This window comes from Streptomyces sp. NRRL F-2580 (genome assembly GCF_000720115.1).
Taxonomy (GTDB): Bacteria; Actinomycetota; Actinomycetes; order Streptomycetales; family Streptomycetaceae; genus Streptomyces.
In genome coordinates, this window is the sequence record NZ_JOIR01000006.1 from 166,469 (window position 1) to 222,627 (window position 56,159).

50 protein-coding genes and 1 pseudogene (1 of these 51 cut by a window edge) are annotated in these 56,159 nt (G+C 73.6%); 25 read left to right on the forward strand and 26 right to left on the reverse strand.

Translation table 11 applies throughout. The features are described 5' to 3' along the window. Window positions 1-21: 21 nt before the first annotated feature. The 4 genes from IF88_RS0108875 to IF88_RS0108890 all read left to right on the forward strand — a co-directional run bounded on the left by IF88_RS0108875 (window position 22) and on the right by IF88_RS0108890 (window position 3,165). A complete protein-coding gene (locus IF88_RS0108875) occupies window positions 22-579 on the forward strand; it encodes a DUF5134 domain-containing protein (protein ID WP_078892781.1) in 558 nt (185 codons plus the stop codon). 81 nt (window positions 580-660) lie between these two features. After that, complete coding sequence (locus IF88_RS0108880) at window positions 661-1,596, forward strand: M56 family metallopeptidase (RefSeq protein ID WP_030709013.1); 936 nt, start codon at window positions 661-663, stop codon at window positions 1,594-1,596. A gap of 153 nt (window positions 1,597-1,749) precedes the next feature. After that, window positions 1,750-2,433: a phosphatase PAP2 family protein gene (locus IF88_RS0108885; protein ID WP_051836618.1), complete on the forward strand. Its 684-nt coding sequence runs from the start codon at window positions 1,750-1,752 to the stop codon at window positions 2,431-2,433. Window positions 2,434-2,535: 102 nt separating this feature from the next. Then, a complete protein-coding gene (locus tag IF88_RS0108890) occupies window positions 2,536-3,165 on the forward strand; it encodes a TetR/AcrR family transcriptional regulator (protein ID WP_030709017.1) in 630 nt (209 codons plus the stop codon). A gap of 11 nt (window positions 3,166-3,176) precedes the next feature. Here IF88_RS0108890 and IF88_RS0108895 read toward each other — a convergent pair whose 3' ends face one another. Next, window positions 3,177-4,661 (reverse strand): LVIVD repeat-containing protein, encoded by a 1,485-nt coding sequence (locus IF88_RS0108895; protein WP_030709020.1) that lies wholly within the window; start codon window positions 4,659-4,661, stop codon window positions 3,177-3,179. A 76-nt stretch (window positions 4,662-4,737) separates the two neighbouring features. Between IF88_RS0108895 and IF88_RS0108900 the strand changes: the two genes are divergently transcribed. The 3 genes from IF88_RS0108900 to IF88_RS0108910 are packed head-to-tail and all read left to right on the forward strand — an operon-like array spanning window position 4,738 to window position 7,275. Then, entirely contained in the window at window positions 4,738-5,427 is a 690-nt protein-coding gene (locus IF88_RS0108900; protein ID WP_051836619.1) for a DUF305 domain-containing protein, read from the forward strand. Window positions 5,428-5,479: 52 nt separating this feature from the next. After that, window positions 5,480-6,838, forward strand: a complete 1,359-nt coding sequence (locus tag IF88_RS0108905) for an FAD-dependent oxidoreductase (RefSeq protein WP_030709024.1) — start codon at window positions 5,480-5,482, stop codon at window positions 6,836-6,838. Between the two features lie 29 nt (window positions 6,839-6,867). Continuing rightward, a complete protein-coding gene (locus IF88_RS0108910; RefSeq protein WP_030709026.1) occupies window positions 6,868-7,275 on the forward strand; it encodes a hypothetical protein in 408 nt (135 codons plus the stop codon). On the opposite strand, the gene IF88_RS0108915 is transcribed toward IF88_RS0108910, so the two are convergent. The 3 genes from IF88_RS0108915 to IF88_RS0108925 all read right to left on the reverse strand — a co-directional run bounded on the left by IF88_RS0108915 (window position 7,272) and on the right by IF88_RS0108925 (window position 10,293). After that, complete coding sequence (locus IF88_RS0108915; RefSeq protein ID WP_030709028.1) at window positions 7,272-7,628, reverse strand: ArsR/SmtB family transcription factor; 357 nt, start codon at window positions 7,626-7,628, stop codon at window positions 7,272-7,274. The genes IF88_RS0108910 and IF88_RS0108915 overlap by 4 nt on opposite strands. Window positions 7,629-7,764: 136 nt before the next feature. After that, window positions 7,765-8,874 carry an NADH:flavin oxidoreductase/NADH oxidase gene (locus IF88_RS0108920; RefSeq protein WP_030709030.1) on the reverse strand — a complete coding sequence of 370 codons (1,110 nt, stop codon included), beginning with the start codon at window positions 8,872-8,874 and terminating at the stop codon, window positions 7,765-7,767. Window positions 8,875-8,952: 78 nt separating this feature from the next. Beyond that, on the reverse strand, window positions 8,953-10,293 hold the full coding sequence (locus tag IF88_RS0108925; RefSeq protein WP_030709032.1) for a wax ester/triacylglycerol synthase family O-acyltransferase: 1,341 nt from the start codon (window positions 10,291-10,293) through the stop codon (window positions 8,953-8,955). Between the two features lie 236 nt (window positions 10,294-10,529). Between IF88_RS0108925 and IF88_RS0108930 the strand changes: the two genes are divergently transcribed. Then, the gene (locus IF88_RS0108930) at window positions 10,530-11,621 is read left to right on the forward strand and encodes a WD40/YVTN/BNR-like repeat-containing protein (RefSeq protein WP_030709034.1); all 1,092 of its coding nucleotides are present in this window, start codon (window positions 10,530-10,532) and stop codon (window positions 11,619-11,621) included. Window positions 11,622-11,660: 39 nt separating this feature from the next. Further along, window positions 11,661-12,671, forward strand: a complete 1,011-nt coding sequence (locus IF88_RS0108935) for a MerR family transcriptional regulator (protein WP_030709036.1) — start codon at window positions 11,661-11,663, stop codon at window positions 12,669-12,671. Here the strand turns inward: IF88_RS0108935 and IF88_RS43285 are convergent. The 4 genes and pseudogenes from IF88_RS43285 to IF88_RS0108950 form a co-directional block, all read right to left on the reverse strand. Beyond that, window positions 12,666-13,280, reverse strand: a pseudogene (locus IF88_RS43285) (sigma-70 family RNA polymerase sigma factor); the annotation flags it as partial. The gene IF88_RS0108935 and the pseudogene IF88_RS43285 sit on opposite strands and share 6 nt — an antisense overlap. A gap of 166 nt (window positions 13,281-13,446) precedes the next feature. Further along, window positions 13,447-14,817 (reverse strand): cryptochrome/photolyase family protein, encoded by a 1,371-nt coding sequence (locus IF88_RS0108940; protein WP_030709038.1) that lies wholly within the window; start codon window positions 14,815-14,817, stop codon window positions 13,447-13,449. 77 nt (window positions 14,818-14,894) lie between these two features. Next, on the reverse strand, window positions 14,895-16,439 hold the full coding sequence (locus IF88_RS0108945) for an SDR family oxidoreductase (protein WP_199808048.1): 1,545 nt from the start codon (window positions 16,437-16,439) through the stop codon (window positions 14,895-14,897). A 219-nt stretch (window positions 16,440-16,658) separates the two neighbouring features. Continuing rightward, on the reverse strand, window positions 16,659-17,336 hold the full coding sequence (locus tag IF88_RS0108950; protein WP_030709042.1) for a uracil-DNA glycosylase: 678 nt from the start codon (window positions 17,334-17,336) through the stop codon (window positions 16,659-16,661). Between the two features lie 153 nt (window positions 17,337-17,489). On the opposite strand from IF88_RS0108950, the gene IF88_RS0108955 reads away from it, so the two are divergent. Continuing rightward, window positions 17,490-18,404 (forward strand): sirohydrochlorin chelatase, encoded by a 915-nt coding sequence (locus IF88_RS0108955; RefSeq protein WP_078892783.1) that lies wholly within the window; start codon window positions 17,490-17,492, stop codon window positions 18,402-18,404. Window positions 18,405-18,539: 135 nt separating this feature from the next. Here the strand turns inward: IF88_RS0108955 and IF88_RS0108960 are convergent, their stop codons facing one another. The 3 genes from IF88_RS0108960 to IF88_RS0108970 all read right to left on the reverse strand — a co-directional run bounded on the left by IF88_RS0108960 (window position 18,540) and on the right by IF88_RS0108970 (window position 21,574). Beyond that, window positions 18,540-19,604, reverse strand: coding sequence for a lactonase family protein (locus tag IF88_RS0108960; protein WP_030709045.1), 1,065 nt, complete (start codon window positions 19,602-19,604; stop codon window positions 18,540-18,542). A gap of 55 nt (window positions 19,605-19,659) precedes the next feature. Next, window positions 19,660-20,796, reverse strand: coding sequence for a nitric oxide synthase oxygenase (locus IF88_RS0108965; RefSeq protein ID WP_030709047.1), 1,137 nt, complete (start codon window positions 20,794-20,796; stop codon window positions 19,660-19,662). A gap of 196 nt (window positions 20,797-20,992) precedes the next feature. Continuing rightward, entirely contained in the window at window positions 20,993-21,574 is a 582-nt protein-coding gene (locus IF88_RS0108970) for a GNAT family N-acetyltransferase (RefSeq protein WP_030709049.1), read from the reverse strand. Between the two features lie 141 nt (window positions 21,575-21,715). Here IF88_RS0108970 and IF88_RS0108975 point away from each other — a divergent pair, with 141 nt between their 5' ends. Then, window positions 21,716-24,013, forward strand: a complete 2,298-nt coding sequence (locus IF88_RS0108975) for a HelD family protein (protein ID WP_037805594.1) — start codon at window positions 21,716-21,718, stop codon at window positions 24,011-24,013. On the opposite strand, the gene IF88_RS0108980 is transcribed toward IF88_RS0108975, so the two are convergent. From IF88_RS0108980 to IF88_RS0108995, 4 genes are all read right to left on the reverse strand, one after another. Further along, on the reverse strand, window positions 24,003-25,505 hold the full coding sequence (locus IF88_RS0108980) for an FUSC family protein (protein ID WP_030709052.1): 1,503 nt from the start codon (window positions 25,503-25,505) through the stop codon (window positions 24,003-24,005). The two genes, IF88_RS0108975 and IF88_RS0108980, sit on opposite strands and share 11 nt — an antisense overlap. 297 nt (window positions 25,506-25,802) lie before the next feature. Further along, window positions 25,803-26,231 (reverse strand): universal stress protein, encoded by a 429-nt coding sequence (locus tag IF88_RS0108985; protein WP_030709054.1) that lies wholly within the window; start codon window positions 26,229-26,231, stop codon window positions 25,803-25,805. Between the two features lie 9 nt (window positions 26,232-26,240). Next, window positions 26,241-27,749: an APC family permease gene (locus IF88_RS0108990; RefSeq protein ID WP_030709055.1), complete on the reverse strand. Its 1,509-nt coding sequence runs from the start codon at window positions 27,747-27,749 to the stop codon at window positions 26,241-26,243. A 50-nt stretch (window positions 27,750-27,799) separates the two neighbouring features. Then, window positions 27,800-28,393, reverse strand: a complete 594-nt coding sequence (locus tag IF88_RS0108995) for a histidine phosphatase family protein (protein WP_030709056.1) — start codon at window positions 28,391-28,393, stop codon at window positions 27,800-27,802. A gap of 70 nt (window positions 28,394-28,463) precedes the next feature. Here IF88_RS0108995 and IF88_RS49010 point away from each other — a divergent pair, with 70 nt between their 5' ends. From IF88_RS49010 to IF88_RS0109020, 6 genes are all read left to right on the forward strand, one after another. Continuing rightward, on the forward strand, window positions 28,464-28,868 hold the full coding sequence (locus tag IF88_RS49010; RefSeq protein WP_158754327.1) for a DUF1275 family protein: 405 nt from the start codon (window positions 28,464-28,466) through the stop codon (window positions 28,866-28,868). Continuing rightward, window positions 28,865-29,221, forward strand: a complete 357-nt coding sequence (locus tag IF88_RS49015) for a DUF1275 family protein (protein ID WP_051836626.1) — start codon at window positions 28,865-28,867, stop codon at window positions 29,219-29,221. The genes IF88_RS49010 and IF88_RS49015 overlap by 4 nt, the downstream gene beginning before the upstream one ends. Before the next feature lie 25 nt (window positions 29,222-29,246). Next, the gene (locus IF88_RS0109005; RefSeq protein WP_030709058.1) at window positions 29,247-29,726 is read left to right on the forward strand and encodes an Lrp/AsnC family transcriptional regulator; all 480 of its coding nucleotides are present in this window, start codon (window positions 29,247-29,249) and stop codon (window positions 29,724-29,726) included. A gap of 45 nt (window positions 29,727-29,771) precedes the next feature. Then, the gene (locus tag IF88_RS0109010) at window positions 29,772-30,449 is read left to right on the forward strand and encodes an HAD family hydrolase (RefSeq protein WP_030709060.1); all 678 of its coding nucleotides are present in this window, start codon (window positions 29,772-29,774) and stop codon (window positions 30,447-30,449) included. Between the two features lie 124 nt (window positions 30,450-30,573). Then, window positions 30,574-31,950 carry a cytochrome P450 gene (locus IF88_RS0109015; RefSeq protein ID WP_051836628.1) on the forward strand — a complete coding sequence of 459 codons (1,377 nt, stop codon included), beginning with the start codon at window positions 30,574-30,576 and terminating at the stop codon, window positions 31,948-31,950. A 186-nt stretch (window positions 31,951-32,136) separates the two neighbouring features. Next, complete coding sequence (locus IF88_RS0109020; RefSeq protein ID WP_078892784.1) at window positions 32,137-33,231, forward strand: FAD-dependent oxidoreductase; 1,095 nt, start codon at window positions 32,137-32,139, stop codon at window positions 33,229-33,231. A 36-nt stretch (window positions 33,232-33,267) separates the two neighbouring features. Here the strand turns inward: IF88_RS0109020 and mltG are convergent, their stop codons facing one another. Both mltG and IF88_RS0109030 read right to left on the reverse strand, forming a co-directional pair. Then, window positions 33,268-34,131, reverse strand: coding sequence for an endolytic transglycosylase MltG (mltG, locus tag IF88_RS0109025; protein WP_030709065.1), 864 nt, complete (start codon window positions 34,129-34,131; stop codon window positions 33,268-33,270). 63 nt (window positions 34,132-34,194) lie between these two features. Continuing rightward, complete coding sequence (locus tag IF88_RS0109030) at window positions 34,195-36,057, reverse strand: ABC transporter ATP-binding protein (protein WP_051836635.1); 1,863 nt, start codon at window positions 36,055-36,057, stop codon at window positions 34,195-34,197. A gap of 149 nt (window positions 36,058-36,206) precedes the next feature. Between IF88_RS0109030 and IF88_RS0109035 the strand changes: the two genes are divergently transcribed. The 4 genes from IF88_RS0109035 to IF88_RS0109050 all read left to right on the forward strand — a co-directional run bounded on the left by IF88_RS0109035 (window position 36,207) and on the right by IF88_RS0109050 (window position 43,433). After that, window positions 36,207-36,659, forward strand: a complete 453-nt coding sequence (locus IF88_RS0109035) for a MarR family winged helix-turn-helix transcriptional regulator (RefSeq protein WP_030709069.1) — start codon at window positions 36,207-36,209, stop codon at window positions 36,657-36,659. A 40-nt stretch (window positions 36,660-36,699) separates the two neighbouring features. Beyond that, on the forward strand, window positions 36,700-39,636 hold the full coding sequence (locus IF88_RS0109040) for an FAD-binding and (Fe-S)-binding domain-containing protein (RefSeq protein WP_030709071.1): 2,937 nt from the start codon (window positions 36,700-36,702) through the stop codon (window positions 39,634-39,636). Window positions 39,637-39,795: 159 nt separating this feature from the next. Beyond that, window positions 39,796-41,655 (forward strand): ABC transporter ATP-binding protein, encoded by a 1,860-nt coding sequence (locus tag IF88_RS0109045; protein WP_030709073.1) that lies wholly within the window; start codon window positions 39,796-39,798, stop codon window positions 41,653-41,655. Then, window positions 41,652-43,433, forward strand: a complete 1,782-nt coding sequence (locus IF88_RS0109050; RefSeq protein ID WP_030709075.1) for an ABC transporter ATP-binding protein — start codon at window positions 41,652-41,654, stop codon at window positions 43,431-43,433. Before IF88_RS0109045 ends, IF88_RS0109050 begins: the two co-directional genes overlap by 4 nt. 33 nt (window positions 43,434-43,466) lie before the next feature. On the opposite strand, the gene IF88_RS0109055 is transcribed toward IF88_RS0109050, so the two are convergent. The 3 genes from IF88_RS0109055 to IF88_RS0109065 all read right to left on the reverse strand — a co-directional run bounded on the left by IF88_RS0109055 (window position 43,467) and on the right by IF88_RS0109065 (window position 46,287). Then, complete coding sequence (locus IF88_RS0109055; RefSeq protein ID WP_030709077.1) at window positions 43,467-43,730, reverse strand: AMP-binding protein; 264 nt, start codon at window positions 43,728-43,730, stop codon at window positions 43,467-43,469. 120 nt (window positions 43,731-43,850) lie between these two features. Further along, complete coding sequence (locus tag IF88_RS0109060) at window positions 43,851-45,389, reverse strand: carboxylesterase/lipase family protein (protein ID WP_030709079.1); 1,539 nt, start codon at window positions 45,387-45,389, stop codon at window positions 43,851-43,853. A gap of 106 nt (window positions 45,390-45,495) precedes the next feature. Then, window positions 45,496-46,287 (reverse strand): metal-dependent hydrolase, encoded by a 792-nt coding sequence (locus IF88_RS0109065; protein WP_030709081.1) that lies wholly within the window; start codon window positions 46,285-46,287, stop codon window positions 45,496-45,498. A 145-nt stretch (window positions 46,288-46,432) separates the two neighbouring features. On the opposite strand from IF88_RS0109065, the gene IF88_RS0109070 reads away from it, so the two are divergent. The 3 genes from IF88_RS0109070 (at window position 46,433) to IF88_RS0109080 (ending at window position 50,344) form a co-directional block, all read left to right on the forward strand. After that, window positions 46,433-48,955 (forward strand): DEAD/DEAH box helicase, encoded by a 2,523-nt coding sequence (locus IF88_RS0109070; protein ID WP_030709083.1) that lies wholly within the window; start codon window positions 46,433-46,435, stop codon window positions 48,953-48,955. Window positions 48,956-49,019: 64 nt separating this feature from the next. Further along, window positions 49,020-49,934: an acyl-CoA thioesterase gene (locus IF88_RS0109075; protein ID WP_030709086.1), complete on the forward strand. Its 915-nt coding sequence runs from the start codon at window positions 49,020-49,022 to the stop codon at window positions 49,932-49,934. Between the two features lie 8 nt (window positions 49,935-49,942). Further along, window positions 49,943-50,344, forward strand: a complete 402-nt coding sequence (locus tag IF88_RS0109080; RefSeq protein WP_030709091.1) for a YchJ family protein — start codon at window positions 49,943-49,945, stop codon at window positions 50,342-50,344. On the opposite strand, the gene IF88_RS0109085 is transcribed toward IF88_RS0109080, so the two are convergent. Next, complete coding sequence (locus tag IF88_RS0109085) at window positions 50,308-51,159, reverse strand: DUF6397 family protein (protein ID WP_051836636.1); 852 nt, start codon at window positions 51,157-51,159, stop codon at window positions 50,308-50,310. The genes IF88_RS0109080 and IF88_RS0109085 overlap by 37 nt on opposite strands. Window positions 51,160-51,308: 149 nt before the next feature. Then, complete coding sequence (locus IF88_RS0109090) at window positions 51,309-51,707, reverse strand: roadblock/LC7 domain-containing protein (RefSeq protein ID WP_030709095.1); 399 nt, start codon at window positions 51,705-51,707, stop codon at window positions 51,309-51,311. 106 nt (window positions 51,708-51,813) lie between these two features. Here IF88_RS0109090 and IF88_RS0109095 point away from each other — a divergent pair, with 106 nt between their 5' ends. Then, entirely contained in the window at window positions 51,814-52,251 is a 438-nt protein-coding gene (locus tag IF88_RS0109095) for a PPOX class F420-dependent oxidoreductase (RefSeq protein WP_030709097.1), read from the forward strand. Between the two features lie 23 nt (window positions 52,252-52,274). Here IF88_RS0109095 and IF88_RS0109100 read toward each other — a convergent pair whose 3' ends face one another. The 4 genes in view from IF88_RS0109100 to IF88_RS0109115 are tightly spaced (at most 17 nt apart) and all read right to left on the reverse strand, a layout consistent with a single transcriptional unit that may run on beyond the window. Beyond that, window positions 52,275-52,982: a GTP-binding protein gene (locus IF88_RS0109100; RefSeq protein WP_234323463.1), complete on the reverse strand. Its 708-nt coding sequence runs from the start codon at window positions 52,980-52,982 to the stop codon at window positions 52,275-52,277. Beyond that, on the reverse strand, window positions 52,982-53,362 hold the full coding sequence (locus IF88_RS0109105) for a DUF742 domain-containing protein (protein WP_030709100.1): 381 nt from the start codon (window positions 53,360-53,362) through the stop codon (window positions 52,982-52,984). Before IF88_RS0109105 ends, IF88_RS0109100 begins: the two co-directional genes overlap by 1 nt. Window positions 53,363-53,379: 17 nt before the next feature. Continuing rightward, a complete protein-coding gene (locus IF88_RS0109110; RefSeq protein WP_030709102.1) occupies window positions 53,380-53,823 on the reverse strand; it encodes a roadblock/LC7 domain-containing protein in 444 nt (147 codons plus the stop codon). Further along, window positions 53,823-56,159, reverse strand: partial view of an ATP-binding protein gene (locus IF88_RS0109115; RefSeq protein WP_030709104.1) — the 3' portion only. The gene runs 288 nt beyond the window's last position; the window shows 2,337 of its 2,625 coding nt (coding positions 289-2,625); its start codon lies beyond the right edge, outside the window — the gene reads right to left on this strand; its stop codon occupies window positions 53,823-53,825. Before IF88_RS0109115 ends, IF88_RS0109110 begins: the two co-directional genes overlap by 1 nt.

The window sequence follows — 56,159 nt, forward strand, 5'->3', positions numbered from 1 at the left end:
GACGAACCGGGAGGTTCCGCCGTGCACGGTTCCGCCACCGCCGTTTCCGACTCCGTGTCCGTTTCCGTGTCCGCCTGGCTGCTCGTCCTGGTGTGCGCGGTGAGCGGCGCGTACTGCCTCGGGCGGGTGCGCACGTCAGGCGGCGCGGCAGCCGCGGAGGCGGTGATGGGGTTCGGCATGGCGCTGATGGCCGTGCCCCTCGCGCACGGCGACGGGTGGCGGGCTCCCCTCCTGGCGGTGGTGTTCTGCGGTGCGGCCCTGCACGCCCTGTGGCTGCTGCGGGGCGGGGCGCACCACACGCACCACCTGGTGGGCTCCCTGACGATGGTCTACATGACCGTGACGGCGGGCTCCGGGAGCGGCCACGGGCACGGGCAGGGCACCGGGCTGCCGCTGCTGACCGGGGCGCTCCTCCTCTACTACTCCGGGTACGTGGTGCTCGGCGGCACCCGGCTGCTCACCGCGGGCGGACCGGCCGGGCAGCAGGTCGCCGTGGGCGGCGGCGGACCGGCCGAGCTGATCCGCGCCTGCCGACTGGCCATGGGCATCGGCATGTTGGCGATGCTGCTGACGATGTGACCGGGCTCGCGGACGTGTCCTGCGTCACCAATCACCCGAGGCCGTACCCGCAGGTAGTCCCCCGCTCATAGGCTGGCGGACATGATGGTCCCCGCCGTTCTCCTGATGCTCGGCGCCCTGACCGCGGTGCTCGCCCCCCGTCTGCTGGCCCGGGCCCGCTGGCCCGAGCGAGAACCCGTCGTGGCGCTGTGGGCGTGGCAGTGCGTGGTCGGCGCGGTGCTGCTGTGCTTCGGACTGTCGATGCTGCTGAGCGCGGCGGCCGCCTGGCAGGCGGTCCGGGGCCGGCTGTTCGCCGCCGCCCCGCACGGAGTGGTCGACGCGTACGCCTTGGGCGCGTCCGGCGGGCCCTGGGCCGCGGTCACCGCGCTCGGGCTGGCGGGCGGTGCGCTGTGGACCGGGGCGATGCTGACCGGTGAGGTGCTGCGGGCGCGGGCCCGGCGGCGCGCGCAGGGCAGCGAACTGCTCGTGCGGGCTCCGCTGCTGCCCGGGGAGGACCCTTCGGGTGCGCGGCTCGTCGTCCTGGAGGGCACGCGGCCGGACGCCTGGTGGCTGCCGGGAGCGGCCCCGCAGCTGGTGGTGACCACGGCGGCGCTGGGCCGGTTGAAGGGCAGCCAGCTGGACGCCGTCATGGCGCACGAGCAGGGGCACGCGGCGGCCCGGCACGACTGGCTGCTGCACTGTTCGCGGGCGCTGTCCCGGGGCTTCCCGCAGGTGCCGGTCTTCGCGGCCTTCGAGGCGGAGATGCACCGGCTGGTGGAGATGGCCGCCGACGACGTGGCCTCGCGGCGGTTCGGCCGGCTGACGATCGCGCTGGCGCTGGTCGGACTCAACGAGGACCGGGGGGTGTTCGGGGCCTCCACCCAGCAGGCGCACGTCCCGCAGCGGGTACGGCGGCTGCTCGCGGCCGCGCCCCGGCTGTCGGCGGGCCGCCGGCTGCGCCTGACGGCGCTGGCCACGCTGGTCCCGGCCATCCCGCTGCTGGTGGCTTTCGTGCCGGGGCTGAGCGCACTGGCGTAGCGCCCGCGCAGTGCGGCTGCTCGGTGCGCCCGCGTAGTGCTACCGGGTGGTGCGCCCGCTTGACGCGCCCACGCAGTGCGGTCGCGTGGTGCGCCCGTGCAGTGCGCCCGTGCCGCGGCCCGGCGATCCGTGCGCCGGTGCGAGGATCCACTCATGCGGAACAACCCCCTTCGGTGGGCGGGCATCCTCGCCGCGCTGCTCGCGTCGGTCCTGACGGCGCTGGTGGTGGCGCGGTGGCGGCCGCTGTTCTCCTTCGACGGCCGGGTCGCCGGGGACCTGCACGCCCACGCCGTCGCCCACCCCGGGGTCACGCAGGTCATGCGGGTGCTCTCCGACTGGGTGTGGGACCCCTGGACCATGCGGGCACTGGCCGCCGTCGCCTGTGTCCTGCTGTGGTGGCGCGGCGACCGGGAGCGGGCCCTTCGGGTGGCGCTGGCCGTCGTGGTGGCCGCGGCGGTGCAGCAGGGGCTGAAGGCGCTGGTGGGCCGGGAACGTCCGGTGTGGCCGGATCCGGTGGACTCGGCGCATTACGCCGCCTACCCGTCGGGGCACGCCATGACGGCGACGGTGGTGTGCGGGATGCTCCTGTGGCTACTCCCCCGGCCCGGCTCCCGCCCGCTCCCCCCGTCTCTCGCCCGTCCGCTCCCGGCGTGGGCGCCGGCCGCCGCCTGGGCGGTGGCCGCGGTCTCGGTGCTCGGGGTCGGCTTCACCCGCGTCCATCTCGGGGTGCACTGGCCGTCCGACGTGCTGGCGGGGTGGCTGCTGGGCGTGGCCGTGGTGGCCCTCGCGGCGACCGGATCCGGTCGCCGGGGCGAGTCGGGCGCGGGGGGCCGGTGAAGGGTGCGGGTACCTGCCCTGGGCGATCCCCCGTTTCACCCAGAGCAGGCGACCCCGTGCGCTGAGTATATTGGCTCTGAGCCAGTCAACGCAGGAGTAAGCATGGTCCCGCGCAGCGCATCGGTCAATGAAGAATTGCGCAGACGTTCCCGGGAGCGGCTGCTCAAGTCCGCGGTCGAGCTCGTCGCCGAGCGCGGCTACGAGGCGACGACCCTCGGCGCCATCGCCGACCGGGCGGGCGCCGCCCGCGGCCTGGTCTCGTACTACTTTCCGGGCAAACGACATTTGCTGCAGTCCGCGGTGCACCGGCTGATGCACCTCACCCTGCACGCCGCACTGGAGCGGGAGCCCCGGAGCGACGACGGGCGGGAGCGGCTCGCGCGCGCCATCGACGCGATCCTCGGGCTGGCCCGCGACGAGCCGCTGCTGATGCGGACCCACATGGCGGGCATCCTCGCCGCCGAGGGGTTCGTGCAGTGTCCGGAGCAGCAGCGGCTGGCGGAGCTGCTGCGGGACACCGTCGCCCGTTACGGCTCGACGGACGTGGACGCGGACTACCCGCTGCTGCGGGCCCTGCTGATGGGGGCGGTCGTGGCGATCCTGCTGCCGGGCGCGCCGATGCCGCAGGCCCGGCTGCGGGCCGAGCTGTTCCAGCGCTACGGGCTGGACTGGGAGCTCGGCGTTCCGCCGGACGGCGTGCCGCCCGGCGGAACGTTTCCCTCACACCCCTAGCGACCTGGGCATCAGTGGTACTCGGGCTGGCTCTGCACGTTGAGCCGGTCCATCCACACCCACTTGGCGCTGTCGGTGCGCCAGTCGTCGAGCCGCAGCACGTCGAGGCCCTTGGCGATGTCGTTCGAGTAGACGTGCCCGTTGTAGTAGTACGCCGACCAGGACCCGCCCACGCCGAGCTGGTCCGTCGTCAGCGGTCCGCGCTCGAAGTACGCGATCTCCCTGGGCCGGGCGGAGTCGGTGAACTCCCATACGGACACGCCGCCCTGGTACCAGGCCTGCACCATGATGTCGCGGCCGTCGCCGACCGGGACCAGCGAGCCGTTGTGGGCCACGCAGTTCTCGGTGTCGGCCTGGTGGCGCGGGATCTTGAAGTAGCTGCGGAAGACGAGCTTGCGCTGGTCACCGCGGCCGGCGATGTCGTAGATGCCGTCGGCCCCGCGGTTCGGTCCGGTGGCCTCGTTGCAGGTGGCGCCGCCACCGCCGCCGAGTTCGTCGGTGAACACCACCTTGTTCGCCCGCTCGTTGAAGGTGGCCGAGTGCCAGAACGCGAAGTTCACGTTGTCCTGCACCCGGTCGATGACCTTCGGCTGCTCGGGCCTGCTGATGTCGAAGAGGATGCCGTCGCCCATGCAGGCACCGGCGGCGAGCTTCTTCGAGGGCAGCACGGTGATGTCGTGGCAGCCGGTGGTCTTGGAGACGCCGGGGTTGGTGGGCCCGCCCGGGTTGCCGCCGTCCGGGAAGAGGATCGGGAAGGCGACGACCGCGGCCATCGTCGGCGCCTTCTTCGGGACCTTCACCACGGAGATGCCGTCGTGCGGCGGCTTGCAGTCGGGGAAGGCCTCGTTCGGGGAGTACGAGGCGACGTAGAGGTAGACGTCCTTGTCACCCGGCACCAGGGTGTGGGTGTGGGAACCGCAGGCGGTCTCGACGGACTTGATGTACTTGGGGTTCTTCTTGTCCTTGATGTCGAAGATCTTGATGCCCTCCCACGAGGACTTCTCCGTCGCGGGCTGCGAGACGCTGTTGCAGGAGTCGTCGCTGCGCGAGGAGTCGGTGGAGAGGAAGAGCAGGTCCCCGAGGACGGAGATGTCGTTCTGGCCACCCGGGCAGAGCACCTGGGAGACGGTCTTCGGTGCCTTCGGATTGGCGATGTCGTAGATCGTGAAGCCGCTGTAGCTGCCCGCGTAGGCGTACCTGCCCTGGAAGGCCAGGTCGGAGTTGATGTTCGCGGGATCGGTGCTGGGGATGTTGGCCAGGTGCTTGATGTTGCGGCTGTGCACGATCTCGTCTTGGCCGGGGATGTCACCCGGAGCCAGTTCCCTGCCTTCGACGGAGTTCGCGCTCTGCCGGCTGCCGCTGCCGGGTGTCAAGTCACCCGGGTCGGGGGTGGCCGACGCCGGTCCGGCCGCCAGGAGCGTGGTGAGGAGCCCGGCCGCCGCGACGGCCACCCCCACCCTCCTGTTTCGCACTCTCCTGGTGTGCAGTGAGGTCACTGTGCCCTCCCATGGGAGTCCGATCGGTTCCGCCCACAGGGGAACGGAACCAGGACCCCGGCAGTATCTTCCCTTCATGGACATGGCAAAAGCCCTCCGGGGCCGCGAGGCGCTGACCGCGCGGATCCGCCGCTCCGCCGCGGCGGCGGCGACCGCCGGCCTCCTGCTGACGCTCGCCAGCTGCCAGAGCGAGGACGAAGGAACGGATCGGGCCGCGGACGGAGGGGCCGTGGTCGTCGCCCCGGGCCGGCCCGGCGAGAAGGCGCGCACGCTTACCCCGGAGCAGGCCGCGAAGGCGAAGCCCGACGACAGCCCCAACGCCGCCGACCGCGCCTACGTGCAGCGGATGATCGAACACCACCGGCAGGCGCTGACGATGAGCGCGCTGGCCCCGGAGCGGGCCGCGGCGGACGGGGTCAGACGGCTGGCGGAACGGATCTCGGCCGCCCAGCGGCCCGAAATCGGGGCGATGGAGAAGTGGCTGACCGTCCATCCGGCCCCGCCCGGGGGCTCCGGCGGGCACGCCCACGACCACGCCGCCATGCCGGGCATGGCGACGGAGCAGCAGCTGAAGGAGCTGACCGGGGCGCGGGGGGCCGAATTCGACCGGCTCTTCCTGACACTGATGTCCGCCCACCACGAGGGCGCCCTGAAGATGGCCGGCGAGGTGCTGGCCGCCGGCAACAACGTGGCGGTCGAGGAGATGGCCACCGAGGTGGTGGCCACGCAGAGCACCGAGATCCACCGGATGCGCGCGATGGGCTGACGGCGCAGGGGGCCGGTGTCATGCTGGGACCACCTGCGGGAGGAGCTCCGCCGTGCTTCGTGTCGCCGTCGTCGGATCGGGCCCCAGCGGGGTCTACGCGGCCCAGACGCTGGTCCAGCAGCGCGAGGTGCCCGGGGTGCGGGTCGACGTACTGGACCGGCTGCCCGCCCCGTACGGGCTCGTACGGTACGGGGTCGCCCCGGACCACGAGAAGATCAAGTCGCTGCAGGGCAGCCTGCGCACCGTCCTGGAGGACGAGCGGATCCGCTTCCTCGGGAACGTCGAGGTCGGCGGGGCGGAGCTGTCCACGGAGCGGCTCCTGGAGCTCTACCACGCGGTGGTGTACTGCGTGGGCGCGGCGCGGGACCGGCTGCTGGGGATCCCCGGCGAGGAGCTGGCCGGGGTGCACTCCGCGACGGCCTTCGTGTCCTGGTACAGCGGCCATCCCGATGCCGTCGACGAGGTCTTCGACCTGCCCGGCGTGGATTCGGCGGTGGTCGTCGGGGCGGGCAACGTCGCGGTGGACGTGACCCGGATCCTGGCCCGCGGCACGGCGGAACTGGCGCCGACCGACATGCCGCAGCCGGCGCTCGGCGCGCTCGCGGCAAGCGGGGTGCGCAGGGTGGCGATGGTGGCCCGGCGCGGCCCCTCGCAGGGCAAGTTCACCACCAAGGAGCTGCGCGAGCTGGGCACCCTGCCGGGGGTGGGCGCCCGGGCGGACCGCGCCGAGCTGGCGCTCGACCCCATGTACACCGATCCGGGCGCGGCCGCGGCGCTGCCGGCGGTGGCGCGACGGAACCTGGAGGTGCTGCGCGGCTGGGCGGAGGCGGAGCCGGGCGGGGAGCCGCGCAGCATCGCGCTGCGGTTCTACCTGCGTCCGGTGGAGATCCTCGGCGGGCCGGACGGGCGGGTCACGGGGATGCGCTTCGAGCGGACCGCCCCCGACGGGCTCGGCGGGGTGACCGGGACGGGCGTCCACGAGGACATCGAGGCGCAGTTGGTGCTGCGTTCGGTGGGGTACAAGGGCGTCCCGCTGGCCGGGCTGCCGTTCGACCCCGCCAAGGGGACGGTCCCGCACGCGGCGGGCCGGGTGGTCCGCGCGGGCCGGGCCTCGGTCGGCGAGTACGTGGCGGGCTGGATCAAGCGCGGCCCGACCGGGGTGATCGGAACGAACCGGCCGTGCGCGAAGGAGACCGTGTCGTCGCTGCTCCAGGACGCGGCGGTGCTGGCCCGGCGGGAGCTGCCCGGGGACCCGCTGGACGCCCTGCGAGCGGCGGGTCTGCACCCGGTGGAGTGGCCGGGCTGGCAGGCCATCGAGACGGCCGAGTCCGATCTGGGCCGCTCCCTGGGCCGCCGCTCCGTCAAGATCCCCGACTGGGCCGGGCTGTTGGGCGCCGCGGGGCTCACGTAGGGGACGTCGCGCATTAGAGTGCTGCGGTGATGCGCGGAAGAACTCTCGTGGTTGCGGTGACCTTGGCGGCCTGCGCCGCCCTGTCGGGGTGTTCGGACGAGGGCGCCGACCAGGCGGGCGCACCCGCACCGGGCCCCACCGTGACGGGTACGGCCGCTCCCCCGGACGCCGCGGCCCTCGCCGAGCGCTATCGGCAGGCGGGCGGCGACGCCGACGTGTACGGCATCGAGCGGGTGCCCGGGCCGGACGGGTCATCGCCCCTGTTCGTCGTGCACACCCACAACCCGGACGCGGACGACGCCCGGTTCAGGCGGCAGGCGGCGTCCATCACCGCGTACCTGACGCTCAGCGAGGGCGTCACGCTGCCGCACGGCTACCGCATGGACGTCTTCGGCCCGGACGGCGGGCTGCTCCACCGCTGGGACGCCTCGGTCTAGGTCTTGTCCGGGGAGAGCCGCGCCGACTCGGCCGCGGCCGCCGTGAGGACGCTGTCCAGGAGGCCGGGGAAGAGGGCCTCCAGGTCGTCGCGGCGCAGGGCGTTGAGCTTGGTGGTGCCGCGGTAGGTCTGGCGCACGACTCCGCTCTCCCGCAGGACGCGGAAGTGGTGGGTGGTCGTGGACTTGGTGACCGGCAGGTCGAAGTACGAGCAGGCCAGGTCCGCGGCCGAGGCGGCCAGGTCCAGGACGATGGAGAGCCGGACCGGGTCGGAGAGCGCGTGCAGCACGCCCTCCAGCCGGATCTCGGCCGTTTCGGGGTGGGCGAGGATGCGGCCGGCGTCCCGTTCCGTCATGTCCCTGCTCCACTCACTCGGCTTACTGTGGGCCCCATCGTACGAGAGTCGTCGAAGGAGTCGCGGCACTCGCGGAAATCGGCGGGAAAGGGGGTGCGGCTCCGCCGTGGGCCGGGGCGCCGGAGCCGCACCGCCGTCACCAGGAGCGGTGGTACGGCTCGGGCGTACGGATCTCCGCGCCCAGCTCGGCGGCCGCGCGGCGGGCCCAGTACGGGTCGCGCAGCAGCTCCCGGGCCAGCAGGACCGCGTCGGCCTCGCCGTTGGCCAGGATCTTCTCCGCCTGCTCCGGTTCGGTGATCAGGCCGACGGCGGCGACGGGGAGGGTCGTCTCCTCCTTGACCCGGGCGGCGAAGGGCACCTGGTAGCCCGGGCCGACCGGGATCGACACCCCGGGGGCGAGTCCGCCGGTGGAGACGTCGAGGAGGTCCACGCCGTGCTCCTGGAGCAGCCGGGCCAGCCGTACCGTCTCGTCGGCGGTCCAGCCGTCCTCCTCCAGCCAGTCGGTGGCGGAGATCCGGAAGAGCAGCGGGAGCTCCTCGGGCCACACGGCCCGTACGGCGTCCACGACTTCGAGGGCGAAGCGGGTCCGGTTCTCGAAGGAGCCGCCGTAGGCGTCGGTGCGCTTGTTGCTGTGCGGGGAGAGGAACTCCCCGATGAGGTAGCCGTGAGCGCCGTGGATCTCGACGACCTCGTAGCCCGCCGCGAGCGCGCGCTCGGTGGCGGCCGCGAACCGGGCGGTGATTCCGGCGATCTCGTCGACCGTCAGCTCGTGCGGCACGTGGCTGCCCTCGGCGAACGGGACGGCGCTCGGGGCGACGGGCTGCCAGCCGTGCGCCTCGGGTCCGACCGCGCCGCCGCCCTTCCAGGTGCGGTCGGTGGAGGCCTTGCGGCCGGCGTGCGCGATCTGGATGCCGGGGACGGCGCCCTGGGCCTTGACGAAGGAGGTGATCCGGCGCAGCGCCTCGACCTGGGTGTCGTTCCAGATGCCGAGGTCGTAGGGGGTGATCCGGCCTTCCGGGGAGACGGCGGTGGCCTCCTGGATGATCAGGCCGGTGCCGCCGACGGCGCGGGCGGCGTAGTGCGCGAAGTGCCAGTCGTTCGCCACGCCCGCGTTCGGGCCGAACGCCTCGGCGCTGTACTGGCACATCGCCGCCATCCACACGCGGTTCGGGACGGTGACCGAGCGAAGGTCGTACGGGGTGAACAGGGCGGCGAAAGCGGCAGGGGCGGCGGGGGCAGCACTCATCAGGGCTCCAGAGGTCACCGGGCGCGCCGGGGATCGGCGGCTGAGTTCGAGACTCACCGTACTACGAATTCCTTCGTACTACGAGACTTCTCGTACAAGTGCGTCGAGCTCCGCGCGCAGCGCCCCCGCCAGGGCGCCCAGGTCCGGGACGGCCACCGCGTCGGCGACCAGCCCGTAGTGGACGGTCCCCTTGTACGTCGACACCGCGACGGCCAGCGACTGACCGCGGGCCAGCGGGGCGAGCGGGTAGACCTCGCGGACCCGGCTGCCGCCGAGGCTGAAGGTGAATCCGGGCAGCGGGACGCTGGTGACCAGGATGTCGAAGAGCAGCCGGGCGGCCTGCGCCACCAGCGGGCCGCCGAGCCGGTGGCCCAGCGGGTGGACGTGGTCGGCGAGCAGGGCGACGGCCCCGGCGCCGCGGGCGGGTCCGGCGTCCTTGTTGCGGTCCATCGCCGCACGGACCCGGTCCAGGCGCAGCAGCGGATCGCGCTCGGCCAGCGGCAGCCGCAGCAGGTAGCCGGAGAGCCGGTTCCCGCCGCCGGCGCCGGGCCGGCCCCGGCGGGACACGGGAATCAGCGCGCGCGGGCCGGGTCCGGTCGGCGCGGGATCGCCCCGCTCCTCCAGCCAGCGCCGCAGCGCCCCCGCGACCAGGGAGATCAGCACGTCGTTGACGGTGCCCCCGGCGGCCTTGCGGACCAGGTTGACCTCGTCCAGGTCGAGGGCGAGGCCCGCGACGGCCCGGGTCCCCGGACCGGCCGGGTCCGCGGTGAGGGCCGCGGGGACGCCGAGCGGCAGCCCGGCACGGGCCACGGCGGCCCCGATCTCCAGGGCCTGGCCGACGTCCTGGACCCGGGCGGCCAGGGTCCCGGGGAGCCGGCGCAGGGCCGAGCCGGCGCGCTGCTCGGGAACCGGACGCGTGGGGGGCCGCGGGGCCGGCCCCTCGTCGAAGAGCGCGGCCGCCAGGGCCAGCGCGCCCAGGCCGTCGGCGAGGGCGTGGTGGAACTTGAAGAGCACCGCGAAGGAGTCCGGGTCCGGCCCGGCCAGCACGTGGGCCTCCCAGGGCGGTAGCTCCCGGTCCAGCGGCCGGGCCATCAGCGGGCCGGCGGCGGCGTGCGGGTCCGCCTCGTCGGCACGGACGAGGAAGACGTGCCGCGCCGGGTCGAAGCCGGGGTCCGGCGACCAGGCGGCCGCGCCGACCGGCAGCAGCACGTCGCGGATCCGGCGGCGCAGACCCGGCACGGTGGCGCAGCGGGCGGCGAGCAGTGCGGCGGCGCGCTCGGCGGCTCCGGGGCCGCCGTGTTCTCCGCCGCCGGGCCCGGCGGCGGAGAAGACGGCGAGGGCGCCGAGGTGCATGGGGTGGGCGGCGGATTCGATCCGCCAGAAGGCGAGGTCGAGCGGTGACAGGTGCTCGGTGGCCACGTAGGTCCTCTCGCGTGCGGCGACAGCAGCAATGCAGTGGCCTGAAGTCAACCCACTCCGAACGCCTACGTTCAAGTAGCAACGTTTCCCGGAGAGTAAATGATCGGTATCGATCAGCTATGGAGAGGGCCGGTGCCGTCCGCCGGGCCGCTGTCAGAGGGTGGGTGCAGACTGTCCGGAAAGACGCTTCATGAGGAAACGCCCCGCAGGGACGACGAGGTCCGGAGGTACCGGCCATGCCTGATGTGCTGCTGCTCGTGGGAACCCGGAAGGGACTCTTCATCGGCCGCCGGCGAGGGGAGGAGCCGTGGGAGTTCGACGGGCCGCATTTCAACGCCCAGGCCGTCTACGCGGTCGCCGTCGACCGGCGGGGGCCGGCGCCCCGGCTGCTGGTCGGCGGGGACAGCACGCACTGGGGGCCGTCCGTCTTCAGCTCCGACGACCTCGGGGCCACCTGGCGCGAACCGGCCACGGCCGCCGTGAAGTTCCCCAAGGACACGGGCGCCTCGCTGGAGCGGGTCTGGCAGCTCCAGCCGGCCGGGCCCGAGGCCCCGGACGTGGTGTACGCGGGGACGGAGCCCGCCGCGCTGTTCCGCTCGACGGACCGGGGCGAGTCCTTCGAGCTCGTCCGTCCGCTGTGGGAGCACCCGAGCCGTGGCGACTGGGTCCCGGGCGGCGGCGGTGAGGGCCTGCACACGGTGATCACCCATCCCCGCGACCCGGACGCGGTGACGGTGGCCGTCTCCACGGCCGGCGTGTTCCGGACGAAGGACGGCGGGGCCAGCTGGACCCCGTCCAACGACGGGGTCTCCGCGGTGTTCCTGCCGGATCCGCACCCCGAGTACGGCCAGTGCGTGCACAAGATCGCCCAGGACGCCGGGGACACGGACCGGCTCTACCTGCAGAACCACTGGGGCGTCTACCGCAGCGACGACGCCGGGGCCCGGTGGACCGACATCGGCGGCGGGCTCCCCTCCGACTTCGGCTTCGCGGTGGCCGCCCATCCGCACCGGCCGGACACCGCCTACGTCTTCCCGCTCAACGCCGACTCCGACCGCGTCCCCGCCGAGCACCGGTGCCGGGTCTTCCGCACCCGGGACGCGGGCGAGAGCTGGGAGCCGCTCTCGAAGGGGCTGCCCTCCGGGGACCACTACGGCACGGTCCTGCGGGACGCCCTGTGCACGGATGACGCGGACCCCGCGGGCGTCTACTTCGGCAACCGCAACGGCGAGCTGTACGCCAGCCACGACGACGGCGAGAGCTGGCAGCTGCTGGCCGAGCACCTGCCTGACGTGCTGTGCGTGCGGGCGGCGACCATCGGCGGGTGACGGCCCACCCGCATCGTTCGTGCGTCGTACGGTGAGGGCATGTCCGAGACGACGCTTGGCATCACCACCGGCGCGGTGGCACGCCACCTGGGCGTGTCGCCGACCACGCTGCGGTCCTGGGACCAGCGCTACGGCATCGGCCCCGCGGCGCGCGAGGACGGGCGGCACCGCCGCTGGACCCCCGGGGACATCGCGATGCTGGAGGAGATGTGCCGGCTCACCGCCTCCGGCGTGCCGCCCGCCGAGGCGGCGCGGTCGGCCAGGGCGAGCCGGGGCGCGCGCTCCGGCTCGGTCGTGGACCGAAGGCCGGGGGCGCGTCCGGTCAGCCGGCCCGGGCCGTCCCGCCCACCGGAGCCGGCCGGCGGATCCGGGCGTTCCGGCGCCGTACAGGAGGGACCGGACGAGCGGGACGTGGTCCGGGAGAGCCGGGGGCTGGCCCGCGCCGCCGTACGCCTCGACGGACCGGCCCTGGACTCGCTGCTGGGCGACCTCATGGCGGGCCACGGGCTCGTCACCGTCTGGGAGGAGGTGATGGTGCCGACCCTGCACGCCGTGGGGCGCAAGTGGCAGTCCTCCGGCGACCGTTACGTCGAGGTGGAGCACCTGCTGTCCTGGCACGTCTCCACCGCCCTGCGGCGCGTGGCGCCCGCGCCGGTGCGGCGGACCGCCGCTCCCCCGGTGCTGCTGGCCTGCGTTCCGGCCGAGCAGCACACCCTGCCCCTGGAGGCGCTGGCGGCGGGGCTCGGCGAACGCGGCCTGCCGGCCCGGATGTTCGGCGCGGCCGTCCCCGCCGAGGCGCTGGACGCCGCCCTGCGGCGCACGGGACCGGCCGCCGTCGTGCTCTGGTCCCAGGCCCGCTCCACCGCCGACCACGCGCTGGCCCGGTACGTCGCCGCGAGCTCCTTCGGGGTCAAGGGGGCGCGGACGCACCCCGTGATGCTGCTCGCCGGCCCGGGCTGGGCGGGCCGCGCCCCGGGACCCGGCACGCTGCGCCCCGGAGGTCTGCGGGAGGCGCTCGACCTCGTCTCCCGGCTCTACGACACCTTCTAGGGCCCGGCGCAGCCGCTGGAGCCCGCGCCGGGCATGACTCTTGACCGTCCCCAGGGGCAGGCCCGTGCGGTGGGCGATCTGCACCTGGGTCAGGTCGGCGTAGAAGGCGAGGGCCAGGACCTCGCGCTGGACGCGCGGAAGCCGCGCGAGTTCACGGGTGACGAGGAGGCGGTCGAGCGCCCGCTCGCACCCGTCGGGCGCCGGGGCCGCCGGTGCCGGGGCCGCCCCGGCCGCGGCGGCCAGGTCGAGACGGCGCGTCCGGGCGGTGAGCGCGTCGGCGATCTTCCGGCGCGCGATGCCGACCAGCCAGGCGGGGACGGGCCCGCGCTCGGGGCGGTAGCCGGCGCGACCGGACCACGCCGCGAGGAAGACCTGCTGGGTGACGTCCTCGGCCTCCCGGACGTCGCCGAGGGTGCGGGCGGCCAGGTGGTGGACGAGGCGGCCCCAGCGCCGGTGGGCCAGGGCGAAGCAGTCCGCGTCGCCGCGCCCGATCCCGCGGCCGACCTCCTCGTCCGAGAGCAGGTCCCGGAGCGCGCCCGAACCCCCGGCCGGGACCCCGCCCGGGAGCACGCCCGGGAGGACCTCGGTCGTGCCGGCTGCTGCGCCCATGACGACTCCGCCTCCTCGCCGCTGCCGGGAGCTCGGCCGCTCCCGCACCCTCAGGCTCCGGCGCGGGAAGGAGGCACTTCAACTCGCATCGTTCGTGCGTCGACCTGCGCTCCGGCGCGGGTCGTGCGTCGACCTGCGCTCCGGCGCGGCCCGCGGGCCGGGTGGGTCAGTCCCGGCCCCGGGCGTGGCGGAAGCGGGCCAGGCCGTCGGCGAGGGCCACGATCGGGTCGGGGTAGTCGCAGGCGTCCCGTTCCGGACCGGTGAGCTTCCACGGCTCGTGGATCGTCCCGGCGGGCAGGCCCGCGAGCTCGGGGACCCAGCGGCGGACGTAGGCCCCGTGGGGGTCGTACCTCCGGCCCTGGAGGACGGGGTTGAGGACCCGGTTGGGCCGTGTGTCGGTCCCGGTCCCGGCCACCCACTGCCAGTTGAGCTGGTTGTTCGCCACGTCGCCGTCCACGAGGAGGTCCAGGAAGTGGCGGGCGCCCTCGCGCCAGTCGACGTACAGCGTCTTCGTGAGGAAGGAGGCGGTGATCAGGCGGCCCCGGTTGTGCATCCAGCCCTCGTGGGCCAGTTGCCGCATGGCGGCGTCGACCACCGGGTAGCCGGTCCGTCCCTCCCGCCAGGCCCGGAGGTCCGCCTCCGCCTCGGCGCCCCGCCGCCAGTGGTCCTGCCGGGGCCGGTAATCCGCGGTGGCCGTCTCCGGCCGGGCGGCGAGCACCTGGTGGTGGAAGTCCCGCCAGCACAGCTGCCGTACGAAGGCGCCGGCGCCCGTGCCGCCGCGGGCCTTCGCCCGGTGGACGGCCTCGGTGGCCGATACGGCGCCGAAGTGGAGGTACGCCGACAGGTGGGAGGTGGCGTCGCCCGCGAGGTCGTCGTGGCGTTCCTCGTAGGTGTCGGCGAGCCGGGACAGCCAGCTCCCGAGCCGCCGGCGGCCCTCCCGCTCCCCACCTGTGGGGAGGCCCTCGGACACGTCTTCCACGGAGGCCCGTGACGGCAGCGCCTCGGAGCGCACCCCGCGGACCACCCGAACGGCCCGGGGGGCGGCGAGGGGTGTACGCAGCGGCTCGGCGGCCCAGCGCCTGAAGTACGGGGTGAAGACGGCGAAGTGGTCGGACCCCTGCGGGGTGACGGCGCCGGGCGGCACGGCCGTGGTCACCCCGTCGTGTACGTAGAGGCGGCGCCCGTCGGACTCCAGGGCGTGCCTGAGCCGTGCCTCGCGGTCGTGGGCGAAGCGGGAGCACCCGGCCGCCATGTGCACCTCGTCCGCATCGGCCTGCCGTGCCACGGCGTGGAGCTCGGCGACCGTGTCCCCGGTGCGTACGACGAGCCGGCCGCCGCGGTCGTGCAGCCCGGCGTCGAGGTCGGCCAGGCAGTCGGCGAGGAAGGCGAGCCGGTTGGGCGCCGCGAACCCGGAGCGGTCCACGGCGGGGTCCCGGACGAACAGCGGCACCACGTCGTGGGCCGCCGCCAGAGCGGCGCACAGGGCCGGGTGGTCGTGCAGGCGGAGGTCGGAGGTGAAAAGGACGACGGAGTTCATGGCGCCACTCCCGGCGATCGGCCACCCGGCGGGCGCGCGCGGCGGCGGCGGGTGGGCTGCGTACGGACTTGCCGCCCTCACTTCCGCCCGCCGTCGCCTCCCGGATGCACCACGGGCCCCGCCGTGCTCACGGTGGTCTCCCGCGCGGTCTCCTCCGCCGTCTTCGCGGCGGTGCGCGCGATGTTCCGGGCCATGCCGCCGAAGACGACGGCGTGGAACGGCGCCACGCTCCACCAGTACAGCTGTCCCGCCAGGCCGCGCGGGTGGAAGAGGGCCCGCTGGCGGTAGAGCGTGCCGCCCTCGGCGTCGCGGTCGACGCGCATCTCCAGCCAGGCGAGTCCGGGGAGCCGCATCTCCGCGCGCAGCCGCAGGAGGTGTCCCCGTTCGATCTCCTCGACCCGCCAGAAGTCGAGCGTGTCGCCGACCCTGAGCCGGTCGGCGTCGCGCCGGCCCCGGCGCAGCCCCACCCCGCCGACGAGGCGGTCGAGCTGGCCCCGTACCGCCCAGGCGAGGGGGAAGGAGTACCAGCCGTTCGTCCCGCCCACCCCCTCGATGACCCGCCACAGCTGGTGCGGGGTCGCCGGGACGGACTGCTCGCGCTCGTCGGTGTAGAGGCTGCCGCCCGCCCAGTCGGGGTCGGTGGGCAGCGGGTCGCTCGGGGCGCCGGGCAGCGAGGCGTTGGACCAGCGGGTGGTGACGCGTGCCTCCTTGACCCGTTCCAGGGCGAGCGTGAGGGCACGGTCGAAGGGCACGGGCGTTCCCGGCCCGTCGGGCACGTACTGCCGGATGTCGTGTTCCGCGCAGATGACCTCGTACTTCAGCGATTCGGCGAGCGGCCGCGCGAGGGCGGCCGGTACCGGCGTGACCAGGCCGATCCAGTGGCTGGACAGGCGCGGGGTGAGCATGGGGACGGGCAGGATGAGCCGTCGGGGCAGTCCGGCGACGGCCGCGTAGCGCATCATCATGTCCCGGTAGGTGAGCAGGTCGGGGCCGCCGATGTCGAAGACCCGGCTGACGTCCTGCGGCATCCGGATGCTGCCGACGAGGTAGCGCAGCACGTCCCGTACGGCGATGGGCTGGACGCGGGTGCCGACCCAGCTCGGCGTCACCATCACGGGGAGCCGTTCGGTGAGGTAGCGGAGCATCTCGAACGAGGCCGATCCGGAGCCGATGACGACGGCCGCGCGCAGTACGGTCGTGGGCACGCCGGAGTCGAGCAGGATCCGTCCCACCTCGGCGCGGGAGCGCAGGTGCGGGGAGAGTTCCGCTTCGGGCACGCCGCGCGGGGTGAGGCCGCCGAGGTAGACGATGCGGCCGACCCCGGCGGCGCGGGCCTCGGTGGCGAAAGTCGTGGCCGCGCGCCGGTCGGTCTCCTCGAAGTCGCGCCCGGCTCCCAGGGAGTGCACCAGGTAGTAGGCGACGTCCACGTCGCGCAGGGCGGGACGCAGGCTCTCCGCGTCGGTGACGTCACCGCGGACCACCTCGGCCCGGCCGGCCCACGGGTGGTCCCTGAGGTGGGCCGGGGTGCGGGCCAGGCAGCGCACGCGGTGTCCGGCGTCGAGCAGCTCGGGGACGAGCCGGCCGCCGATGTAGCCGCCCGCGCCGGTGACCAGGCACCGCAGTCCGGTGGCGGGGGCCGGGGTGCCGGCCGGGGCCGGGGTGGGGGTCGGGTTCCGGGGATGCGTGCTCACGGGCTGTGCTCCGATCGTTCCGTCCCGGGGCCGCGGCCGGCGGGCGCCGGACGGTCCCTTCGCCCATCCTTCCCCGTTCACGCCCGGAACGGATGCGGACAGGGCCGGGCACGGTTCGACCGCGTGCGGCCGGGCCGGGCCGGACGGGGCCTAGGGCAGCCGCCAGTCGACCGGCTGCGTGCCCTGGCGCGCCAGCAGGTCGTTCGCCCGGCTGAAGGGGCGCGAACCGAAGAAGCCGCGGTCCGCCGACATCGGCGAGGGGTGCGCCGACTCGACGGCGGGCAGGTCCCCGAGCAGTGGCCGCAGGTTGCGCGCGTCGCGGCCCCACAGGATCGACACCAGGGGGGTGCCCCGGGCGACGAGGGCCCGGATCGCCTGCTCGGTCACTTCCTCCCAGCCCTTGCCGCGGTGCGCGGCCGGCTTTCCGGGTGCCGTCGTCAGGGCCCGGTTGAGCAGCAGCACGCCCTGGCGGGTCCACGGGGTGAGGTCCCCGTTGGACGGCCGGGGAAGTCCCAGGTCGGAGTTCATCTCCCGGAAGATGTTCTCCAGGCTGCCCGGCAGCCTGCGCACGTCCGGCGCGACGGCGAAGCTCAGGCCGATGGCCATCCCCGGTGTGGGGTAGGGGTCCTGTCCGACGATCAGGACGCGGACGTCGTCGAACGGCTGCTGGAAGGCGCGCAATACGTTCGCCCCCGCCGGCAGGTAGGTCCGGCCCGCGGCGATCTCGCCGCGGAGGAAGTTCCCCATGGCCGCGATGTGTCCGGAGACGGGCTCCAGGGCCTTCACCCAGCCTGCTTCAACGAGTTCATTCAAAGGTCGTGGTGCCACGCTGTGTCACTCTACTGGTCCAACCGGGTGGCCGGGCGCCTACCGTCGGTCAGTTGACGGTATCTGCCCTTCATCGGATAAATGCGGACAGATGCCTCCTGAGAAGGCCCTGCCCGAACACCTTGTTCCGATAAGCCAGTAGCATGCGGCGCCATGAGCTCCCCCACTGGGCCCGCAAATGGCCTGCCCGTACGAATGCCGCGACCCCGCCAGACCGGACGGCACCGCCGGCCCGAGCCCGCGGTGGCGCCCGAGGGCGCGCCCGCGCTGGTGCTCGCCGTGCCCGGTGCCCCCTCGGCCGCCTCGCGGCAGCTGGCGGAAGAGATCATCAGCATCGGCCGCTCCGAGCTGCCCGGCCTCGACGCCCGGATCGGCTTCCTCGACGGTGACGACGCCTCCGAGTTCCCGTCCCTGTCCGGCGTGCTGACCGCCGTCGCGACCGAGCGTGCCGCGCGCGCGGAGTTCGCCCGCGCCGCCGGCCACGAGGTGCCCGCGCCGACCGGCCCGGACGCCGTGGTCGTGCCGCTGCTCGCCGGTCCGGACGGAGATCTGCTCCGCCGGATCCGCCAGGCGCTGATGGACTCCTCGGCCGCCGCCGAGCTGGCCGACGTGCTCGGCCCGCACCCGCTGCTCGCCGAGGGCCTGCACGTGCGGCTGTCCGAGGCCGGCCTGGCCCGCGCCGACCGCGCCCGGCTCTTCACCGTGACCACCGCCGCCGACGGCATCGTCCTCGCCACCACCGGTGGCGAGGAGGCCGTGCAGGCGGCCGGGATCACGGGCATGCTGCTCGCCGCCCGGCTCGCCGTGCCCGTGAAGGCGGCCGCGCTGGACCAGGAGGGCTCGGTGGCCGCCGTCGCCGAGCAGCTGCGCGGCGAGGGCTCCACGCAGCTCGCGCTCGCCCCGTACCTGATCGGCCCGGAGGCGGCCGACGGACTGCTGGACACCGCTTGCAAGGAGGCCGACTGCGCCACCGCCGAGGTGCTCGGGGCCTACTCGGCGCTCGGCAAGCTGGCCGTCGCCCAGTACTCCGCGGCCCTCGGGATCGCCCAGGGCGCCGCTGCCCACTGACCCGTCCGTCCGTGACGGAGAGGCCCCCGCCGACCCTGGTCTCCAGGGCTCGCCGGGGGCCTTTCCCGTGGCCCCGTGCGGACGACCCGTGCGGACACTCCGCGCGGACGTCCCGTACGGAGGCCCGTACGCGTGTCAGCCGAGGACCACGCAGGTGGCCGCGGGTACGGCCACCGAGCCGGCCCGGTGCGGCAGACCGGTCAGCGGGTCCACGTCGAACCACGTGACGTCACCCGAGCGCTCGTTGGCCGCGTAGAGCCGGCGTCCCGAGGGGTCGACGGCGAGATCGCGCGGCCAGTCGCCGCCGCAGTCCACGGCGCCGGTGAGCCGCGGCTCCTCGGGACCATCGGCCAGGGAGAACGTGGCGATGACGTCGGCGCCGCGGACGGCCACCCAGACGAACCGCCCGTCCGGCGAGGCGACGACCGCCGAGGGGTAGGCCCGTACGGCCCCTGAGGAGCCCGTGGAGGCGACCGGAACCTCGCGGACCGGTTCCAGTTGCCCGGACGCCCCGTTCCAGCGGCAGACGGTCATCTGCGGCTCCAGCTCGTGCAGGACGTAGACCACGGCGCCCTCCGGATGGAAGACGAGGTGGCGGGGGCCGGTCCCGGCACGCAGCACGGTCTCGCCGTGCACCCCCAGCTCGCCGGTGGCCGGGTCCGGCGCGCAGATCCGCACCGAGTCGGTGCCGAGGTCCACGCTGAGCACCCAGCGGCCGGTCGGGTCGGGCAGCACCTGGTGGGCGTGCGGCCGCTCCTGGCGGTCGGCGTCGGGGCCGCCCCCCTCGTGCGGGAGGACGTGGGCGGGACCGGCCGGACTGCCGTCGGCGGCGAGCGGGAGGCTGCTGACGCTGCCGGAGGTGTAGTTGGCGGTGTGCAGCCGGCCCCCGCTGACGCTGAGGTGGGTGGGGCCGCAGCCGCCGACACGGAAGGCCGCGCCGAGGGGGGCGAGGCCGTCGGCGGTCGTCCGGAAGGCGGTCACCGCGCCCTCCTCGGTCTCGTTCACCGCGTAGAGCACACCGGTGTCCCGGGCGAGCGCGAGGTACGAGGGGTCGTCGGTGGCGGCGACCGAGAGCGTGGTCAGCGCTCCGGTCACCGGATCCACGGCCGCGGTGGTGACACCGCGGCCGCCCCCCGAGGTGAACGAGCCGATGTAGGCCCGGTGTTCGCCGTGATGGTCCGTACTGTCAGCGCCGCCCACACGAAGCCCCTCTCACCGCTCTCGGATCCGTTCGGAGCCGACGGTAACAGAAGGTCTAGACCAAATCCCGCCCCTGGGCCCGTTCTCGCGCTCCGGGGTGGTGGACGTACGCGGTGCTGCTCGGGCTGTCCTCGTAGGTGCGATGGAAGACCGGGGTGGCGGAGCCCGAGATCGGCGGCACGATCCAGGACCAGTCCGCGCCCACCTCGCGCCCCTTGCGCTCCTCCCGCTCCATGTGGGACAGGAACCGCCGGGACTCGGAGTGGTGGTCGGCGATGGCGACGCCGGCGCGGTCGAAGGAGTGCAGGACCGCCCGGTTGAGCTCGACGAGCGCGCGGTCCTTCCAGAGGGAGCGCTCGCTGGAGGTGTCCAGACCGAGGCGGCGGGCGACGGCCGGCAGGAGGTTGTACCGATCGGTGTCGGCGAGGTTGCGCGCGCCGATCTCGGTGCCCATGTACCAGCCGTTGAAGGGCGCGGCCGGGTAGTGGATGCCGCCGATCTCCAGGCACATGTTGGAGATGGCGGGTACGGCGTGCCAGCGCAGCCCCCAGTCCGCCCAGCCGTCGCCGGCGGGGTGGTCGATCGGCACCTCCAGGACGGCGTCCGCGGGGGTGTCGAACCAGCGGGGTTTGTCGTCGACGCCCTGGACCACCAGCGGAAGGAGGTCGAAGGGGCTGCCGGAGCCGCCGGCCCAGCCGAGCTGGAGCAGGGCCTCGGTGAGCGGGGCGTTGCGGGCGTCGCCGACGGTTATGGAGGGGTGGTCGCCGTACCCGGCGTACCTGATGAGCTGCTCGCTCCAGATCAGCGGGCCGGGCCGGCCCGGGGCGTCGGGGGCGAAGACCGTGATGGTGGGTCTGATCCTGCCGCCGTTGGTCGCCTCGCGCAGGTGGTCGAAGCACTCGGCGGCGATGTCGTCGGCGGCGGTGAGCCCGCGGCGGTCGCGGACCCGCAGCGAGTTCCAGTAGAGCCTGCCTATGCAGCGGTTGCTGTTGCGCCAGGCCACGCGCGCCCCGTGGGTCAGCTCCTCGGGGGTGTGCACGTAGGTGCCGGTCTCGGCCAGTTCGGCCCTGACGGCGGCGAGCCGGGCGCGCGGATCGCCCGCGCCCTTGGTCTCCCGGTGGAAGAGTCGGATGAACTCCTCGGCCGCTTCCCACACCTGGGCGGTGGTGGAGCGCTGTTGAAGAATTTCCATTCCGGGCGGTTACCCCCTGTCCGACCAGATCCACCCTGTACGTGCCGGATGAATGTGCAGTAAACAATTACCCGTTGTACATGCCGCAGGTCAGCGGTGTGCGGTGGGAGCGGCCGGAACACTCCTCTGAGTGATCTTCGACGATCGGCCTGCGGGCAACGGGAGTTGGGGCGTACGATCGGGCGCACGCGCGGGTTCAGCGGCAGGGCCGGCTCATGTAGAGAGCCTGCTCGCCGGCGGCCGGGGTACCGCCGTACAGCGCGGTGTCGAGGCCGCAGAAGCCGAACCCCATCCGCCGGTAGGCGTGCACGGCAGGGGCGTTGACCGAACTGACCTCCAACCACAGGTGCTCCGCGCCCCGTTCACGGGCGTATTCCGCCGCGCACTCCATGAGCGCGCGGCCGATGCCGCGGCCCCGGCGGCCGGGCGCGACCTCGATGTCCTCGATCGTGAGGCGCCGGTTCCACGCGGCGTAGCCGACGGCCGCGAAGCCGCACACCTCGCCACCGTCGACGGCCACGTAGGTGCGCGCGTCCGCGTCCCGGCCCGCGGCGCCGCCGAAGCCCTGCTCGTCGTGCTCCTCGGGCGGGAACACCTTCCGAACGGGCGGGTCGACCGGGACCTCGCGGAGCCGGAAGCCGAAGCCGTCCTCGGCGGCGGTCACCTCGAAGACCGTGGCGGTGGTGAAAGAGCTGTCCAGGGCCTCGATGGCACCCGCGTCCTCGGGGCGGGCGAGGCGGTAGACGATTCCGTCGGCGGAGCCGTGTGCGGTGGTCATGGGATCCACCGTACGCAAAAAATCCCCCGGCCGAATTCGCTGCCGAGGGATGCAAGAGAGTATATTTATTGGTTCGTGACTTCACCGAAAACGAAGCCACAAAGAACCTTACGACGCCACTATATCGCGGTGGGAGTGCAATTGTCAACCGAGGAATTCCGAAAAGAGCAGCAATTCGTCACCGATCTCTATCGGCGCCTCGACGACCTGCGCGACCTGGCCGAACGGGCGGTCGAAGGGGCATTGCGCGAGGTGGGGAGCGGGTTTCAGGCGCGCCTCGAGCGTGATGTCCTCGTCGCCGAGCAGTCCGGCCTGCTTTCCGCGCTGAATGCGGGCGAGAACGGCCTCTGTTTCGGCCGTCTGGAGTTCTCCGACGGCCGTGACCACCACATCGGCCGGATCGGAATCCGCGCGGACGACGCGGAACGCACGCCGCTGGTGCTGGACTGGCGCGCGGAGGTGGCCCGCCCCTTCTACCTCGCCACCGGCCACACCCCCATGGGGCTGCGCCGCCGCCGGCACATCAGCAGTCGCGGGCGCGAGGTCACCGCCCTGCACGACGAGATCCTCGACCTCACCGACGCGGAGCGCACCGGGCACGAGGGCGCCGACGCGGACGCCGTGCTGCTCGCCGCGCTCGACGCCGCCCGGACCGGCCGCATGCACGACATCGTGCGCACCATCCAGGCCGAGCAGGACCGGATCATCCGTTCCCCGCACCGGGGGGTGCTGGTCGTGGAGGGCGGTCCCGGCACCGGGAAGACCGCGGTCGCGCTGCACCGCGCCGCGTACCTGCTGTACGCCCACCGGGAGCTGCTCGCCAAGCGCGGGGTGCTGATCGTCGGGCCGGGACCGGCCTTCCTCGGATACATCGGCGAGGTGCTCCCGGCCCTCGGCGAGACGGGGGTACTGCTCGCCACTCCGGGAGAGCTCTTCCCGGGCGTGCACGCCACCGGCACCGACCGCCCCGGGGCAGCCGCGGTGAAGGGCCGGGCCGCGATGGCGGAGGTCCTCGCCCGGGTCGTGGCCGACCGGCAGGGCCTGCCGGAGACCGTGCCGGCGGGCACCGGGGAGGAGTACGACACGGTCCCCGAGCCCGCGCTGGAGATCGACCACGACGACTACGGGACCCTGCTGCTGGACCGCACGATGGCGTACGAGGCACGGGACCGGGCCCGGGCCACCGGGCTGCCGCACAACCAGGCGCGCCCCGCCTTCGCCTTCCGGATCATCGACGCGCTCACCGCGCAGCTCGCCGACCGGCTGGGCGCCGATCCGTACGGCGGGCCGAACCTGCTCGGCTCGGACGACGTGGCCCAGCTCGGCAAGGAGATCGCGATGAGCCCCGCCGTGCACGCGGCGATCGACTCGCTGTGGCCCTCCCTCACCCCCGAGCAGCTGGTCGCCGACTTCCTGGCGGACCCCACACACCTGTCCGCGCACGAGGCCGGGCTGATCCGGCGCGCGCCCTCGGCGCGCCCGGACTGGACCCCGGCCGACGTGCCGCTGCTGGACGAGGCGGCCGAGCTGCTGGGGGAGGACGACAGCGCCCGGCGCGCCGCCGAGGAACGGGAGCGGCAGCGGCGCATCGCGTACGCGCAGGGGGTGCTGGACCTGTCCGAGGGCTCGCAGTCCTACGAGTTCGAGGACGAGGAGAACGAGTACCTCGCGGCCCACGACATCATCGACGCCGAGCGGATGGCCGAGCGCCAGGAGGAGGCCGACCACCGCAGCGCCGCCGAGCGGGCGGCGGCCGACCGCACCTGGGCCTTCGGGCACGTGATCGTGGACGAGGCGCAGGAGCTGTCGGAGATGGCGTGGCGGCTGCTGATGCGGCGCTGCCCCACCCGGTCGATGACGCTGGTCGGCGATCCCGCGCAGACCGCCGACGAGGCGGGCTGCGGCTCCTGGGAGCGGATCCTCTCCCCGTACGTGGGCGAGCGCTGGGAGCTGGTCCGGCTGGGGGTGAACTACCGCACGCCGGCCGAGATCATGGAGGTGGCGGCGGCCGTGCTGCGGGAGCACGATCCCGGCTTCGAACCGCCGCGCTCGGTACGGACGACCGGGGTGCGGCCATGGGTGCGCGAGGCCGGGGACCCGGCGCGGGCGGTGGCGGAGGCCGTGGAGCGGGAGCGGCCGGCGGAGGGACGGCTCGCGGTGATCGCGCCGCGGGCGCTGCACGCCGCACTGGCCACCGTACTGCCGGGGGTGCGGGAGGGCGCGGAGCCGGATCTGACCCGGGAGGTCGTCCTGCTGGATCCGCGCCAGGCCAAGGGGCTGGAGTTCGACACGGTGGTCGTGGCGGAGCCGGCCGACTTCCAGCCCAGCGACCTGTACGTGGCGCTGACCCGGGCCACCCAGACCCTGGGCGTGGTGCACTCCGCCGGCCGGCTGCCGGCGGGGCTGGCTCTGTCGGCGCAGGGGCTGGTCAGGCGCTGACGACGAACGGCGCCCGCGGGTCGCTGCCCAGGGGGGCGGCGAGTTCGGCGAGCGCCCGCTCCAGGCCGTGCAGGTGGGCGAGCGCCGGCCCGGAGGCGGCGGTGTGCGCCACGGTCTCGCGGGCCGTGGCGGGCGCGCTCGCCCGCCGCTCCCCGGCGGTCAGCGCCTCCACGGCGGCCTCGACGCGCCAGCAGGCCGCGGCGAGGCGGGCGTCGTGGCTCGCGTCCGGGTCGGCGGCGACGGCCACCAGGCCGCGCACCTCGCGGGCGCAGTCGTCCAGCAGCGCGATGACCTGGCCGGCGCGGGCCTTGCGCGCCCGGAACGGGCTGAGCGGGTGGACCAGCGGCGCGAGCGCCATCCGGACCCGCGCGAGCAGGGTCTCCAGCTCGGCGGCGTGGGGCGCCGGGTCGGCCGTCGGGGAGCCGGCCAGGCGGGCGGCGGCCTGGGCGGTGGCCGCGTGCACGCAGTGCAGGGCGCGCTGGATCCAGGCGTCGTTCGTGGCGTGGGTGGTGACGGGCAGCACGAGGACCACGGCCAGCGCGGCGCACACCGCGCCGACGGCCGTCTCCTCCAGGCGCAGCACGAGCAGGCCGGGGTCCAGCACGCCCAGCAGGCCGTACAGCAGTCCCGCCATGAGGGTGACCGCCAGGATCATCCAGCTGTAGGAGACGGCGGCCGTGTAGAAGATCGCGAAGACGCAGGCGGCGACCAGGAGGGCGGTGGGCGCGGGCGCGCCGTTCAGCGGGATGGCGATCAGTACGCCGGCGGCCACACCGATGACGGTGCCGAGCACCCGGCGGAAGCCCCGGACGAGGGTCTCGCCGCGCGAGGCGGTGTTGACGAAGATCCACCAGGCGGTGCCGACGGCCCAGTACCAGCGGTCCTCGGAGAGCACCTGGCCGATGGCGAGGGCGACGGCGCAGGCGGCGGTTGCCTGGAAGGCCTGGCGGGTGGTGGGCCGGGCCAGACCCCGGCCGGGCAGCGGCGCGGGGGCGGCGGGCGGCGGGGTGCGCCGCTCGATGGGCCAGAGCAGGAATCTCACGGCGCCGGAGGCGACCAGGGCCAGGCCCACGGCGGCGAACAGCTCCGGGAGCTGGGCGGGGAGGGCGTGCAGGAACTGCGTGATGAAGAAGTTCATGAACGCGAAGATCCCGAGCGCGTGTCCGCGCGGGCCCCAGCGGCGGGCGTAGACCCCGCAGAAGACGACGAGCACGAAGGCCGCGTCGCGGGCGGGGGTCAGCCCGTGCAGGGCGGTGGCGAGGGCGAGGACCGGGAATCCGGCGGCGGGCAGCAGGGCGGTGGTGACGGCCTGGCGGCGCACGGTCGCGTCGGTGACGGTGAAGAGGGCGAGCAGGGCCGCCAGTCCCCCGGTGATGGAGGCGCTCAGGGAGAGACCGCACAGTTCGGCGAGGGCGACGGCGGCGGCGACGCCGATCACCGCGCGGGCCGCGTTCCTCAGTCTCAGACGCCCCGGATCCGGAGCCACGAACATCCTCTTCACGGCGGTGTGCCGCCCCCCTCGCGTGGTGCGCGCCGGCCCGGAGCCGCCCGGGGGTGGTGGGCGGTGGAGGGGCACGGCGAAGGCGCCGCGCTCCGGAAACGGCCTCGTTGCCGTCCGGCGCTGCGCGGCGCCGCAAGTACATGGATACGACACAGATAAGCATCCGCAGGGGCAATGGCTCAAGCGGGCCCCTGGAGGCTGGACCATTGGCACAGCTACCGGCGGGGATCTTCGGCCATCAGGAGACCAACGGACCGGTTCTCCCCTGCGGTGGGGAACCGCCCGGGGTCACTGCCCCGGGCCGCCTTCGGTCGGCACGCACAGGACGGGCACCGGTGACAGGTGCAGGAGCTTGTGCGGGGTGGAACCGAGCAGGGCGCCGCGGATCGGGCTGTCGCCCCAGCTGCCGACGATGATGACGCGGGCGTGGTGGCGTTCGGCGGCGTCCAGCAGGGCCTGGGCCGGCTTCTCGTCGACCACCTCGACCGTCGAGGGCACGCCGGCGGCGTCGGCCTCCTCGACGGCACGGGCGAGGGCGCTGCGGCCAGCCTGGCGGACGGCCTCCCGGTGGGCGCGGTACTCCTCGCCGGTGGAGCCCGGTGCGGCCGCCCCGTAGACGAGGACGAGCGGCTCGCCGAAGGCGGTGGCCACCTCCAGCGCCACGTGCAGGGCCCGTTCGGCGCCGGGCGACTCGTCGTAACCAAGGACCACGGACATCGGGACTCCTCAGCGCTTCCCGGTGTGGACGAGCGCCGGGTCGACCACACCCCGCCGCTCCTGCCAGAACCGGCCGTCCCGTATCCGCCAGAAGCACATGACGAGCACGCCGACGACGGCGATCGCGATCCCGATGACCAGCGGCGGGCCGAGTCCGAACCAGGAGACTCCGCTCGCCGAGTTCTCCGGGTCGGACATGTCGCCGATCGACTCCACCAGCAGCCAGAAGAGCAGGCCCGCGCCGACTACCGGGCCGACGCCGATGAGCAGGAGGTTGTGCGCGTTCTCCGTGAGGTGGCGGCGGTAGTAGAGGGCGCAGGCCAGGCCCGTGAGCGCGTAGTAGAAGGCGATCAGCAGGGAGAGTGCGGTGAGGGAGTCCAGGAGCGCGTTCTCGCTGATCTGGTTGACGACGAGGTACCAGGCGATGGCGATGCCGGCCACCCACCAGGTGCTCACGTCGGGGGTCCGGAACCGGTGGTGGATGTGCGCGAGCGGCGGCGGCAGCGCGTGCCGGCGGGCCATGGACAGGGCGGTGCGGGAGGCCGGGATGATCGTGGTCTGCGTGGAGGCGAGCGCGGAGGTGCAGACGGCGAGGAGCACCACCCAGTCCCAGCCGCCCATGACCTCGTGGGCGAGCACGGCGAAGATGGCCTCCTCCTCGGCCGCGTTCTCGGCGAGGAAGGTGGTGCCCGCGTAGCCGACGACCGCGAAGCACACGGACAGGTAGGTCACCAGGAGGATGACCGTCGACCAGATTCCGGCCTTGCCGGGGGCGGTGGCGGAGTTCTCGACCTCCTCGGTGAGGTTGACCGCGGACTCCCAGCCCCAGTACATGAACACGCCGAGCAGCAGTCCGCCGGTGAGGGCGGCGCCGCCCGCGCCGAAGGGGTTGAGCCAGCCGAGGGACGGCTCGATCTCCTCGAGGGTGCTGGTACCGGCGTAGATCCGGTAGATGGCGACCACCGCGAAGGCCAGCAGGAAGAAGACCTGGGCGAGGATGAGGACGTCCTGGAGGTGGGCCGAGAGCTCGGTGCCGATGACGCAGACGGCGGTCATGGCCAGGATCACGGCGACGGTGAGGGACTGCCGGATCCAGGGGTTGGCGGCCCAGTCGTCGAGCCCGAAAGCGAGGAGGCCGAAGTTGACGGCGACGTCCGCCAGCGAGCCGATGACCAGCACGCCCGTCATGGCGATCGCCCAGCCGCCGAGCCAGCCGGCCCAGGGGCCCATGGCCCGGGTGACCCACGAGAAGGTCGTCCCGCAGTCCTGGTCCACCTTGTTCAGGTAGTAGAAGGCGGCGGCGATGAGCAGCATCGGCACGAAGGAGGCCAGCATCACGCCCGGCGCGTAGATCCCGACCAGGGCCACGATCGGCCCGAGGACGGCGGCGAGGGAGTAGGCGGGCGAGGTGGAGTTCAGGCCGATGACGAGCGCGTCGAGGAAGCCGATCGCGTTGGCCTTGAGCCCCTCTTCCCCGTGGTCCGGCTCGTGTTCGACGTCCGCTCGGTCCTGACCCATGTACGAATGGTCACGCACCCGCCGCGACCGCGCGAGGCGGGACGGGCCGGTCAGGGGCGGACGTTCCAGCCCGCGATCACCGGGAGCCCGTGTTCCGTGGAGAGCACGCTGACCGTGCCGGTGCGCAGCAGGAAGAGGCGGCCGTCCGCGGGCTCCAGGCCCAGGTAGCGGGCGGTGAGGACGCGCAGGAAGTGGCCGTGGGCGACGATCACGACGTCGCCGCCGTCCGCGCCGAGCACGGGGGCGACCCGGGTGAGGGCGCGGTCCGCGCGGGCGCCCACCTGGGCGGCGCTCTCGCCGGGGTGCGCCGGGTCGCCGGGCGGGACGCCGTGGGTCCACAGGGACCAGTCCGGGGTGGTCCGCCGGATCTCCCGGGTGGTGATGCCCTCGTAGCCGCCGTAGTCCCACTCGTACAGGTCGGGGTCGGTGACCGCGTCGGCGAGTCCGGCGAGTTCGGCCGTGGCGACGGCCCGGTGCAGCGGGCTGGTCAGCACCAGGGCCGGGTGCCGGTCCCGGAAGTAGGGGGCCAGCGAGATGGCCTCCTCGATCCCGCCCGCGTTCAGCGGGACGTCCGTGCGTCCGGTGTGCCGTCCGTCGGCGCTCCAGGATGTTTCTCCGTGCCTCACCAGCAACAGGTCGCTCACGCCTCGGACCCTATGCCTTCCGGCATGTCGGCGCCGACGGATCCGGGCGGGCGTGTCACTGTCGGGCGTCATGGACGAGAAGCGGAAGGCCGCGCGGACGGCCGGTTCGCAGCTCCCGCCGCACATGCCGGCGCTGATGGTCGCCCTGACCGCGGTGACCGGGGTGGTCGAGGCGGTGAGTCTGCTCGCGCTCGGGCCCGCCTTCACGGCGATGCAGACCGGCAACGTGCTGTTCCTGGCCTTCGGCGCCGCGCAGGCGGGCGACCTGCCGACGCTGCCCGCCGGGATCTCGCTGGCCGCGTTCGTCCTCGGGGTGATCTGCGGCTCCCACTTGGAGGCCGTGACGCAGGCCCGCGGGCGGCGCTGGTTCGTCATGGGCCTCATCGTCGAGGCCGGACTGATCCTGGCCGCCGCGGCCGCCGCCTGGGGTTTGGTGCCGCGGTACGGCGCGCCGAGCCCGCGGCACCTGGCGTGACGGCGGTCCTGGCGCTGGCGATGGGCATGCGCAACACCACGATCATGCGGGCGAACGTGCCGGGTGTGCCGACGACGCTGGTCACCCGGTCCATGACCGCCTTCCTCGGCGGCTCGGCCATGGGGCGCGACGCCGTCTACGGATACGGGACGGCCGGCTGGAAACTGCGCGGCCTGTCCGTTCTCGCCATGTTCGCCGGAGGGGTCCTCGGGGCGCTGCTGATCCGGGCCGGGTGGACGGTGGGCTGGCTCCTGCTGCCGACCGCCGTCGCGGTGCTGGTGGTGGGCCTGGCCTACCGGGGGCAGCCCTCGCCGCACACCGGGCCCGCTGCTGGCCGGCAAGGATCGCGCTGAACTGGGCCATTGGTACAGTCGCGGTATGGCGGTGGACGAACTCGACACCCGAATCCTGCGTCTGCTCATCGAGCAGCCGCGCACCAGCGTCCGCGAATACGCCCGGATCCTCGGCGTCGCGCGCGGGACCCTGCAGGCCCGGCTGGACCGGCTGGAGCGCACGGGCGTGATCACGGGGACCGGGCCGGTGCTCTCCCCCGCCGCACTGGGCCACCCGGTGCTGGCCTTCGTCCACATCGAGGTCACCCAGGGACATCTGGACGACGTGGGGGACGCGCTGGCCGCCGTACCGGAGATCATCGAGGCCTTCTCGATCACCGGCGGCGGGGACCTGCTGACGCGAGTGGCGGCCCGCGACAACGCGCACCTGGAGGACGTGATCCAGCGGCTGATCCAGCTGCCCGGCGTGGTCCGCACGCGGACGGAGGTGGCCCTGCGCGAGCGGGTCCCGCACCGGCTGCTGCCGCTGGTCGAATCCGTGGGGAGGAACGCCCGCAAGACCTGAACAGGATGCCGGGACAGGACACAAGCGGCAGGACGGGCACAGCGGATGATTTCCGTCATATTCGATCTCGACGGCACCCTCGTGGACAGCGAACCGAACTACTACGAGTCCGGGCGCCGCACCTTGGAGCGGCACGGAGTCCCCGATTTCACGTGGGAACAGCACTCCCGTTTCATCGGCATCGGCACCCTGGAGACGCTGGAGATCCTCAAGGAGCGCTACGGGATCCGGGCACCGGTCGAGCAGCTGCTCGCCGAGCAGAACGCGGCCTATCTGGAACTGGCCCGCAGCCGGACCGAGGTCTTCCCGCAGATGCGGAAATTCGTCGAGCGGCTCTACGCCGAAGGGGTGCCGATGGCGGTGGCCTCCGGTTCCTCGCTCGAGGCGATCGACGCCGTCCTCGCGGGCACCGGGCTGGACGCGCTGCTGACCACGGTCGTCTCCGCCGAGGAGGTCGCGCACGGCAAGCCCGCTCCGGACGTGTTCCTGGAGGCGGCCCGCCGGCTGGGTGCGCGGCCCGCCGACTGCGTGGTCGTCGAGGACGCGACGCCGGGAGCGCTGGCCGCCCACGCCGCGGGCATGGGCTGCATCGTGGTCCCGTACGCGCCGGACATCGCGGACGACCCGGCCTTCGCCTCGGCGGGACTCCTCTTCCCGGGCGGACGGCCCCAGTTCACCGCGGACGCGGCGCACGACTGGCTGGCGACGCGCCGGACGGCCTGACCGCCCGACGGGCCGACGGGCCGACGGGCCGACGGGCCTTGTCGGACGAGGGCGGTGCCGAGGGCTGACGAGCGGCGCGGTCCCGCCTCTGGTGCCCTGCGGGTGCTGCTGTCACCATGCCTGCGTGACCGCGACCCTGCCCCCGGGCACCCGGAACGGCGGACCCCGCCGGTGGCCCCTGCTCGGGAACCTGCCCGCCTTCGCCCGCGATCCACTGGCCTTCTTCGAGTCCCTGCGCGACGACTACGGCGACTGGGTGCCCTGGGCCCTCGGCCCGCAGCGCAATGTGCTGGTCTCGCGGCCCGAGCACGCCGGTGAACTGCTCGGCGCCGTCGAGTCCACCTTCAAGCCGACGGAACTGGGCTGGGCCTTCCACCAGTTGCTGGGCGACGGGGTGGTCGTCGCCGCCGGGGACGACTGGCGGCGCAAGCGGGCACTGGTCCAGCCCGCCGTGCGGCCGCGCCAGGTGCGCTCGTACGCCGCCACGATGGTCGAGTGCGCGGACGCGCTGGCCGGCGGCTGGCGCGAGGGCGAACGGATCGACGTGCACCGGGAGATGGCCGGGCTCACCCAGCGGATCGCGGTGCGCACGCTGTTCGGGAGCGACGCGGCCGGCCGGGAGGCTCCCATCAGCGCGGCGATGGCCACGGCGCAGCGGGAGCTGGGTGCGGAGTTCCGGGGGCTGACGCTGTTCCTGCCGCCGTGGGTGCACACTCCCGGGCGGCGCCGGATGCGGGAAGCCGTGGCGGTGCTCGACCGGGAGATCGAGCACGTCATACGGGAACACGAGGCGGCATCGGCCGCCGGCGCGGAGCGGGACGACCTGCTGAGCCGGCTGCTCGCGGCCCGCGACGAGGAGGGCGGCCCGCTCTCCCGCAAGGAGCTGCGGGACGAGTCGATCACCCTCTACATCGGCGGCCACGAGACCACGTCGACCACCTTGACCTGGGCCTGGCAGCTGCTGTCGGGCGCGCCCGACGCGCGGGCCCGGCTGACGGAGGAGCTGGACCGGGTGCTCGGGGGGCGGCTGCCGACGTACGACGACTACGCGCGGCTGCCCTGGACGCAGCAGGTGGTCAAGGAGGCGCTGCGGATCTATCCGCCGATCTGGCTGATCTCGGCGGTGGCCGCGGAGGGCGCGACCATCGGCGGGCGGGCGGTGCCGACCGGAACGGCGGTGTGGACCAGCCCCTGGTCGATGCACCGGGACGCGCGGTGGTTCCCGGACCCGGAGGCCTTCCGCCCCGAGCGGTGGGACGCGGACGCCCCCCATCCGGTGCCCGAACACGCCTGGTTCCCCTTCGGCGGGGGGCCGCGGGCCTGCCTGGGGGCGCGGTTCGCGCTGGTGGAGGCCGCGCTCGTACTGGCCGTGCTGGGACAGCGGTTCCACCTGGACAGCGGGAGCGGGCGGGCCGGGGTGTTCCCCGGCCTCACCCTGCAGCCGGTCGGGCCGGTCCTGGCGACGCTGCGCGGAACCGGCCCCAAGGCGGGGGGAAACTGACGGACCCGCACACCGGTGTCCCGATGTCGGAGACGGCGAGTCCAGCCGGCGAGACGCCCTTGACCCCCGCCCGGCCGGGTGGCCCGCCGCGTGTCGCCGCGGCTGCTGACGGGCTGCTGGCGCCGTAGGGCCGGGCGGCTACGGTCCGCGGGGAAGATCCCGCGACCCCTGCCAGTTAGTAGAACCGTGAACAATGCGACGCGGGACGCGGACACGGTGAACGTGGCGGACGTGGTGGTCGTCGGCGCCGGGCAGGCGGGCCTGTCCAGCGCCTACCACCTGACGCGGGCAGGGCTCGACCACGTGGTGCTGGACCACGCGCCCCGCCCGGGCGGGGCCTGGCAGTTCCGCTGGCCCTCGCTCACCTACGGCAGGGTCCACGGGATGCACGCCCTGCCCGGCATGGAGCTCGTCGGCGCCGACCCGCTGCGGCGCTCGTCCGAGGTGATCGGGGAGTACTTCGCCGCCTACGAGGACCGCTTCGACCTGCGCGTACGGCGCCCCGTGGACGTCTCGGCCGTGCGCGAGGGGGACGGCGGCCGGCTGCGCGTCGAGACCTCGGCCGGCGTCTGGTCGGCCCGGGCCCTGATCAACGCCACGGGGACGTGGGACCGGCCGTTCTGGCCGCGCTACCCCGGCCAGGAGACCTTCCGGGGCCGCCAGCTGCACACGGCGAACTACGCCGGTCCGCAGGAGTTCGCGGGGGCGCGGGTGATCGTCGTGGGCGGCGGCACCTCGGCCGTTCAGCACCTGCTGGAGATCGCCGACGTGGCGGCGGAGACCACCTGGGTGACCCGGCGGCCCCCGGTCTTCCGCGACGGCGGCTTCGGCGAGGCCGAGGGCCGGGCCGCGGTGGCCCTGGTGGACGAACGGGTGCGCCGGGGGCTGCCGCCGCAGAGCGTGGTCAGCGTGACCGGGCTCCCGCTGAACGAGGCCGTCCGGGCCGGCCTGGCCTCGGGTGTCCTGGACCGCCGGCCCGTCTTCGACCGGATCACCGCCACCGGCGCCCTGTGGGCGGACGGGAGCCGCGTGGACGCGGACGTCATCCTGTGGGCCACCGGATTCCGCGCCGCCGTCGACCACCTGGCCCCGCTGCGCCTGCGCGAGCCGGGCGGCGGCATCCGGGTCGAGGGGACCAGGGCCGTGCGCGACGAGCGGATCCACCTGGTCGGCTACGGCCCGTCGGCATCGACCATCGGCGCCAACCGCGCGGGCGGGGCCGCGGTCCGCGAGATCCGCCGACTGCTGGCCCGCGAACGGGTGGGCTCCCCCGCGGCGTGACCCGGCCGCCCTCGTCCGTCCCGGCGGCGGCGCCGCTCACTTCCCGGGGGCAGCGCCCTGACCTGCGCGGGGACCCGCGTGGGCGCGGATCCGGTTGAACTCCGCGACGTGCTTCTTGTGCTCGCCGTAAGTCGCCGAGAAACGGGTGTCCCCCGGCTTCACGGTGACGAAGAACAGCCAGTCGCCGGGCGTCGGCGCGACCGCGGCCGCCATGGCCTCCAGGCCCGGGCTGTCGATCGGCGTGGGCGGCAGACCCTGGCGTTCGTACGTGTTGAAGGGGCTGTCGATGCGGGTGTCGCTCAGCTTGGTGTCCACGGTGCTGCGGTTCAGCGCGTAGTTGAGGGTGGAGTCCATCTGCAGCGGCATCGACTTCGCCAGCCGGTTGTGCACCACCCGCGCGACCTTGCCCATGTCGGCGCGGCCCTCCGCCTCGGCCTCGATGACGCTGGCCAGGGTGGCCGTCTGGTACGGGGTCATCCCGTGGGCCTTGCCGCCGTCCGCGACGGCCCTGGTGGCGAGCTTCTCGTTCGCCGTCCGCACCATGTGCGCGAGGAGCGTGGCCGGGGTGGACTTCGAGGTCACCGGGTAGGTCGCCGGGAAGAGGTAGCCCTCCGGGTTGCCCTTCGCCTCCGCGGGCAGGGCCAGTCCGGCGGTGGCCACCGCCGACTTCGCGGAGCCCGGCGGGAGCTTCAGCTCGCGGTCGATGGCGGCGTACACCTGCGGGGCGCGCCATCCTTCGGGAATCACCAACCGGCGTGGCTTCTCCGGCGCTTCCCCCTCCCTGAGGAGCGGGACCAGGACTGCCGCACCGATGGCCAGCAGCGTGCCGAGGAAGAGCGCCAGCCGGCCCCGGCGGGTGACCCGGGAACGGTGCTGCGGCGGCAGATACTCATGACGCATGCGGCAACGCTAACCCGCGAATCATCATATTTCCGGCATCCCACCTGTGCGCCGGTCATACGGTCACACATTCACCGGAGCCAGCTGGAGGCCCTCGGGCGGCTCGGGCGCCAGCCCGGCATCCCGGTCCCGGCGGACCAGGGCGGCGTACCGGCCGTCCGCCTTCAGCAGCTCCTCGTGGGTACCGCGCTCGGCGATGCGGCCCGCGTCCAGGACCACGATCTGGTCGGCGTCGCGGACGGTGGAGAGGCGGTGCGCGATGGTGATGGTGGTGCGGCCGGCCGAGAGGTTGTCGATGGCCTGCTGGACGGCGTGCTCGGTACGGGTGTCCAGGGCGCTGGTGGCCTCGTCGAGGATCAGCACGGGCGGGTCGCGCAGGATGGTGCGGGCGATGGCCAGCCGCTGCTTCTCGCCTCCGGAGAACCGGTATCCGCGCTCGCCGACCAGGGTGTCGTACCCGTCGGGCAGCGACGAGATGTGGTCGTGGATCTGCGCCGCGCGGGCCGCTTCGGTGATCTCCTCGTCGGTGGCGTCCGGCTTGGCGAAGCGCAGGTTGTCCGCGACCGAGGCGTGGAAGAGGTAGGTCTCCTGGGAGACCACGCCGATGGAACGGGCCAGCGAGTCGAAGTCGAGGTCGCGCACGTCCACCCCGTCCAGGGTCACCCGTCCGCCGGTCACGTCGTAGAGCCGGGGGACGAGGTAGCTGAGCGTGCTCTTGCCTGATCCGGTCGGGCCGACCACGGCGAGGGAGCCGCCGGCCGGGACCGTGATGTCGATCCCCGTGAGGGTCGGTCCGCTCTTGGCGTCGTACGCGAAGTGCACGTCCTCCAGCGTGACCTCGCCCTTGGCGCGGTCGAGGCGCACCGGCTCGGCGCGCTCGGTGATGTCCACCGGCAGGTCGAGGTACTCGAAGATGCGGGCGAACAGCGCGAGCGAGGTCTGTATCTGCACACCGGTCGACAGCAGGCTCACGGCGGGCCGGAAGAGGCCCTGCTGGAGGGTGACGAAGGCGACGAGGGTGCCGACGGAGAGCGAGGGCGCGCCCGTCTGGAGGGCCAGGCCGGCGGCCCAGTAGATGAGCGCGGGCATCGCGGCCATGACGATGCCGATCGTGGACATCCGCCAGCGGCCGGCCATGCTGGACCGCACTTCGAGGCCGACGAGCTTCTCGGACTCCTCGGCGAACGCCGAGGTGAGCGACTCGGACCGGCCCATGGTGCGGCCCAGCAGGATGCCGCTCACGGAGAGCGACTCGGTGACCGTGGCGGCCATGGCGGCCATCTGCTTCTGCCGCTTCGTGGTGATCCTCTTGCGCTCGCGGCCGACCCGCCGGCTGATCCACACGAAGACGGGGAGCAGGAGCAGCGAGACGAGGGTGAGCCGCCAGTCGAGCGCCAGCATGGCGACGACGGAGGCGATGACGGCCGTCAGGTTCGAGACGAGCGAGGTCGCGGTGGAGGTGACGGTGGCCTGCATGCCGCCGATGTCGTTGGCGATGCGGGACTGCACCTCACCGGTGCGGGTCCGGGTGAAGAAGGCCAGCGGCATCCGCTGCAGCTGCGCGTAGACGGCGGTGCGCAGGTCGTGCATGACGCGCTGGCCGACCGTGGTGGAGATCAGCGTCTGGAGCACGCCGAAGACGCTGGTGACGACGGCGGTGAGGATCATGCCGAGCGCGAGCAGGCTGAGCAGCCCGGTGCGCCCCTGCGGGATCGCGACGTCGAGGATCTCCCGCAGCAGGAACGGCGAGGCGACGCCGACCAGCGAGGAGGCGCCGACGAGCAGGCCGACGACGGCGAGCCGGCCCCGGTAGGGCCGGAAGAGCGCCACGATGCGGCGCAGCTCCCGCGGCTGTTCCGCCGGGGCGGGGCGGGCCGGATCGAGGGGGTCTTTCGATGGGATCCACTTCGGTTCGTCGTGCGGCATGGGCGCCCTCTCGGGAGTCAGGGGTCAAGTCGGCGGTCGAGGTCTCCGCGGAGTCGGTTCGGCGCCGGGTTCGGCAACGCCGGCACCATTGGAGCATAGGTCATTGTTACCTATGCTCACAATGAACGAGGTCCTGATATCGTTCCCGCATGAGCTCCGCCTCCGACACCGATCGCCTCCTCGCCGAACAGCTGCTGCGCCTGACGCGCAGGCTCCACCGGATCCAGAAGCGCCACATGGAGCCGCTCGGGATCACTCCCGCCCAGAGTCGGCTGCTGCGCCTCGTCTCGCACTACGAGGGCGAGCAGCCGCCCCGGATGGCGGACCTCGCCACGCGCCTGGAAGTCGTCCCGCGCGCCGTGACCACCCTCGTCGACGGCCTGGAGGCGGCCGAGTGCGTGCGCCGTGCGCCCGACCCCGCCAACCGGCGCGTCATCCGGATCGAGCTCACCGACACCGGCCGCGCCACGCTGCGCCGTCTGCGCAACGCGCGAACCGACGCGGCAGAGGAGATCCTGGCTCCGTTGACCGCCGACCAGCGCGAAGTGCTCGGCGGTCTGCTGAACGCCCTGTCGGACGCGCCGGCGGAGCGCACCTGCTGAACGGGCCGCACGTGGGCCCCGACGAGGCAAGGGGTCACACATGCCGCTGCTGGAACCGAAGCCGGGCAGCCTGCGCCCGCGCGGCATCAGCGGCCCCTCCCCCGATCGGGTCCCCGCGCACCGGGCCGCCGGCACCCCGGAGCCCTTGCGCACCGAGCTGACCGCACTGCTGGGCGCCGAGAAGGTGCTGTGGAAGGTCTCCGACCTCGTCCGCTACGCCTCCGACGCCTCCCCCTACCGGTTCGTGCCCCAGGTCGTGGTGATCGCCGAGGACATCGACGACGTCTCCGCGGTGCTCTCGTACGCCCACGGCCGCGGGCGCGAGGTCGTCTTCCGGGCCGCCGGGACCTCGCTCAACGGCCAGGCCCAGGGCGAGGACATCCTCGTTGACGTACGCCGCCACTGGGCCGGCATCGAGGTGCTGGAGGAGGGCCGGCGGGCCCGGATCCGGCCCGGCACCACCGTGATGCGGGCCAACGCCGCCCTCGCCCGGCACGGCCGGATCCTCGGCCCCGACCCGGCCAGCGCCCTCGCCTGCACCCTCGGCGGAGTCGTCGCCAACAACGCCTCCGGCATGACCGCGGGCACCACGCGCAACTCCTACCGCACGCTCTCCTCCCTCACCGTCGTGCTGCCCGGCGGCACCGTCGTGGACACCGCCGACCCGCTGGCCGACGCGGAGCTGGCGCGCGCCGAACCGGCCCTGTGCCACGGGCTGATGAAGATCAAGAAGGAGATCGAGGCCGACCCCGCGCTGGTCACCCGGATCCGCGCCAAGTACGAGATCAAGAACACCACCGGCTACCGCCTCGACGCCTACCTCGACGGCAACACCCCCGTCGAGATCCTGCGGGGGCTGATGGTCGGCTCGGAGGGCACCCTCGGCTTCATCTCCGAGGTCGTCTTCGACACCCTCCCCCTCGACCGCGAGGTCTGCTCGGCCCTGCTGTTCTTCCCCTCGCTGCCCGCCGCCGCCGCGGCCGTGCCCGTCTTCAACGAGGCGGGCGCCGTCGCCGTGGAGCTGATGGACGGCAACACCCTGCGCGCCTCGGTCAGCGTCGCGGGCGTTCCCGCCGACTGGGCGGACCTGCCCCGGGACACGACCGCCCTGCTCGTGGAGTTCCGCGCCCCCGACGAGGCCGGCCGGGCTGCCTGCGAACGCCGGGCCGCGCGGGCCCTCGCCGGACTCGACCTGATCGCCCCGGTGGCCTCGGTCACCAACGCCTTCACCAGTGACCCGAAGACCGTGGGCGGCTACTGGAAGGCCCGCAAGGCCTTCGTCACGGCCGTCGGCGGAGCCCGCGCCCCCGGCACCACCCTGATCACCGAGGACTTCGCGGTTCCGCCCTCCCGGCTGGCCGAAGCCTGCGAGGCGCTCCTCGCCCTCCAGGCGGAGCACGGCTTCGACGCCGCCGTCGCCGGCCACGCCGCCCACGGGAACCTGCACTTCCTGCTCGCCTTCGACGCCGCCGACCCGGCCGACGTCGAGCGGTACGGGGCCTTCATGGAGGCCTTCTGCCGGCTCACCGTCGAGCGTTTCGACGGTTCCCTGAAGGCCGAGCACTCCACCGGGCGCAACATGGCCCCCTTCCTGGAACTGGAATGGGGCCCCCGGGCGGCCGGGCTGATGTGGCGCACCAAACGGGTCGTCGACCCGGCCGGGGTGCTCGCCCCGCGCATCCTCCTCGACCGCGACCCGCGGGCCCATCTGCGCGGACTGAAGACCATTCCGCAGGTGGAGGCGGTGGCCGATCCCTGCATCGAGTGCGGCTTCTGCGAACCCACCTGCCCCAGCGGGGACCTGACGACCACTCCGCGCGAGCGGATCGTGCTGCGCCGCGAGATGGTGCGCCAGCAGCCCGGCTCCCCCGTGCTGGACGGACTCCTCGGCTCCTACGGCCACGACGCGGTGGACACCTGTGCGGGCGACTCCACCTGCAAACTGGCCTGCCCGGTCGGCATCGACACCGGGGCGCTGATGAAGGACTTCCGCCACCGCCGGCACAGCGCGCGCGAGGAGGCCGCCGCCGCGCTGGCCGCCCGGCGGTTCCGGACCGTCGAGGCCGCCGCCCGGCTGACGGCGGCCGCCGCCGACCACCTCTCCCGCCGGATCGGGGACCGGGCGCTCGAAGCGGTCACGGGGGCCGCGCGGAAGGCCGTACGACCGGACCTGCTGCCGCGGTGGCTGCCGCAGATCCCCGGCGCCGCCGCGCGGAACCTGCCTGCTACCCGCCGGGTGGGCGCCGCGGCGGTGTACTACCCGGCCTGCGTCAACCGGATCCTCGGCGGCTCCCGTGGCCGTGCCGGCCCCTCCCTGCCGGAGGCCGTGGTGGCCGTGTCGGAGCGCGCCGGCAAGCCCGTCTGGATCCCCCGCGACGTGAAGGGGACCTGCTGCGCGACCATCTGGCACTCCAAGGGCTACGACGCCGGGAACCGGGAGATGGCCAACCGGATCGTCGAGGCGGCCTGGGGCTGGACGGCCGGCGGGCGGCTGCCGCTGGTCGTCGACGCCTCTTCCTGCACGCTGGGCATCGCGCACGAGGTGGTCCCGTACCTGACGGAGGACAACCGGGCCCTCCACGCGGAGCTGCGGATCCTCGACTCGGTCGTGTGGGCCGCGGAGGAACTGCTGCCGCATCTGGAGGTCCGGCGCACGGTCGCCTCGGCCGTGCTCCATCCCACCTGCTCGATGCGGCACTTGGGCGACGAGGTTCAGCTGCGGGCGGTGGCCGGGGCCTGCGCCGAGGAGGTGGTGGTCCCGGACGACGCGGGCTGCTGCGCCTTCGCGGGCGACCGGGGGATGCTGCACCCGGAGCTGACGGCCTCGGCCACGGCGCGCGAGGCGGCGGAGGTGACGGCGCGGGAGTTCGACGCACACCTGTCGGCGAACCGGATGTGCGAGGTGGGCATGGACCGGGCGACCGGCCGGAGTTACCATTCGGCGCTGATCGAACTGGAGCACGCCACCCGCCCGTGAACGCCGGCGCGCGCGACCCCTCTAGGCAGGCACAACGCCGCCCGCGGGTCCGCAGACCTCATCGCGGGAGGCCTCCGCCGACGGAAAATCGATTGCCCCGGACCGGTCCGGAAGGCGAACCTTGCACGGTTTGGACCACTCGACCAGTCATGGGGCGTCATGCAGATCAGCGATCTTCCGTATCCGGATCCGGGGGTACCCGACGCTCGCTCAGGCCCCCGTTTCCTCCTGTGGCTGGGCCGCGGTCAGCTCGGCGGACAGCTCAAGAGCCTGTGCTGGGGAATCCTGCACTTCTCCGGCATCGCGGGGCTGCCGTACGCCGTGGGAATGGGCGTCGACGCCGTCGTCGAGCGTGACGCGAACCGGCTGCTGCTCGTCGGCGCGCTGCTCCTGCTGATCGGCGTGGCCATCTCGGTCGGCGACGCCATGCTGCACCGCACCGCCGTCACCAACTGGATCACCGCGGCCGCACGCGTGCAGCAGCTGCTCGCGCGCAAGACGGCCGAACTGGGCTCGGCCCTGACCCGCCGGGTCGCCGCGGGCGAGGTGGTCGCGGTGTCCACGGGCGACGTCGAGAAGATCGGCTGGTTCGTCGAGGCGGTCTCCCGCTTCCTCGCGGCCGTCTTCGCCGTCGTCCTCGTCTGCGTCGGCCTGCTGTTCTACGCACCCGAGCTGGGCGTGGTCGTGGCCATCGGCGTGCCGGTGATCGCCCTGGCCTCGCTGCCGTTGCTGCCGCGCGCCACCAAGCGCGCCGACATCCAGCGGGAGAAGGCGGGCAAGGCCACCGAGCTGGCCTCCGACACCGTGGCGGGGCTGCGCGTGCTGCGCGGCATCGGCGGTGAGGAGCTGTTCCTCGGCCGGTACCGCGAGGCCTCTCAGGAAGTCCGCAAGGCCGCCGTGCGCAGTGCCCGGATGTGGGCGCTGATCTCCGCGATCCAGGTGCTGCTCCCGGGCGCGCTGCTGATCACGGTGGTCTGGTACGGCGCCACGCTCGTCGTGGACGGGCGCATCGCGGTGGGTGAACTCGTCGCGGCGTTCAGCGCGGTGGCGACGCTGCTCTACCCCCTGCGGCACTTCGAGGAGATCGCCATGTCCTACTCCTTCTCGCGCCCCTCCGCCAAGCGTGCCGCCCGGGTGCTGTCGCTGACCCGTACGGACGCCGCCGAGGGCGGGGCCGGGACGGGGGCCGGGGCGGTGGAGGCACCGGCCGCCGGCGGGGACCTGTACGACCCGCAGACCGGGCTGCTGGCCCCCGCGGGCCGGTTCACCGCCGTCGTGTGCGGGGACCCGGACCTGGCGGGCCGGCTCGCCGAACGCCTCGGCGGCCACCCCATGGACGACGACGGGAAGGACGACGCGACGGGTGACGGTCCGTCGGTGCTCCTCGGCGGCGTCGCGCTGGACGAGCTCGCCCTGGACACCGCGCGCACGCTGGTCCTCGTACAGGACAAGGATCCGGTGCTGCTGTCCGGGACCCTGCGGGAGCTGTTCGACGTACCGGCCTCCGGCGCGGTCGACTCCGGCGCGGCCCTGGCGGCCGCCCAGTGCGGGGACGTGCTGGACGCACTGCTGCAGTCGGCGCCGGACGGGGTCGACGATCCGATGGACGCGCGGATCACCGAGCGCGGCCGCTCGCTGTCCGGCGGGCAGCGTCAGCGTCTCGCGCTGGCGCGGTCCCTGGTCACCGACCCGGAGGTGCTGGTGCTGGACGAGCCGACCTCCGCGGTCGACTCGCACACCGAGGCCCGGATCGCGGACGGGATCGCGACCCTGCGCGCCGGCCGCACCACGGTGGTACTGGCGTCCTCGCCGCTGCTGCTGGACCGCGCGGAGCGGGTCGTCCTCATCGACGGAGGCACGGTGGCGGCGGTCGGCACGCACCGCGAACTGCTGCACCGCGAGCCGCTGTACCGGGCCGTGGTCACCCGCGAGACGGACGAGGAGCAGCAGCAGCCCCTCGCCCGGATGGAACTGACCGAGCTGGAAGAAGCACTCACAGAGATCGAGGAATCCGCATGATCGGCGTGGCGCCGCCGGAGTACGATCCGGCGGCCCCCCAATCGGCCGCGACCCTGCCCGTGGGCAGTTCGGCGACCGTACGGGGCTATGTGCGCGGCCTGTTCCGCCGCCACCGGCGGGCCTTCGTGCTGCTGGTGACGGTCAACGCGGTGGCGGTGATCGCCTCCATGGTCGGCCCGTACCTGCTGGGCCGGGTCGTGGACGATCTCGCGCAGGGGGCGCGCGAGCTCCATCTGGGGCGCGTGGCGCTGCTGTTCGCGCTGGCGCTCGCCGTCCAGACGTTCTTCGTCCGGCTGGTCCGGCTGCGCGGGGCGATGCTGGGCGAGGAGATGCTGGCCGATCTGCGCGAGGACTTCCTCGTCCGGTCGGTGGGGCTGCCGCCCGGCGTGCTGGAACGGGCCGGTACCGGTGACCTGCTGTCGCGGATCACCACCGACATCGACCGGCTGGCGAACGCCATGCGCGAGGCCGTCCCGCAGCTGGCGATCGGGGTGGTGTGGGCCGGGCTGCTGTTCGGCGCGCTCGCGGTGACCGCGCCGCCGCTGGCATTGGCCGCGCTGGTGGCGCTGCCGGTGCTGGTGATCGGCTGCCGCTGGTACTTCCGGCGCGCGCCGTCGGCGTACCGCTCGGAAGCCGCCGGCTACGCGGCGGTCGCGGCCGTGCTCACCGAGACGGTGGACGCGGGCCGCACGGTCGAGGCGCACCGCCTCGGGCCGGACCGGATCGCGCTGTCGGAGCGGCGGATCTCGCAGTGGGTCGCGTGGGAGCGGTACACGCTCTTCCTGCGGACGGTGCTCTTCCCCGTCATCAACGTCACCTTCGTGACGATCCTCGGCTCGGTGCTGATGATCGGCGGCTACTGCGTGCTGCAGGGCTGGATGTCGGTGGGACAGCTGACCACGGGCGCGCTGCTGGCGCAGATGCTCGTCGATCCGATCGGCCTGATCCTGCGCTGGTACGACGAGCTTCAGGTCGCCCAGGTCTCCCTGGGCCGGCTGGTGGGCGTACGGCAGATCGAGCAGGACGCCGGGGACGCGAAGGTGACTCCCGAGGGCCGGGACGTCCGGGCCGAGGAGGTCCACTTCGGCTACCGGGAGGGTGTGGACGTCCTGCACCAGGTGTCGATGTCCGTGCCGCCGGGCACCCGGATGGCGCTCGTCGGACCCTCGGGCGCCGGCAAGTCCACCCTGGGACGGCTGCTCGCGGGCATCTACGCGCCCCGGACCGGCGAGGTCACCCTCGGCGGGGCCCGGCTGTCGGGGATGCCCGCGGAGCGGGTGCGCGAGCACGTGGCACTGGTCAACCAGGAGCACCACGTGTTCGTGGGCTCGCTGCGCGACAACCTCCGCCTCGCGCGGACGGGCGCCGGGGACGCCGAACTGTGGGCGGCGCTGGGCGCGGTCGACGCGGACGGCTGGGCGCGGGCCTTGGAGGCCGGTCTGGACACCGAGGTCGGTTCCGGCGGCACGGCGCTGACCCCGGCGCAGGCGCAGCAGATCGCGCTGGCCCGGCTGGTACTGGCGGACCCGCACACGCTGGTGCTGGACGAGGCCACGTCCCTGCTGGACCCGCGTGCGGCGCGGCACCTGGAGCGTTCGCTCGCCCGGGTGCTGGACGGGCGCACGGTCATCGCCATCGCCCACCGGCTGCACACCGCGCACGACGCGGACGTGATCGCGGTGGTCGAGGCCGGCCGGATCAGCGAACTCGGCTCGCACGACGAGCTGGTCGCGGCCGACGGGGCGTACGCGGCGCTGTGGCGGTCCTGGCACGGGTGACCCAGGCCGGCGGTTCCGCGGCCGTCCGGTCCGTCACGGGCCGGACGGCTCCTCGTGGTCGGACGGCTCCTCGTGGTTCGACGGCTCCTCGTGGTCGGCCCGCCGCCGGACGTCCTGGAGGCGGCCGGTCACCACGAGGTTGCCATCGGGGGTGCGCCGCGCGAGGTCGCCCGTGCGGAGGTAGCCGTCGGCGGTGAAGGCGCGCGCGTTGCGGCCGGCCGCCCGGTAGTAGCCCCGCGGGGTGTAAGGGCCCCGGGCGAGGAGGCTTCCCCCGGCGTCCTGACCCTGGCAACCCAATCCGTCAACACCCCTGCGCACAATGCGCTTTCCCGACCATGGGCGCTGAATTCGATCAGCTGAAAGACCAAGGCACGCCGCTGACCAGCAGGAACGGTCGTGGCGTGGCGGCCTGGCGGACTAGGGGCCGAGCAGCGGCAGGGCGGGGAAGTCGTGGTTCTGCCAGATCCGGCGGGAGGCCTCCTCCGGGTAGGCGGCCAGGTCCGGCCGGGTACCGAAGAGCCGCACGAGGCGCTGCCCGGCGTCGTAGGCGGGCCAGCCGGGGTCGCCGTGGGCGGCGAACGCCGTCCAGGCGGCCCGCATGCGCGCGGACAGCTCCTCCGCCTCCGGGAACGGGCCCTCGCCGATCAGCGCCGCGGGCTGGCCGCGGTCCAGGTTGCCGAAGACCAGCGGCACGTCGAGGGCGTGGCAGGCGCCGAGGACGCCGCCCATGCCCGGGGCCGACCAGGTCAGCTCGTAGACGTGGGCCCGGCCGCCGGCGGCGGTCTGGGCCTGGGCGAGGTGGAGGGACGGCATGCGGAACAGCCAGTCGGAGCCGACGAGCTCGTACAGCGCGTCCGGGTCCGCGGCCGGAAAGGCCTCGCGGTAGCGGCGTGCGGCGTCCCGGCCGGGGCCGAAGACGCGCAGGGCGGTCTCCGCCTGCTCCGCGGTGACCCGGCCGAGCAGTCCGTCGAGGGCGGTGAGCAGCCGTGTCTCGTCGCGGGTGTGGCCGACGAGGAGGTCGACGTCCCGGCCGGCGCCGTCGGCCAGGGCCTGCCACGGCGTGACCGGCAGGGTTTCGTCTCCGACGACCGGCGAGAACGGGACCGCCCGGTGCGCGACCGGGCCCCAGCGATCGGCCCACTGGTCCATCTTGGCGCCGACCGCGTCACCGGCGGCGGACAGCCGGGCGGGGTCCACGGCGGACAGGTCGGTGAGCGTGGGGCGCAGTCCCAGCTCGGCGGCGCAGGCGGCGGCGATGTCGGCGGCGAGTTCCGGCGAGAAGAAGGTGCCCTGCACGCTCTGCGCGACGGCGCGGCGGAAGAGGCCGGCCGCACGCGGCACCGCCGACAGCGCGGCGACCGATCCGGCGCCCGCCGACTGGCCGAAGACCGTGACGCGGCCCGGGTCACCGCCGAAGGCTCGGATGTTGTCGCGCACCCATTCCAGGGCGGCGACCTGGTCCAGCAGGCCCCGGTTGGCGGGCGCCCCCTCGATCTGCCCGAACCCCTCCAGGCCGACGCGATAGTTGAACGTCACCACGACGACAGCGCCGTCGCGCGCCAGGCGGCCCCCGTCGTACTCGGGAAGGCCCGACATGCCGATCGAGTACGCGCCGCCCTGGATCCACACCATCACGGGCAGCCCCGCGCCCGGGCCCGGCTCGGGCGACCACACGTTGACCGTGAGCCAGTCGTCACCCGCCGCGTCCCGTGCCAGCGCGTCCATGCCGAAGTGGCCGCCCTGTGGTGGCGGCGGCCCGTACGACACGGCCGGCCGTACGCCGTCCCATCCCCGTACGGGCCCCGGCGCGGCGAACCGCAGCGGGCCGACCGGCGGCTCGGCGAAGGGGATGCCGCGGAAGACCGCCACCCCCTCCTCGCGGGTGCCGCGCAGCGCTCCGCCCGCCACGCGGACCTCCGGCCCGGATCCGGCGGCCTCGGACGCGACAACGGTCATCACAGCTCCCTCACTGGGCGGCGTCGCGGACGCTTCGGATCATCCCGTCGCCGCCCTAGGCGCGCCAGTGATTTAGGGAGCCGCCGGCGCCGGCCGGAGGGCGGGTCTAGATGAACCCGAGGGCCGAGGCGCCGCCGAAGCCGCCCAGCAGGACGAAGACCGGCATGAGGACCTTGAGCTCCACCCAGCTGCCGGCGCGGAAGCGCATCATCTTCGGCGGCCCGATCGGGTACCAGCGCTTGCCGGCGATCGGGAGGGGCCACAGGACCGGACAGCCGGAGACGGTCAGCGCGTCGCCGATGTCGTGGACCAGGGCGCCGAGCACGATCGGCAGGCCGAGCCAGAGGTACTCCTGGCCCGGTCCGGTGAACAGCCAGTTCGCGCCGTTGCCGGGCTGGTCGAGCACCCCGGCCAGGATCCACGCGCTGGTCGCGCCGAGCAGCCAGACCAGGACGTCGCTGGACATCCGGGCCGCCCGCCACAGCAGGCCTTCGACCGCCAGCACCAGGTGCACGAAGAGCAGGGCGAGCACGCCCCAGCGGTCGGCGGTGACGGCGAGCACGGAGGCGCCGCCGCCGATCAGGACGGCCCAGAGCCACGTGTGCGTCAGTGTGCGGTGGCCGCCGGTGCGGCGGGCGTCCTTCTTGGAGCGGGTGGACTTGTAGACGGCGTAGGAGATCTTGTCGACCACCTCGCACAGCCCCTTGGAGAGGGGGCCGAAGGCGCGTGAGATCGTCGCCGACTTGTGGTCGAGGTCGGGGGCCAGGGCCGCCCCGGCGCAGATGAGCGCGCCGACGACGAGGACCGGCCACGGCATGGGGTGTCCGGCTGCCGCGGTCGCCGCGCCCACCCCCAGCCAGGCCGCTGCACCGGACAGTGAGTGCGCCGGACCCATCATGGTCGTTTCCCGCCCCGCTGGAGTTGTGGTCGGGCCCCGTCGACTGTTTCGTTCGGGCCTCATCGACGGCACAGCGTACCGTCGGTGATCTTCCTCCCGTCCGCCGGTTCCCTGATCCGGGGGGAAGCCAGGCAAGATGGGGGGTGTGACCCTCATTGATCAGCTCCCGCCGAACGCCGACCCCGACGCCCTCTTCGAGGCTTTCTCCTCGTGGGCGGAGGACCAGGGCATCACCCTGTACCCGGCTCAGGAGGAGGCGCTGATCGAGGTCGTCTCCGGGGCGAACGTGATCCTGTCCACCCCGACCGGCTCCGGCAAGAGCCTCGTCGCGGCCGGCGCGCACTTCACGGCCCTGGCCCAGGACAAGGTCACCTTCTACACCGCCCCGATCAAGGCCCTGGTGTCGGAGAAGTTCTTCGACCTGTGCAAGCTCTTCGGCACCGAGAACGTCGGCATGCTGACCGGCGACGCCTCCGTGAACGCGGACGCCCCGGTGATCTGCTGCACCGCCGAGGTGCTGGCCTCCATCGCCCTGCGCGACGGCAAGCACGCCGACATCGGCCAGGTCGTGATGGACGAGTTCCACTTCTATGCCGAGCCGGACCGCGGCTGGGCCTGGCAGATCCCGCTGCTGGAGCTGCCGCAGGCGCAGTTCGTCCTGATGTCGGCGACGCTCGGCGACATGAAGCGGTTCGAGGAGGACCTGACCCGGCGCACCGGCCGGCCCACCTCCGTGGTCCGCTCCGCGACCCGGCCCGTCCCGCTGTCCTACGAGTACGTCACCACGCCGATCACCGACACGATCACCGAGCTGCTGGAGACCCGGCAGGCTCCCGTCTACATCGTGCACTTCACCCAGGCCCAGGCGGTCGAGCGGGCGCAGTCGCTCATGAGCATCAACATGTGCACCCGCGAGGAGAAGGACAAGATCCAGGATCTGATCGGCAATTTCCGCTTCACCACCAAGTTCGGCCAGAACCTCTCCCGCTACGTCCGGCACGGGATCGGCGTGCACCACGCCGGCATGCTGCCCAAGTACCGCCGCCTGGTGGAGAAGCTCGCCCAGGCCGGTCTGCTGAAGGTCATCTGCGGTACGGACACCCTCGGGGTCGGCGTCAACGTCCCGATCCGTACGGTGCTGTTCACCGCGCTCACCAAGTACGACGGCAACCGGGTCCGGACGCTGCGCGCCCGTGAGTTCCACCAGATCGCCGGCCGCGCCGGCCGGGCCGGCTTCGACACGGCGGGCTACGTGGTCGCGCAGGCGCCCGAGCACGTCATCGAGAACGAGAAGGCCCTCGCGAAGGCGGGCGACGACCCGAAGAAGCGCCGCAAGGTGGTGCGCAAGAAGGCCCCGGAGGGCTTCGTCGCCTGGTCGGACACCACCTTCGAGAAGCTCATCGCCGCCGACCCGGAGCCGCTGACCTCGCGCTTCAAGGTCACCAACATCATGCTGCTGTCGGTCATCGCCCGGCCGGGCGATGCCTTCAAGGCGATGCGGCACCTCCTCGAGGACAACCACGAGCCCCGCAAGGCGCAGATCCGGCACATCCGCCGGGCCATCGCGATCTACCGCTCGCTGCTGGACGGCGGTGTCGTCGAGAAGCTCGACACCCCGGACGCCGAGGGCCGCACCATCCGGCTCACCGTCGACCTCCAGCAGGACTTCGCGCTCAACCAGCCGCTGTCCACCTTCGCGCTGGCCTCCTTCGACCTGCTGGACCCGGAGTCCCCCTCGTACGCGCTGGACATGGTGTCCGTCGTGGAGTCCACGCTGGACGACCCGCGCCAGATCCTGGCCGCGCAGCAGAACAAGGAACGCGGCATCCAGGTCGGCCAGATGAAGGCCGACGGCATCGAGTACGAGGAGCGGATGGAGCGGCTCCAGGACGTCACCTATCCCAAGCCGCTCGAAGAGCTGCTCCTCCACGCCTACGAGGTGTACGCCAAGAGCCACCCGTGGGTGCGCGACCACCCCGTCTCCCCGAAGTCGATCATCCGCGACATGTACGAACGCGCGATGACCTTCACCGAGTTCACCTCCTTCTACGAGCTGGCCCGCACCGAGGGCATCGTGCTGCGCTACCTGGCGAGCGCCTTCAAGGCGCTCGACCACACCATCCCCGACGACCTCAAGTCCGAGGACCTCCAGGACCTGATCGAATGGCTCGGCGAACTGGTCCGCCAGGTCGACTCCAGCCTGCTCGACGAGTGGGAGCAGCTGGCGAACCCGGAGGTGGAGACGGCGGAGCAGGCCCAGGAGAAGGCCGACCAGGTCAAGCCGGTCACCGCGAACGCGCGCGCCTTCCGCGTCCTGGTCCGCAACGCGATGTTCCGCCGGGTGGAGCTGGCCGCCCTCGACCACGTCAACGTGCTGGGCGAGCTGGACGCCGAGTCCGGCTGGGACGCCGACGCCTGGGGCGAGGCCATGGACGGGTACTGGGACGAGTACGACGACCTGGGCACCGGTCCCGACGCGCGCGGCCCCAAGCTGCTGCAGATCGAGGAGGACGCGGCGCACGGCCTGTGGCGCGTCCGCCAGACCTTCGCCGACCCCAACGGCGACCATGGCTGGGGCATCAGCGCCGAGGTCGACCTCGCGGCCTCCGACGAGGAGGGCCGGGCCGTCATCCGGGTCACCTCGGTCGGCGAGCTCGGCGCCCTCTGACCCGCTCCGGCATTCCGCCGACCCGCCCCGACCCCCGCCCGGACCCGACAGTGGAGATCCTCTGATGACGAACCCCGCCGAGAGACTGGTCGATCTGCTCGATCTGGAGCAGATCGAGGTCAACATCTTCCGCGGCGCCAGCCCCCAGGAGTCCCTCCAGCGCGTCTTCGGCGGCCAGGTCGCCGGCCAGGCGCTGGTGGCTGCGGGCCGCACCGTCGAGAGCGACCGCCCGGTCCACTCGCTGCACGCGTACTTCCTGCGCCCCGGCATCCCCGGGGTGCCGATCGTGTACCAGGTGGAGCGGGTGCGCGACGGGCGTTCCTTCACCACGCGCCGGGTCACCGCAGTCCAGCAGGGCAAGACGATCTTCAATCTCACCGCCTCCTTCCATCATCCGGAGGAGGGCAGCATCGAGCACCAGCTGCCTCCTCATCACTACCCCCACCCGGACACGCTCCCCAAGGTCGCGGACGAGATCCGCGAGCACCTCGGGGCGCTGCCGGAGGCACTGGAGCGGATGGCCCGCCGCCAGCCCTTCGACATCCGGTACGTGAACCGGCTCCGCTGGACTCCGGAGGAGCTCAAGGGCGCCGACCCCCGCAGCGCGGTGTGGATGCGCGCGGTCGGCCCGCTGGGCGACGACCCGCTCGTGCACACCTGCGCCCTGACCTACGCCAGTGACATGACCCTCCTCGATGCCGTGCGCATCCCCGTGGAGCCCCTGTGGGGGATGCGCGGTTTCGACATGGCCTCGCTCGACCACGCCATGTGGTTCCACCGGCCGTTCCGGGCGGACGAGTGGTTCCTGTACGACCAGGAGTCGCCCATCGCGCACGGCGGCCGCGGTCTCGCCCGGGGCCGCATCTACGACGTTGAGGGCAGGCTGCTGGTCTCCGTGGTCCAGGAGGGCCTCTTCCGTCCGTACCCCGCCAAGCCGGCCGATCCGGCCCGGCCGTCCGAGCCCGCCCCGAAGAGCTGAGCACGCCCATGCCCACCCCCGCCGTCCCCTGCCCCTGCGGGCTGCCCGCCGCGTACCCGGAGTGCTGCGGCCGCTTCCACTCCGGTGCCCAGCAGGCACCCACCGCCGAGCGCCTCATGCGCTCCAGGTTCAGCGCCTTCGCCGTCGGCGACATTGCCTACCTGCTGCGCTCCTGGCACCCCTCGACCCGTCCCGCCCATCTCGATCTGGACCCCGGGCAGCGCTGGGAGCGGCTGGAGATCCTCGCCACCGAGCGCGGCGGGATGTTCGAGACGGAGGGCTCGGTGGAGTTCCGCGCCCACTACCGCGAGGGCAGGCACACCGGCTCGCTGCACGAGCACAGCAGCTTCTCGCGCGAGGCCGGGGCCTGGGTCTACGTCGGCCCGCTCTCCCCCGTCGACTTCGACTGACCCCGCGCCCCCGTCAGGGCGAAGTCCAGGCTGGTGCGGTACCAGTGCACCTCCTCCGGCGGCCCCGCCTTCAGCAGCCGCAGCGCCACCGCCGCGGACGCCGGGACCTGCGGATGCCCGTAGGGCGGGGGCGGTGCGAGCGCGGCCAGGACGATCCGCTCCCCCGGATCGGGCACGGCAGCCCGCAGCTCCTCCTCCGGGAGTACGGAGGCCAGTACGGCAGCGCGCTCCCAGGGGTCGGCGGTACGTCTCAGCAGCAGCCCGACGTGCCGCCCGCGCCACCTGCGCGGGCGCAGGTCCTCCTTGGCCGCCATCAGCTCCCGGTCGGCCTCGGGCGCGGTCCCGCGCAGCATCCCGGGCTCACGCGCCGCGAACGCCCGTAGTTCCTCGGCCAGATAGAGCCACACCACGGCCCGGTACCGGTTGATCCGGTATCCGACCGGGGTGACGTGCCCGCAGCGCGCGAGGCGGGTGAACCGGCTCGGGCCGATCCCCAGCACCCCGGCCCCTGCCTCCGCTCCGGCCACGGCCTCGACCCGCTCGCGCAGTGCGTCCGCTCCGCCCGCGGCCGACCTGGCCCGGTCCAGCTCCGCCCGTGCGTAGCGCGCGGCCCCGCCCGCGGTCGGCCGCGCCGACCGCACCATCCCCAGCTGGACCGCCCGGGCGAACTCGCCGCGGGTCAGCCCCAGTTCCCCTGCGGCCTGCACGCCGCCCACCAGCACTTCGGTGTCACCGCCGCCGCCTCCGGCAGCCGCGTCCCGCCCCGTACACACGGCCACTTCGACGTCCCGCAGCGCGGTCCCCATCTGCATCATCACGGTCCTCCCCCACGAGCAGTGATTACTCTGTGTGAAGACCGTAACCCAGCGCGACGACAGCCGCGCCGCCTGTGGATAACTCTCCGGAGCGCCCCCGCCGCCGCCGGAGTCAGCCGCCTGAGCCGGCTGCCGAGTCGGTCGCGGCGTCAGCCGCCGGTGATGCGCCGTTCCGCGACGCCCAGATGCTCGCCCACCCGGTTGACCAGCAGCGTCATCTCGTACGCGACCTGGCCGATGTCCGCCTCGGCCGCGCTCAGCACGCACAGGCAGCTGCCCGCGCCCGCCGCCATGACGAAGAGGACCCCCTCGTCGTACTCGATCATCGTCTGGCGGACCTCGCCGGCCCTGAAGTGCCGCCCGGACCCCTTCGCCAGGCTCTGCAGACCGGCCGCGACGGCCGCCAGGTGCTCGGCGTCCTCCCGCGCCAGTCCCGCGCTCGCCCCCGTCACCAGGCCGTCGTTGGACAGCACCACCGCGTGCCGCACCTGCTGGACCCTGCGCGTCAGGTCGTCCAGCAGCCAGTCCAGTTGCTTGTCCAGTGCCATTCCCAGCCCCTCCCGTTGACGTGGCCGACCCGGCCCGCGCCCCACCCCTCGCACTCGTGCCGCAAGCCTTCCCCACCAGCGCCTTTCGGGCAAGGAGGATGTCCCCATGGCGAAGAAGATGACTCAAGAGGAATGGCGTGCATTCGTCTCCCACTCCACCCGCACCGGAAAGCTCTCCACCGTCCGCGAGGACGGGAGCCCGCACATCGCTCCCATCTGGTTCGTACTCGACGGAGATTCCTTCGTGTTCAACACCGGCAAGGACACCGTCAAGGGGCGCAACCTGGCCCGTGACGGCCGGGTCGCGCTCTGCGTGGACGACGACCAGCCGCCCTTCTCGTACGTCGTGCTCCAGGGCCGCGCCGAGATCAGCGGATACGCCGACGACGCCGAGGAGCTGCTCACCTGGGCGACGCGCATCGGCGCCCGCTACATGGGCGAAGAGCGCGCCGAGTCCTTCGGCCGCCGCAATGCCGTCCCGAGCGAACTCCTCGTCCGGGTCCCGATCGACAAGGTGATCGCCCTCGCCGGCATCGCGGACTGACCGGTCGGTGGAGCCGCGCGCGTTCACACGGAATCGGCCTGCGGCTCCACCGAGTCGAGCAGCCGGGCGGTGTGCACCCGCCCGGCGTACTCGACCAGCCTGATCAGCACTTCCTTCCCCGAGTCCTTGTCCCGCGCGTCGCACAGCACCACCGGCGTCCCATGGTCCAGGTCCAGCGCCCGCGACACGTCGTGCACCCCGTACCGCCGCGCGTCCGTGAAGCAGTTGACGGCCACCACGAAGGGGATGCGCCGGTGCTCGAAGTAGTCCACCGCCGGAAAGCAGTCCTCCAGCCGCCGCGTGTCGGCGAGCACCACCGCGCCGAGCGCACCCTGCGACAACTCGTCCCACAGGAACCAGAACCGGTCCTGCCCCGGGGTGCCGAACAGGTACAGCGACAGCCCGGACCGGATGGTGATCCGCCCGAAGTCCATGGCCACGGTCGTCGTCGTCTTCTGGGCCACGCCGCCCGTGTCGTCGACCAGTTCGCCCGCCTCGCTCAGCAGCTCCTCCGTGCGCAGCGGCCGGATCTCGCTCACCGCACCCACCAGCGTGGTCTTGCCGACGCCGAAGCCGCCGGCCACGAGGATCTTCAGCGCGAGCGAGGCCAGTTCGGCGTCCTCTCCGGGGTCGGGATCCAGGTCCAGGTCCACGTCCCCGTCCACGTCCACGTCCACATCGACGTCCGGGCGCGGACCCGTTCCGGCAGGTCCGTTGTCATGCTGTCCCATCAAAGCGCTCGCAATCCCTCGATGACTTCACGCAGAATCCGCTCGTCCGGCAGCTGCGCGGGCGGCACCGGCCGGCTCACCTTGACGTGCCCGCCCTCCAGCAGGTCCCCGAGGAGGACCCGCACCACCCCCACGGGCAGGTCGGCGTCGGCGGCGAGCTCCGCCACCGACTGGGTCTCGGACCGGCAGAGTCCGAGCAACGCCCGGTGTTCGGGGCCGAGCAACGACTCGGCCGCCTCGTCCGTGCCCTCCGGGTCCACCACGACCAGGGCGATCAGGTCGAAGCGCACCCCGTGGGGTCCCGGCTTCGTACGCCCCCCGGTCATGGCGTACGGGCGGACGAGCGGGCCCGCGTCGGCGTCGTACCACTGGCCGTTCATGCCCCGGACCGCCGCCCTCAGCCGGCGGCCGGCGGCCGCGCCGCGAACCGGGGCGGCGTGTAGAGGTGCTCGCCGACCCGCTTCACCAGCCGGGCCATCTCGTAGGCGATGAGGCCGATGTCGGCACTGGCGGCGCTGAGCACGGCGAGGCAGGAGCCGTCACCGGCGGCCGCGACGAAGAGGAAGCCCTCGTCCATCTCGACCATCGTCTGGCGCACGCCCCCGGCGTGGAAGTGCCGGCCCGCGCCCTTGGCCAGGCTGTGAAAGCCGGAGGCCACCGCCGCCAGGTGCTCGGCGTCCTCCCGGCTGAGGGCGCTGGAAGAGCCGACCGCCAGCCCGTCGTTGGAGAGGACCACGGCGTGCCGCACCTCTCGGACCCGGCGCACCATGTCGTCCAGCAGCCAGTCCAGTTCGCCGGACCTGCGCACGCCGTCGAGGTCGATCCTCTGGTGTTCGATCATCACACTTCTCCTTCGCTGCCTGCGTGGGGGGAGTTCTCCTGGGCGCCGCGGACCCAGCCGGCCCGGTACGCCGCCATCCGGTCCCGGGCCTGCTCCGGGCTGCGGCCCGGCGGGTCCTCGGGGAGGCGGACCCCGGCGGGGGCCTTCGGGGCGGGTGCCTCACGGAGTTGCGGGACGAGGCTGGCCTGGCGCACCCGCCGCGGCAGTTCCGTCACCGAGGCCGACCGGGCCGGCTGGGCCGACGGGCCCGCCGGGCCCGAGCGGGCAGAGGGGGTCGACGCCGCTTGGGTACTGGCTGCCGCGCCGCCGGGACCGCGCGGCCGCAGCGATGCCACCGGGGCCGGGCGCGGCTCCTCGGGTGCGGGGGCCCGCTCCGGGGCCGGGATGCCGCGCGGGTCCTCCCGTACCGCCGAGCCGCGCGCCTCCTCCCGTACGACGGTCATGGCGGGCGGCGCCTCCGCCTGCGCCGGCGACTCCGGTGGCGCTGCCGCGGCCGGCCGCTCGTGACCGGGGCCGGGACCGGGACCGGGACCGGGACCGGAAGCGGGGGCGACGGAGCCCGGGGCGCCGACCGTCAGGGCGCCCTGGAGCATCGAGTTCGGCAGCAGCACCACCGCGGTGGTGCCGCCGTAGGGCGACGTCCGCAGGTGCACCTTCACTCCGTGGCGGGCGGCGAGGCGGCTGACCACGAAGAGCCCGAGCCTGTCGCTGTCGAAGAGGTCGAGCGCCTCGGACTGCTCGATTCGCCGGTTGGCGTCGCCGAGGGATTCGCGGCCCATGCCGAGCCCGCGGTCCTCGACCTCCAGGACGTAGCCGGCGCCGACGGGTTCGCCGCTGACCCGGACCTTGGTGTGCGGAGGGGAGAACTGCGCGGCGTTCTCGATGAGTTCGGCGAGCAGGTGGGTGAGGTCGGCGACGGCGCCCCCGACAACGGCGGCCTCGGCGAGCTGGCGGACCTCGATGCGCGGGTACTCCTCGATCTCGGAGACCGCGGCCCGTACGACGTTCGTGAGGGGGACGGGCATCCGCCAGGCGCGGCCCGGGGCCGCGCCCGACAGGATGATCAGACTTTCGGCGTGCCGACGCATCCGGGTGGTGAGGTGGTCGAGGCGGAAGAGGTCGCCGAGCTCGTTCGGGTCGTCGGCGCGCCGTTCCATCGAGTCGAGCAGGGTGAGCTGCTTGTGCACGAGGACCTGGCTGCGGCGGGCGAGGTTGACGAAGACGCCGGAGACCCCGCTGGCCAGCTCCGCCCGCTCGACGGCGGCGCTGAGCGCGGCCCGGTGGACGGTGCCGAGCGCCGCGCCGACCTGGGTGATCTCGTCGTCGGCGGGCGGCCCGGGCGGGGTCTCGGCGGTGACGTCGATGTCCTCGCCGGCGCGCAGCCGTTCCATCGCCTGCGGGAGTTTGCGGTGGGCGATCTCCAGGGCGGTGTTGCGCAACGAGACGAGTTCCACGACCAGTGCGCGGCCGATCCGCACGGAGATCACGAGCGAGGCGGCGACGGCTGCCAGGCCCAGTAGAACGGCGGCGCCGGCCGGGCTGAGCGCCCCTTCGGCGAGCGGGTCGGCCCGGTCGGCGGCAGCGGCGTGCGCGGCCTCCTCGATCTCCCGCATCGAGGCACCGATTCCGGTTTGGGCGGCCTCCCAGCCGGCGGGCGCCCCCCGGGTGTCCTTGGAGGTGCCGGCGGCCAGGGCCCGGTCCTCGGCGCCGGTGAGGTCGGCGTAGGCGGCGCTCTTGGCCACGGACTCCCATGCGGCCTGCTGGGCGGCGGGGAGGTCACGGGCCGCGGAGTCGGTGAGGGCGCGGCGGGTCTCGATGGCGCCGGTCAGCAGTCGAAGCGTTTCGGCGCTGCGCGGGCCCGGCACGGCGAGCAGGGCGTCCTCCCGCGACAGGAGTTCCCCGGCGCGGGCGAATTCGAGCAGGACCCGGGCGTCCGGGCCGAGTTCGGCGTCCTCGCCGCCGGTCAGGGCGCCGCCCACGGCGAAGGCGGAGTCGACCACGCGGGTGTAGATCTCGTAGGCCGCCTCGGGGGTGGCGCGGCGGTCGGTGATGTCCTTGCGGGCCGATCCCAGGGCCTCGGCGGCGACGACGAACTCACCCAGGCGGACCACGATGTCGGAGCGGTAGTCGCCGGAGTCGGCGACGGTGTGGCGGTCGCCGAGCCGCAGCCGCCGGACGGCGCTGTCGGTACGGCGGGCCTGCTGGTCCAGGGCGCCCGGGTCGGCGGCGGGGTCGGCGAGGAGCCGGACGGCGGCCCGCCGCTCGGCCTGGAGTTCGGTGACGGCGGCGGCGACGGGCGTGCGTATCTCCGCGTCGGCTTGGTGGATGCGGCTGAG

Bases quoted from the DNA above. Each gene is read 5' to 3' on its own strand.
- IF88_RS0108880 (WP_030709013.1), top strand. From the start codon at position 661: ATGATGGTCCCCGCCGTTCTCCTGATGCTCGGCGCCCTGACCGCGGTG.
- IF88_RS0108885 (WP_051836618.1), top strand. From the start codon at position 1,750: ATGCGGAACAACCCCCTTCGGTGGGCGGGCATCCTCGCCGCGCTGCTC.
- IF88_RS0108890 (WP_030709017.1), top strand. From the start codon at position 2,536: ATGGTCCCGCGCAGCGCATCGGTCAATGAAGAATTGCGCAGACGTTCC.
- IF88_RS0108900 (WP_051836619.1), top strand. From the start codon at position 4,738: ATGGACATGGCAAAAGCCCTCCGGGGCCGCGAGGCGCTGACCGCGCGG.
- IF88_RS0108910 (WP_030709026.1), top strand. From the start codon at position 6,868: ATGCGCGGAAGAACTCTCGTGGTTGCGGTGACCTTGGCGGCCTGCGCC.
- IF88_RS0108915 (WP_030709028.1), bottom strand. From the start codon at position 7,628: ATGACGGAACGGGACGCCGGCCGCATCCTCGCCCACCCCGAAACGGCC.
- IF88_RS0108920 (WP_030709030.1), bottom strand. From the start codon at position 8,874: ATGAGTGCTGCCCCCGCCGCCCCTGCCGCTTTCGCCGCCCTGTTCACC.
- IF88_RS0108930 (WP_030709034.1), top strand. From the start codon at position 10,530: ATGCCTGATGTGCTGCTGCTCGTGGGAACCCGGAAGGGACTCTTCATC.
- IF88_RS0108935 (WP_030709036.1), top strand. From the start codon at position 11,661: ATGTCCGAGACGACGCTTGGCATCACCACCGGCGCGGTGGCACGCCAC.
- IF88_RS0108940 (WP_030709038.1), bottom strand. From the start codon at position 14,817: ATGAACTCCGTCGTCCTTTTCACCTCCGACCTCCGCCTGCACGACCAC.
- IF88_RS0108955 (WP_078892783.1), top strand. From the start codon at position 17,490: ATGAGCTCCCCCACTGGGCCCGCAAATGGCCTGCCCGTACGAATGCCG.
- IF88_RS0108965 (WP_030709047.1), bottom strand. From the start codon at position 20,796: ATGGAAATTCTTCAACAGCGCTCCACCACCGCCCAGGTGTGGGAAGCG.
- IF88_RS0108970 (WP_030709049.1), bottom strand. From the start codon at position 21,574: ATGACCACCGCACACGGCTCCGCCGACGGAATCGTCTACCGCCTCGCC.
- IF88_RS0108980 (WP_030709052.1), bottom strand. From the start codon at position 25,505: ATGTTCGTGGCTCCGGATCCGGGGCGTCTGAGACTGAGGAACGCGGCC.
- IF88_RS0108985 (WP_030709054.1), bottom strand. From the start codon at position 26,231: ATGTCCGTGGTCCTTGGTTACGACGAGTCGCCCGGCGCCGAACGGGCC.
- IF88_RS0108990 (WP_030709055.1), bottom strand. From the start codon at position 27,749: ATGGGTCAGGACCGAGCGGACGTCGAACACGAGCCGGACCACGGGGAA.
- IF88_RS49010 (WP_158754327.1), top strand. From the start codon at position 28,464: ATGGACGAGAAGCGGAAGGCCGCGCGGACGGCCGGTTCGCAGCTCCCG.
- IF88_RS0109005 (WP_030709058.1), top strand. From the start codon at position 29,247: ATGGCGGTGGACGAACTCGACACCCGAATCCTGCGTCTGCTCATCGAG.
- IF88_RS0109010 (WP_030709060.1), top strand. From the start codon at position 29,772: ATGATTTCCGTCATATTCGATCTCGACGGCACCCTCGTGGACAGCGAA.
- mltG (WP_030709065.1), bottom strand. From the start codon at position 34,131: ATGCGTCATGAGTATCTGCCGCCGCAGCACCGTTCCCGGGTCACCCGC.
- IF88_RS0109030 (WP_051836635.1), bottom strand. From the start codon at position 36,057: ATGCCGCACGACGAACCGAAGTGGATCCCATCGAAAGACCCCCTCGAT.
- IF88_RS0109035 (WP_030709069.1), top strand. From the start codon at position 36,207: ATGAGCTCCGCCTCCGACACCGATCGCCTCCTCGCCGAACAGCTGCTG.
- IF88_RS0109040 (WP_030709071.1), top strand. From the start codon at position 36,700: ATGCCGCTGCTGGAACCGAAGCCGGGCAGCCTGCGCCCGCGCGGCATC.
- IF88_RS0109045 (WP_030709073.1), top strand. From the start codon at position 39,796: ATGCAGATCAGCGATCTTCCGTATCCGGATCCGGGGGTACCCGACGCT.
- IF88_RS0109050 (WP_030709075.1), top strand. From the start codon at position 41,652: ATGATCGGCGTGGCGCCGCCGGAGTACGATCCGGCGGCCCCCCAATCG.
- IF88_RS0109060 (WP_030709079.1), bottom strand. From the start codon at position 45,389: ATGACCGTTGTCGCGTCCGAGGCCGCCGGATCCGGGCCGGAGGTCCGC.
- IF88_RS0109065 (WP_030709081.1), bottom strand. From the start codon at position 46,287: ATGATGGGTCCGGCGCACTCACTGTCCGGTGCAGCGGCCTGGCTGGGG.
- IF88_RS0109075 (WP_030709086.1), top strand. From the start codon at position 49,020: ATGACGAACCCCGCCGAGAGACTGGTCGATCTGCTCGATCTGGAGCAG.
- IF88_RS0109080 (WP_030709091.1), top strand. From the start codon at position 49,943: ATGCCCACCCCCGCCGTCCCCTGCCCCTGCGGGCTGCCCGCCGCGTAC.
- IF88_RS0109085 (WP_051836636.1), bottom strand. From the start codon at position 51,159: ATGATGCAGATGGGGACCGCGCTGCGGGACGTCGAAGTGGCCGTGTGT.
- IF88_RS0109090 (WP_030709095.1), bottom strand. From the start codon at position 51,707: ATGGCACTGGACAAGCAACTGGACTGGCTGCTGGACGACCTGACGCGC.
- IF88_RS0109095 (WP_030709097.1), top strand. From the start codon at position 51,814: ATGGCGAAGAAGATGACTCAAGAGGAATGGCGTGCATTCGTCTCCCAC.
- IF88_RS0109100 (WP_234323463.1), bottom strand. From the start codon at position 52,982: ATGGGACAGCATGACAACGGACCTGCCGGAACGGGTCCGCGCCCGGAC.
- IF88_RS0109105 (WP_030709100.1), bottom strand. From the start codon at position 53,362: ATGAACGGCCAGTGGTACGACGCCGACGCGGGCCCGCTCGTCCGCCCG.
- IF88_RS0109110 (WP_030709102.1), bottom strand. From the start codon at position 53,823: ATGATCGAACACCAGAGGATCGACCTCGACGGCGTGCGCAGGTCCGGC.